48 protein-coding genes and 1 pseudogene (1 of these 49 running past the window's edge) are annotated in these 57671 nt (G+C 72.3%); 26 read left to right on the forward strand and 23 right to left on the reverse strand.

What is annotated here, in order from left to right; all coding sequences use genetic code 11:
* Positions 1–9: 9 nt before the first annotated feature.
* From AB0B02_RS29790 to AB0B02_RS29800, 3 genes are all read left to right on the forward strand, one after another.
* Positions 10–5517, forward strand: coding sequence for an SDR family NAD(P)-dependent oxidoreductase (locus tag AB0B02_RS29790; protein ID WP_357306103.1), 5508 nt, complete (start codon positions 10–12; stop codon positions 5515–5517).
* 439 nt (positions 5518–5956) lie between these two features.
* A complete protein-coding gene (locus tag AB0B02_RS29795; protein ID WP_357305997.1) occupies positions 5957–6325 on the forward strand; it encodes a LysR family transcriptional regulator in 369 nt (122 codons plus the stop codon).
* Between the two features lie 431 nt (positions 6326–6756).
* Positions 6757–7494, forward strand: coding sequence for a DUF899 domain-containing protein (locus AB0B02_RS29800; RefSeq protein WP_281940199.1), 738 nt, complete (start codon positions 6757–6759; stop codon positions 7492–7494).
* A 569-nt stretch (positions 7495–8063) separates the two neighbouring features.
* Here AB0B02_RS29800 and AB0B02_RS29805 read toward each other — a convergent pair.
* The gene (locus AB0B02_RS29805; RefSeq protein ID WP_357306000.1) at positions 8064–8453 is read right to left on the reverse strand and encodes a peptidase inhibitor family I36 protein; all 390 of its coding nucleotides are present in this window, start codon (positions 8451–8453) and stop codon (positions 8064–8066) included.
* A 406-nt stretch (positions 8454–8859) separates the two neighbouring features.
* Between AB0B02_RS29805 and AB0B02_RS29810 the strand changes: the two genes are divergently transcribed.
* Complete coding sequence (locus tag AB0B02_RS29810) at positions 8860–9888, forward strand: hypothetical protein (RefSeq protein ID WP_357306003.1); 1029 nt, start codon at positions 8860–8862, stop codon at positions 9886–9888.
* Positions 9889–10037: 149 nt separating this feature from the next.
* On the opposite strand, the gene AB0B02_RS29815 is transcribed toward AB0B02_RS29810, so the two are convergent.
* From AB0B02_RS29815 to AB0B02_RS29825, 3 genes are all read right to left on the reverse strand, one after another.
* On the reverse strand, positions 10038–10499 hold the full coding sequence (locus AB0B02_RS29815) for a hypothetical protein (RefSeq protein WP_357306006.1): 462 nt from the start codon (positions 10497–10499) through the stop codon (positions 10038–10040).
* Positions 10474–11109 carry a sigma-70 family RNA polymerase sigma factor gene (locus tag AB0B02_RS29820; RefSeq protein ID WP_281940206.1) on the reverse strand — a complete coding sequence of 212 codons (636 nt, stop codon included), beginning with the start codon at positions 11107–11109 and terminating at the stop codon, positions 10474–10476. The genes AB0B02_RS29815 and AB0B02_RS29820 overlap by 26 nt, the downstream gene beginning before the upstream one ends.
* Positions 11110–11242: 133 nt before the next feature.
* Complete coding sequence (locus AB0B02_RS29825; RefSeq protein WP_357306009.1) at positions 11243–12553, reverse strand: S8 family serine peptidase; 1311 nt, start codon at positions 12551–12553, stop codon at positions 11243–11245.
* A gap of 180 nt (positions 12554–12733) precedes the next feature.
* Between AB0B02_RS29825 and AB0B02_RS29830 the strand changes: the two genes are divergently transcribed.
* Positions 12734–15349, forward strand: coding sequence for a CHAT domain-containing protein (locus tag AB0B02_RS29830; protein WP_357306013.1), 2616 nt, complete (start codon positions 12734–12736; stop codon positions 15347–15349).
* A gap of 81 nt (positions 15350–15430) precedes the next feature.
* Here AB0B02_RS29830 and AB0B02_RS29835 read toward each other — a convergent pair whose 3' ends face one another.
* The 3 genes from AB0B02_RS29835 to AB0B02_RS29845 all read right to left on the reverse strand — a co-directional run bounded on the left by AB0B02_RS29835 (position 15431) and on the right by AB0B02_RS29845 (position 18596).
* The gene (locus tag AB0B02_RS29835) at positions 15431–17869 is read right to left on the reverse strand and encodes a DUF4132 domain-containing protein (protein ID WP_281940211.1); all 2439 of its coding nucleotides are present in this window, start codon (positions 17867–17869) and stop codon (positions 15431–15433) included.
* Positions 17862–18254 (reverse strand): hypothetical protein, encoded by a 393-nt coding sequence (locus AB0B02_RS29840; RefSeq protein WP_281940212.1) that lies wholly within the window; start codon positions 18252–18254, stop codon positions 17862–17864. The genes AB0B02_RS29835 and AB0B02_RS29840 overlap by 8 nt, the downstream gene beginning before the upstream one ends.
* 87 nt (positions 18255–18341) lie before the next feature.
* Positions 18342–18596 carry a hypothetical protein gene (locus AB0B02_RS29845; protein WP_281940213.1) on the reverse strand — a complete coding sequence of 85 codons (255 nt, stop codon included), beginning with the start codon at positions 18594–18596 and terminating at the stop codon, positions 18342–18344.
* Between the two features lie 97 nt (positions 18597–18693).
* On the opposite strand from AB0B02_RS29845, the gene AB0B02_RS29850 reads away from it, so the two are divergent.
* The 4 genes and pseudogenes from AB0B02_RS29850 to AB0B02_RS29865 all read left to right on the forward strand — a co-directional run bounded on the left by AB0B02_RS29850 (position 18694) and on the right by AB0B02_RS29865 (position 21210).
* The gene (locus AB0B02_RS29850; protein ID WP_281940214.1) at positions 18694–19344 is read left to right on the forward strand and encodes a hypothetical protein; all 651 of its coding nucleotides are present in this window, start codon (positions 18694–18696) and stop codon (positions 19342–19344) included.
* Between the two features lie 271 nt (positions 19345–19615).
* Positions 19616–20053, forward strand: a complete 438-nt coding sequence (locus AB0B02_RS29855) for a hypothetical protein (RefSeq protein WP_281940215.1) — start codon at positions 19616–19618, stop codon at positions 20051–20053.
* Positions 20054–20056: 3 nt separating this feature from the next.
* Positions 20057–20161: pseudogene (locus tag AB0B02_RS29860) on the forward strand (IS5/IS1182 family transposase); the annotation flags it as partial.
* A gap of 206 nt (positions 20162–20367) precedes the next feature.
* A complete protein-coding gene (locus AB0B02_RS29865; protein WP_281940217.1) occupies positions 20368–21210 on the forward strand; it encodes a hypothetical protein in 843 nt (280 codons plus the stop codon).
* Between the two features lie 44 nt (positions 21211–21254).
* Here AB0B02_RS29865 and AB0B02_RS29870 read toward each other — a convergent pair whose 3' ends face one another.
* From AB0B02_RS29870 to AB0B02_RS29895, 6 genes are all read right to left on the reverse strand, one after another.
* On the reverse strand, positions 21255–21728 hold the full coding sequence (locus AB0B02_RS29870) for a RidA family protein (protein WP_281940218.1): 474 nt from the start codon (positions 21726–21728) through the stop codon (positions 21255–21257).
* A gap of 11 nt (positions 21729–21739) precedes the next feature.
* Complete coding sequence (locus AB0B02_RS29875; protein WP_281940219.1) at positions 21740–22564, reverse strand: ABC transporter permease; 825 nt, start codon at positions 22562–22564, stop codon at positions 21740–21742.
* Positions 22565–22567: 3 nt separating this feature from the next.
* Positions 22568–23347 (reverse strand): ABC transporter ATP-binding protein, encoded by a 780-nt coding sequence (locus AB0B02_RS29880; protein ID WP_357306020.1) that lies wholly within the window; start codon positions 23345–23347, stop codon positions 22568–22570.
* On the reverse strand, positions 23332–24426 hold the full coding sequence (locus tag AB0B02_RS29885; protein WP_281940222.1) for an ABC transporter substrate-binding protein: 1095 nt from the start codon (positions 24424–24426) through the stop codon (positions 23332–23334). The genes AB0B02_RS29880 and AB0B02_RS29885 overlap by 16 nt, the downstream gene beginning before the upstream one ends.
* A gap of 106 nt (positions 24427–24532) precedes the next feature.
* A complete protein-coding gene (locus tag AB0B02_RS29890) occupies positions 24533–25501 on the reverse strand; it encodes an LLM class flavin-dependent oxidoreductase (protein WP_281940224.1) in 969 nt (322 codons plus the stop codon).
* Positions 25494–26264 (reverse strand): N-acyl homoserine lactonase family protein, encoded by a 771-nt coding sequence (locus AB0B02_RS29895; protein WP_281940226.1) that lies wholly within the window; start codon positions 26262–26264, stop codon positions 25494–25496. The genes AB0B02_RS29890 and AB0B02_RS29895 overlap by 8 nt, the downstream gene beginning before the upstream one ends.
* 217 nt (positions 26265–26481) lie before the next feature.
* On the opposite strand from AB0B02_RS29895, the gene AB0B02_RS29900 reads away from it, so the two are divergent.
* The 6 genes from AB0B02_RS29900 (at position 26482) to AB0B02_RS29925 (ending at position 33194) form a co-directional block, all read left to right on the forward strand.
* On the forward strand, positions 26482–27699 hold the full coding sequence (locus tag AB0B02_RS29900) for a CoA transferase (protein ID WP_281940228.1): 1218 nt from the start codon (positions 26482–26484) through the stop codon (positions 27697–27699).
* The gene (locus AB0B02_RS29905; protein ID WP_281940230.1) at positions 27696–28541 is read left to right on the forward strand and encodes a cyclase family protein; all 846 of its coding nucleotides are present in this window, start codon (positions 27696–27698) and stop codon (positions 28539–28541) included. The genes AB0B02_RS29900 and AB0B02_RS29905 overlap by 4 nt, the downstream gene beginning before the upstream one ends.
* A complete protein-coding gene (locus AB0B02_RS29910) occupies positions 28538–29980 on the forward strand; it encodes an MmgE/PrpD family protein (RefSeq protein WP_281940232.1) in 1443 nt (480 codons plus the stop codon). The genes AB0B02_RS29905 and AB0B02_RS29910 overlap by 4 nt, the downstream gene beginning before the upstream one ends.
* An 83-nt stretch (positions 29981–30063) precedes the next feature.
* Positions 30064–30864 (forward strand): IclR family transcriptional regulator, encoded by an 801-nt coding sequence (locus AB0B02_RS29915; protein ID WP_281940234.1) that lies wholly within the window; start codon positions 30064–30066, stop codon positions 30862–30864.
* Positions 30865–30910: 46 nt separating this feature from the next.
* Positions 30911–32296 carry an AMP-binding protein gene (locus AB0B02_RS29920; protein WP_357306027.1) on the forward strand — a complete coding sequence of 462 codons (1386 nt, stop codon included), beginning with the start codon at positions 30911–30913 and terminating at the stop codon, positions 32294–32296.
* Between the two features lie 40 nt (positions 32297–32336).
* The gene (locus AB0B02_RS29925; RefSeq protein WP_281940238.1) at positions 32337–33194 is read left to right on the forward strand and encodes an amidohydrolase family protein; all 858 of its coding nucleotides are present in this window, start codon (positions 32337–32339) and stop codon (positions 33192–33194) included.
* A 24-nt stretch (positions 33195–33218) separates the two neighbouring features.
* On the opposite strand, the gene AB0B02_RS29930 is transcribed toward AB0B02_RS29925, so the two are convergent.
* The gene (locus tag AB0B02_RS29930) at positions 33219–34394 is read right to left on the reverse strand and encodes an MFS transporter (protein ID WP_357306032.1); all 1176 of its coding nucleotides are present in this window, start codon (positions 34392–34394) and stop codon (positions 33219–33221) included.
* Between the two features lie 172 nt (positions 34395–34566).
* On the opposite strand from AB0B02_RS29930, the gene AB0B02_RS29935 reads away from it, so the two are divergent.
* From AB0B02_RS29935 to AB0B02_RS29955, 5 genes are read left to right on the forward strand one after another with little or no spacing between them, the layout of a single operon-like run.
* Positions 34567–36168, forward strand: coding sequence for an ABC transporter substrate-binding protein (locus AB0B02_RS29935; RefSeq protein WP_357306036.1), 1602 nt, complete (start codon positions 34567–34569; stop codon positions 36166–36168).
* A 13-nt stretch (positions 36169–36181) separates the two neighbouring features.
* On the forward strand, positions 36182–37111 hold the full coding sequence (locus AB0B02_RS29940; RefSeq protein WP_357306039.1) for an ABC transporter permease: 930 nt from the start codon (positions 36182–36184) through the stop codon (positions 37109–37111).
* Positions 37108–38022 carry an ABC transporter permease gene (locus tag AB0B02_RS29945; RefSeq protein ID WP_281940246.1) on the forward strand — a complete coding sequence of 305 codons (915 nt, stop codon included), beginning with the start codon at positions 37108–37110 and terminating at the stop codon, positions 38020–38022. Before AB0B02_RS29940 ends, AB0B02_RS29945 begins: the two co-directional genes overlap by 4 nt.
* Positions 38009–39916 (forward strand): ABC transporter ATP-binding protein, encoded by a 1908-nt coding sequence (locus AB0B02_RS29950; protein ID WP_281940248.1) that lies wholly within the window; start codon positions 38009–38011, stop codon positions 39914–39916. Before AB0B02_RS29945 ends, AB0B02_RS29950 begins: the two co-directional genes overlap by 14 nt.
* Positions 39886–40479: an isochorismatase family cysteine hydrolase gene (locus AB0B02_RS29955; RefSeq protein ID WP_281940249.1), complete on the forward strand. Its 594-nt coding sequence runs from the start codon at positions 39886–39888 to the stop codon at positions 40477–40479. The genes AB0B02_RS29950 and AB0B02_RS29955 overlap by 31 nt, the downstream gene beginning before the upstream one ends.
* Before the next feature lie 76 nt (positions 40480–40555).
* Here AB0B02_RS29955 and AB0B02_RS29960 read toward each other — a convergent pair whose 3' ends face one another.
* The 3 genes from AB0B02_RS29960 to AB0B02_RS29970 are packed head-to-tail and all read right to left on the reverse strand — an operon-like array spanning position 40556 to position 44179.
* Entirely contained in the window at positions 40556–41539 is a 984-nt protein-coding gene (locus tag AB0B02_RS29960; protein WP_281940252.1) for a D-2-hydroxyacid dehydrogenase, read from the reverse strand.
* A complete protein-coding gene (locus tag AB0B02_RS29965) occupies positions 41536–42456 on the reverse strand; it encodes an isocitrate lyase/PEP mutase family protein (RefSeq protein WP_281940254.1) in 921 nt (306 codons plus the stop codon). The genes AB0B02_RS29960 and AB0B02_RS29965 overlap by 4 nt, the downstream gene beginning before the upstream one ends.
* A 4-nt stretch (positions 42457–42460) precedes the next feature.
* Positions 42461–44179: a thiamine pyrophosphate-binding protein gene (locus AB0B02_RS29970; protein WP_281940255.1), complete on the reverse strand. Its 1719-nt coding sequence runs from the start codon at positions 44177–44179 to the stop codon at positions 42461–42463.
* 97 nt (positions 44180–44276) lie between these two features.
* On the opposite strand from AB0B02_RS29970, the gene AB0B02_RS29975 reads away from it, so the two are divergent.
* The 5 genes from AB0B02_RS29975 (at position 44277) to AB0B02_RS29995 (ending at position 49659) form a co-directional block, all read left to right on the forward strand.
* Entirely contained in the window at positions 44277–45317 is a 1041-nt protein-coding gene (locus tag AB0B02_RS29975) for an amidohydrolase family protein (protein WP_357306047.1), read from the forward strand.
* Between the two features lie 118 nt (positions 45318–45435).
* Positions 45436–46239 (forward strand): acetoacetate decarboxylase family protein, encoded by an 804-nt coding sequence (locus AB0B02_RS29980; RefSeq protein ID WP_281940257.1) that lies wholly within the window; start codon positions 45436–45438, stop codon positions 46237–46239.
* The gene (locus AB0B02_RS29985) at positions 46239–47213 is read left to right on the forward strand and encodes an aminopeptidase (protein ID WP_088643360.1); all 975 of its coding nucleotides are present in this window, start codon (positions 46239–46241) and stop codon (positions 47211–47213) included. The genes AB0B02_RS29980 and AB0B02_RS29985 overlap by 1 nt, the downstream gene beginning before the upstream one ends.
* Positions 47210–48307 (forward strand): amidohydrolase family protein, encoded by a 1098-nt coding sequence (locus AB0B02_RS29990; protein WP_357306052.1) that lies wholly within the window; start codon positions 47210–47212, stop codon positions 48305–48307. The genes AB0B02_RS29985 and AB0B02_RS29990 overlap by 4 nt, the downstream gene beginning before the upstream one ends.
* A complete protein-coding gene (locus AB0B02_RS29995) occupies positions 48304–49659 on the forward strand; it encodes an FAD-binding protein (RefSeq protein ID WP_357306055.1) in 1356 nt (451 codons plus the stop codon). The genes AB0B02_RS29990 and AB0B02_RS29995 overlap by 4 nt, the downstream gene beginning before the upstream one ends.
* A 63-nt stretch (positions 49660–49722) precedes the next feature.
* Here the strand turns inward: AB0B02_RS29995 and AB0B02_RS30000 are convergent, their stop codons facing one another.
* The 6 genes from AB0B02_RS30000 to AB0B02_RS30025 all read right to left on the reverse strand — a co-directional run bounded on the left by AB0B02_RS30000 (position 49723) and on the right by AB0B02_RS30025 (position 57351).
* Complete coding sequence (locus AB0B02_RS30000) at positions 49723–51189, reverse strand: dihydroorotase family protein (RefSeq protein WP_357306058.1); 1467 nt, start codon at positions 51187–51189, stop codon at positions 49723–49725.
* Positions 51190–51276: 87 nt separating this feature from the next.
* Positions 51277–52125 carry a CoA ester lyase gene (locus AB0B02_RS30005; protein WP_357306061.1) on the reverse strand — a complete coding sequence of 283 codons (849 nt, stop codon included), beginning with the start codon at positions 52123–52125 and terminating at the stop codon, positions 51277–51279.
* A 328-nt stretch (positions 52126–52453) separates the two neighbouring features.
* Positions 52454–53575: a cellulose binding domain-containing protein gene (locus tag AB0B02_RS30010; protein WP_357306064.1), complete on the reverse strand. Its 1122-nt coding sequence runs from the start codon at positions 53573–53575 to the stop codon at positions 52454–52456.
* Between the two features lie 9 nt (positions 53576–53584).
* Positions 53585–55108, reverse strand: a complete 1524-nt coding sequence (locus AB0B02_RS30015; protein WP_357306067.1) for a cellulase family glycosylhydrolase — start codon at positions 55106–55108, stop codon at positions 53585–53587.
* A gap of 75 nt (positions 55109–55183) precedes the next feature.
* Positions 55184–56044, reverse strand: coding sequence for a substrate-binding domain-containing protein (locus AB0B02_RS30020; protein ID WP_357306070.1), 861 nt, complete (start codon positions 56042–56044; stop codon positions 55184–55186).
* A 20-nt stretch (positions 56045–56064) separates the two neighbouring features.
* Positions 56065–57351: an ROK family transcriptional regulator gene (locus AB0B02_RS30025; RefSeq protein WP_357306074.1), complete on the reverse strand. Its 1287-nt coding sequence runs from the start codon at positions 57349–57351 to the stop codon at positions 56065–56067.
* Positions 57352–57537: 186 nt separating this feature from the next.
* Between AB0B02_RS30025 and AB0B02_RS30030 the strand changes: the two genes are divergently transcribed.
* Positions 57538–57671, forward strand: partial view of a sugar ABC transporter substrate-binding protein gene (locus tag AB0B02_RS30030; RefSeq protein WP_357306077.1) — the 5' portion only. Its footprint extends 1162 nt past the window's final position; 134 of the gene's 1296 nt are visible here — the first part of the coding sequence; its start codon is at positions 57538–57540; its stop codon lies off the right edge, out of view.

The raw sequence follows: 57671 nt of genomic DNA on the forward strand, positions 1-57671 counted from the left end.
TCGTCGTCCCTGGTCGCGGTGCATTTGGCGGCGCAGGCGTTGCGGTCGGGTGAGTGTTCCATGGCCCTGGCCGGCGGCGTGACAGTGATGGCCACGCCGGGAGCGTTCGTGGAGTTCTCCCGGCAGGGTGGGTTGGCCGCTGATGGGCGGTGCAAATCGTTCGCGGACGCGGCCGACGGCACGGGCTGGGGTGAAGGCATCGGAATTGTGGTGTTGGAGCGGTTGTCGGATGCCCGCAGGCGGGGGCATCAGGTGTTGGCGGTGGTGCGGGGCAGCGCGGTCAACCAGGACGGCGCCTCCAACGGGTTGAGTGCGCCGAACGGGCCGTCGCAGCAGCGGGTGATCCGTCAGGCTTTGGCGAACGCGCGGTTGTTGCCGGGCGAGGTGGATGTGGTGGAGGCGCACGGCACGGGCACCACCCTGGGTGACCCGATCGAGGCGCAAGCGCTGATCGCCGCCTACGGCCAGGACCGGCCGGCGGATCAGCCGCTGCGCCTGGGGTCGGTAAAGTCGAACATCGGCCACACCCAGGCAGCCGCCGGCGTCGCCGGAATCATCAAGATGGTCCTCGCCATGCGGCACGGCTTGATGCCCAAGACACTGCACGTGGACGAGCCGTCCACACACGTCGACTGGTCGACCGGATCGGTGCAGCTACTCACCGAGGCCACACCATGGCCGGACGGCGGCCGGCCACGGCGGGCTGGGGTGTCGTCGTTCGGGATCAGTGGTACCAACGCCCACCTCATCCTGGAGGAGGCTGAACCGGCACCGGACCCGGCGTTGGGTCATGAGCCGGCCCCGGTCCCGGGCGGCGGGGTGGTGCCGTGGTTGTTGTCGGCCAAGTCTGAGGTGGCGCTGCGGGCGCAGGCGCAGCGGCTGGCCCGGTTCGTGGCCGACCGGCCCGAGGTAGAGCCGGCCGTGGTGGGGCGCGGGTTGGCGGCTCGATCGGTGTTCGCACATCGGGCGGTGGTCCTCGGTCAGCAGCGGCCAGCGTTGATGGACGGGCTACACACGCTGGCCGGGGGTGGTCAGGCGTCGGGGGTGGTGAGCGGGGTTGCGGGGTCTGGTCGGTTGGCGGTGGTGTTTTCCGGGCAGGGTAGCCAGCGGGTCGGGATGGGTCTGGGTCTGTATGAGGCGTATCCGGTGTTCGCTGAGGCGTTCGATGAGGTCTGCGCATACTTCGACCAGCATCTTGAGCGGTCGTTGCGGGACGTGGTCGCGGGCGAGGCGCGGTTGTTGGATCAGACGGTGTATGCCCAGGCGGGGTTGTTCGCGGTGCAGGTGGCGTTGTTCCGGTTGGTTGGTTCGTGGGGGGTGGTTCCGGAGTGTGTGGCGGGGCATTCGATTGGTGAGTTGAGTGCGGCTCATGTGGCGGGGGTGTGGGGTCTGGCTGATGCGGCGGCGGTGGTGGCTGCGCGGGGCCGTCTGATGCAGGCGCTTCCTGCTGGTGGGGCCATGGTGGCGTTGACCGCCAGCGACGCCGAAGCGCAGGAGTTGATCGCCGGGCACACCGATCTGGTGGGGGTGGCGGCGGTCAACGGCCCCCGCTCGACGGTGATCTCCGGTGACCGGGATGTGGTGTTGGACTTGGCGCAGCGGTGGCGAGACGCCGGTGGTAAGGCGCGGCAGCTGCGGGTCAGTCACGCGTTTCATTCGCCGTTGATGGAGCCGATGCTGGCCGAGTTCGCCGACGTGTTGGGCGGGGTGGTGTGGCGGGAGCCGACCATCCCGGTGGTGTCGGGCACGCCGGGTGCGGACGTGACCGAACCCGGATACTGGCTGGCGCATGTCCGCCAGACGGTGCGCTACGACGACGCGGTGAACGCGCTGCGTGAGCAGGGCGTGGGTGTCTTCCTCGAGTTGGGACCGGACGGCACGCTGACCTCGATGGCCGACCCCGACACGGACGTGTGGCTGCCAGCGCTGCGCGCCGAGCGCGACGAGCCGGAGACACTACTGACCGCGGTCGCCGGTGTCCACGTACACGGCGGGACCGTGAACTGGCCGACACTGCTCGACACGACCGCCGGTCGGCGGGCTGTGGAACTGCCTACCTACCCGTTCCAGCATCAGCGGTTCTGGCCACAGTCGACGGTGGCCGGTGTAGGGGACGCTCGGGTCTTGGGGCAGGGTTCGGCTGATCATCCGTTGTTACGTGCGGCGGTGTCGTTGGCTGATGGGGATGGGGTGGTGTTGACCGGCCGGTTGTCGTTGTCGGCGCAGCCGTGGTTGGCCGATCATGCGGTGTTGGGTTCGGTGTTGTTGGCGGGCACGGCGTATGTGGAGTTGGTAATGTACGCCGGCGACCAGGTGGGCTGTGCCCTGGTCGAGGAGTTGACGCTCCAGAGCCCGTTGGTGCTGCCCGAGCAGGGCGCAGTGCAGGTGCAGGTGTGGGTCGGTGATCCCGGCCAGGATGGTCGACGGCCGGTCAACGTGTACTCCCGACCAGAAGGCGCGGAGGGTGCGTGGACTCGGCATGCCACGGGTGTGTTGAGCCCGCAAGCTGGCCGGGTGCCGTCCGGGTTGGGGCAGTGGCCGCCGGCCGACGCGCGGCCGGTGGCTGTTGATGGTCTGTATGAACGGTTGGCCGACGGTGGGTACGTGTACGGGCCGGTGTTTCAGGGTTTGCGGGCGGTGTGGCGTTCCGAGCGGGATGTGTATGCCGAGGTGACCCTGCCCGAGCAGGCCGCAGCGGATGGGTTCGGGTTGCATCCGGCGGTGTTGGACGCGGCGTTGCACGCGATCGGGTTGACCGGACTTCTCGGTGATGAGGCGGTGTTGCCGTTCGCGTGGAGCGGGGTGCGGCTGCACGCGACTGGGGCGACCACGCTGCGGGTCCGGCTGGCACCGGCCGACGATGGGGCTATTGCGGTGGCGGTGTTCGACACCGCCGACCAGCCGGTGCTGACCGTGGAATCGTTGGTGTTGCGGCCGGTGACCGCCGACCAGTTGGGCGCCGGGGTACCGGATGCGGCGCAGTCACTGTTCGCCGTGGAGTGGGTGCCGCTGCCGGACGCGGAACCGGTGGCTGCCGAGCCGGTCTGGGGATGGCATGGGCAGGTTGATGGTGAGCTGCCCCCGGTGGTGGTGGCCGAGCTACCGGCTGCGGGCGATGCTGTGGATGTTGTCGAGGCCACGCACGCGGCGAGCGCGTTGGTGTTGGGTTGGGTCCAGCACTGGTTGGCCGATCCGGGCACGGAGGGTTCCCGGTTGGTGGTGCTCACTCGTGGCGCTACCGATGGCAGTGACCTTGCTGCGGCTGCGGTGTGGGGCCTGGTCCGCTCCGCGCAGTCTGAACATCCCAATCGGTTCGTCCTGCTGGACCTCGACGATGACACCGACCACGGCAGCGAACTGGGCAGGATCCTGACGGCGGTGCTCGACAGCGGCGAGCCGGAGATCGCGGTACGCGCTGGTGGCCTGTATGCCCGGCGGTTGACCCGAGCCGTTGGTACTGGCCGTCTGTCGCTGTCCGGTTCTGACGGGTTGTCGGCGGGGTTGGATGCGGGTGGCACGGTGGTGGTCACTGGTGGGACGGGGGTGTTGGGTGGTTTGGTGGCCCGGCATCTGGTCACCGCGCACGGGGTCGGGCACCTGTTGTTGTTGTCCCGGCGCGGCCTGGCCGCGGCGGGGGCGGCGGAGTTGGTCGGTGAGCTGACCGGGTTGGGTGCGCGGGCGCGGGTGGTGGCGTGTGATGTCGCTGACCGGGATGCGCTGGCTGGGGTGTTGGCTGGGGTGCCGGTCGAGCATCCGGTGGTCGGGGTGGTGCACACCGCCGGAGTCCTCGACGACGGGGTGGTCGAGGCGTTGACGCCGCAGCGGCTGGAGACGGTGTTGCGGGCGAAGGCGGATGCGGCGTGGTGGTTGCATGAGCTGACCCGGGACATGGATCTCGGGTTGTTCGTGGTGTATTCCTCGGCGGCGGCCACACTCGGGTCACCGGGGCAGGGAAACTACGCCGCGGCCAACGCTGTCCTGGACGCCTTGGCACTACGGCGGCAGGCCGAGGGCCTGGTCGGGCAATCACTGGCGTGGGGACTGTGGGCCCAACAGTCGGCGATGACCGGGCATCTCGACGAGGCGGACCTGGACCGGATGCGACGCAGCGGCATCCTTCCCCTCTCCTCCGAGCAGGGCCTGGCACTGTTCGACGCGGCAGTACGTACCGACCGGCCGCAACTGGTGCCGATCCGGGTGGACCTTGCCGTGCTGCGTCGCGCCGGTGCCGGTGGTCTGCCGCCGTTGTGGCAGGCGTTGGCCGGCGGTTCGACCCGCCGGGCCGCGTCCACCGCCGACACGCCGGTGGACCTGACCACCAGGCTGACGGCTATGGGCGTCGAGGAACGCCAGCGGACAGTCCTGGAACTGGTACGGACACAGACCGCCGCCGTGCTCGGCCATCCCGACCCATCGACGATCGACCCGGACAGCGCGTTCCGAGACCTCGGCTTCGACTCGTTGACCGCGGTGGAACTACGTAACCAGCTGGCCACCGCGACCGGACTGTCGCTGCCGGCCACGCTGGTCTTCGACCATTCCAGCACCGGCGCCTTGACCGATCATCTGCTGAGCAAGCTGGCCTCCGCCGTGAGTGCCGGCAGCCAGCCCAGGGCCGGAGCCGATTCGGCCGGCCCGGGACCTGTGCGGGTGTCGAACCTCGCGGAGATGTACATGCGGGCCGAGGTCGACGGCAGACACGACGAGTTCTCCGACGTGGTCGGGCGATTGGCGAAGCTCCGCCAGACGTTCGGTGTGGACACGGCCGACGAGGCGGTCCGGCCCCCCACCCGGGTCGCCACGGGCGACGGCAGGCCCAAGTTGTACCTCTTCAACCCATACGTAGCCCCGGTCAATTTCCCGTATGCGCGGCTGGCATCGGCCTTCCAGGGCACCCGCGACGTGTCGGTGTTGCACTCGCCAGGCTTCCATGCCGGTGAGAAGCTGCCGGAGAACATCGAGGCGATGACGCTTGCGTTCGTCGAGACAATCATCCGAGACAACGCGAACGGCGAAGAATTCGTACTGGGCGGCACCTCCAGCGGTGGGCTGATCGCCCACCGGGTTGCTGCCGGGCTGGCCCGGATGGGCATGGCGCCGGCCGGCGTCATTCTGCTCGACGCACCCTCGCAGGAGGCCCATCAAACCGTGTCGGAGGACGGGCCGCTGTGGCAGAAGCAGATCTTTGAAAGAATCAGGCGGACTGGCGACGACGGCGACGACAGTTGGGTCTTCGCGATGGTCCATTACCTCTCCTTCCCGTGGTGGCCCGCCGAGCACATCGAGATACCGACGCTCCAGGTCCGGGCATCCGAACGGATCAGCGGACCGGCAGACAATGACGACTGGATGTTCACCTGGAACTACGCCACCACAGTCACGTTGGCAGATGTGCCAGGGAATCATCTAGAAATAACCGACGAGTACGCTTCGGTGAGTGCGCTGGCGGTCAATGACTGGCTCTCCCGCTCGCCCGAGGAGCGCCCAGCGTTCGTGGACTACCGGGGGTCGAAGTAGATGCGACCTTCCCGAACTCGTGGGCTCAGCCTTGCTGAGCCACCGAATCGCGACTCGGGTGGGGGACCACCAACCTGCTCCACCGGTGGGTGGAGTCGTGCCTGTTACCGCCGGTCAGCGTGACCGCGAGCCGGACCCCCTCCGGCGGCAGGTGCTCCCACGAAACCGCGGTGTACGGCACGAACACCACCCCACCCAGCACCTTCCGGTCGTCCAGCGGCTTACGCCCTGGATACCGACTCCGCCTCGGAGGCGGGCTGGCAACAGCGGCGCGAGCCCGGCCCGCAACTCGTCCGAGGCCATCCACGGCGGCTGCTCACCTCTCCTCACGTACGGCTGGTGAAGGCGTTCCTTCCGCCACGGACCTGGGCCGCGCGCACGCGGACGACGGCGCCGGTCCGTCCGGGCGTCGCGTACATCGACGTGTTGACTCTTTTTCATGGGCTGGCAGGATCTGCGCGCGCTGCGGGCGGCGGTGCGGCACGGGTCGATCACCGCGGCGGCAGCCGTGCTCGACCGGACCCGGCCCGCCCTGTCCCGACGGATCGCCCGCCTGGAGCGACAGCTCGGCACACCGCTGCTGGTGCGGACCCCGCGGAGCTGCGTGCCGACCGACGCCGGCCGGCTCCTGGTGGACTCCGCCGCCCACCCCGGACTCGGTCACCTGGTCGGACCTGGCGTGCTGATGCCCGGCGACGACTACGCGGTGGTGCGTCCGTCGGACGCGCCCCTCGGGCGGTGCAGACCCAGCCACACGTCCACAGCGGGTGAAAGCACAGATCGCCAGCACCGGCCACTCCGACATTGACGAACAGTCGGCGGTTGTCGTCCAGTAGCTGACGGCATTCCTGGCTGATCTGCGAGAACGGGAGCCCACGTCCGCGCGGTTCCCGTTCGGCGGAGGTCGGATTGAGCAATGCAGAAGAAGATGAGGGTACCGGCCCGTACTATCTTTCCCCGGTGAGCATTGATCGGCACGAAACGACGCCTTGTCGCGGGCCGCGTTCCGTGGTGAGCCCGAGGGGTCGGCGTACCGGGCCAGAAGGGCGAGCCTGAACGCCCTCGGCCGGTCGCTGGTGATCGTGCCTGCGTCGTACCGGATAGCGCTCCCGGCCGTGGCGCCCAGGTTCACGGCGGCGCCGATGGCCCGGGAGCGATTCGACGCGCCGAGCGGCGATGCGATCCGGGCACAGAGCCCGTTCGGCCGGGTCACCGACCCGCATGGGAGGAGAAGACCGGATGAGTGGTCCGCAGATCGTGTCCCGTGAGGACTGGCTGCGCGCGCGAATCGAGTTGCTCGCCAAGGAGAAGGCGCTCACCGACGCACGGGATGAAGTCTCGGCAGCTCGGCGGGCCCTGCCGATGACGCCGGTCGAGAAGGACTACCGGTTTCGGTCCGCGTCGGGTGAGAAGAGCCTGCTCGACCTGTTCGAAGGACGCCGGCAGCTCATCACGTACCACTTCATGTTCGATCCGAGCTGGGACGAGGGCTGCGTGAGCTGTTCGTTCCTCGTCGACAACGTGGCGCACCTCGGGCATCTGCACTCCCGCGACACGTCGTTCGCGGCCGTTTCCCGGGCGCCGGTGGAGAAGATCGAGAAGTTCAAGGCGCGAATGGGCTGGACGATCCCGTGGGTGTCCTCCTTCGGAACCGACTTCAACTACGACTTCAAGGTCACCGTGGACGAGTCCGTCGCCCCGGTCGAGTACAACTACAAAGACAAGGCGACGCTGGAGCGCGAGGGCCTGACCCACCACATGAGCGGTGAGCAGCACGGGCTGAGCGTCTTCTTCCGGGACGACTCGAACGTCTTCCACACCTATTCCACGTACGGGCGAGGGCCGGACATCGTGCTCGGCACGTACAACTACCTCGACTTCACGCCGCTGGGCCGGCAGGAGGTCGGCACCGGAATCATGTTGTTCAAGCACCATGACAGGTACGAGTCAGCGGCGGACGGGCCCAGCTGCCACTGACCGGCTGGCTGCCGAACGGTTCGGGCGGGCTGATCCCGCCCGAACCCTCGATGCTCAGCACGTCCGCTGGTACGCGTGCGGCCGTGTCCAGCCGCGTGTGCGCCATCTCGACCGCGGCGTCGGCGACCAACAGCCCTGGGCGGGCCTCCGTCCGGGTCCGGCAGTTCGGCAGTGTCGGCCGGCCCGCATCGGCCAATCCGTACCCGTCACGCCGTCGACCTTCCACGTTCAGCGCGCGATCCTCGTCCGAGCCCGGTGGCGGCCGGTACACGAAACCGGACCAGGTGAGCCCGGCAGCGCGTACGCAGCGCTGCGTCGCCCGCTCGTCGGCCAGTTCGACGACGTAGTTCCGGTCGGGGTAGGCGCCGGAGTTGGTTGGCCAGGTCGATCGCGGCGGTCCCCAGTTCGGGTCCCGCGTCCGGAGGTTCGGTCACGGCCGTGGCGGTGGGGATGGTCTCCGGCTGCCCCTCGCAGCCGGAGAGCACCCCCACCAGCAGGGCCGACAATGCCAGGAGCCGCATTCGGCGTGCCTCGCGCATCACCAGCCAGCCTTCCTCTTCAGCGTGCGGTCAGCGCGGCGAGCACCAGTGGACCGAGGAGACGATGTCCTCCCAGGAGCCGACCGGGCTCGGGCCGGGATCGGTGTTCATGTAGGCCCGGTAGGCCCCGAGCGCCATGGGCAGGTAGGTGCCCGCGTAGCCGGGGTCCGTCCAGAGGTAGACCCAGCAGGTCCTGCCGTTGTTGAACGCCGAGGACGCCTTGTCGTTCGCGGTGCCGATACTGCTGTTGTCGTACTTCCCCTGCCAGCGCAGGCCGGTGAAGTTCCGATCCCACCACAGGCAGACATGCTCGTCCGGGCAGTCTCCGCGGCCGTCCGCCTGGGCCGGCGCGGCGAACGTGGTTGCCGCCGCCGCGACGAGGCCCAACATGACCGCCACACGTCGCACGCTCTTCCTCATGGCTCTCCTCCGATCGATGCGGTTCGTCCGTCCGGCGGCTGCGGCTGCGGTCCCGCACCGTCGGCGGACACCAGCGTCGACGACCGGAGTCAACCGATTCCTTCAGAGCGCTCAAATGCCCGGGTCACCGGCTGTCCCAGGCCGCTGCCCGGCGGCCTTCGGCCGCCCTCGGCCGCCCGTCCACACCGGCCCTTATCCCCACCCGCGAAAGCCCGCCCACGACGCTGTGCGGGCCGGCAAGCGTTCGACATTCGTCTGATCCGTCGGTCTTCGCTCCATCTGACGGTGACCGGCCCCGCTGGACGTATCAATCGCGCCACCCCGCGCTCCTGAACAACGTCACCGCGTCGGCCGGGTAGGCGACAACGCCGGGTCGGCGGTCCCTCGACGATGGGAGAAGCCTGTCATGGGCAACGTAGGAAGACGTGTCCGCCGCTCGGCGCTGGCCGTGCTCACCGGCACCGCGCTGGCCGCCCTGCTGGCGGTCACCACGGCCGCCGCCGCGCCGGTCGAGGCGCGGCAGGACAAGGCGGCAGCGGCCCGCACCGACGTCTACATCCGGGACGTCGCCGCTGACGTCGGCGTCCAGCCCCACTCGTACAACCCGCTGTGGGCCAGCCCCGACATCAAGGTCTGCCCGACCGCCGTCGAGTGTGCCGTCAGCCAGAACCCGATCGTCGGCGTCACCAACTACATCTTCATCAAGCTGCGTAACCCCGGCCCGTATGGCACCGGCACCGGCAGCGGCGTGCTGCGGGTCTACCGGACGACGCCGGGTGGCGGTGCCGTCTGGCCGACGCACTGGACCCAGATCGGCGCGATGAGCGTGACCGCCTTCGCCGGCACCACGACCGTGACGATCCCGTGGACCGGAGTGCCCGGTCCGGGCCACTTCTGCCTGCTGGCCAGGTGGGTGTCCGCCACCGATCCGATGACCTTCGAGGGGCCGGACATCAGCACCAACACCCGGAACAACAACAACATCGCCTGGCGCAACGTCGACTCGGTGCGGCTCGTCGCGGGCGGGACGCCGGTGGTGCGGCCGTTCGCCATCGGCAACTCGCTCCGGGTGGCGACCAAGAACGACCTGGTCTTCACGCAGCCGGGAGAGCCGATCCAGAACGTGGGCGGCCGGGTCGTCGTCGACCTCGGGCCGACTCTGTTCGAGCGGTGGCAGGCCGGCGGCAAGGTCGGCACCGGCGTACGCGAGGTCGGTAAGAACCAACTGGAGGTCGTCGAACCGGCGAAGGCCAGCCTCGGCAACCTGCTGCTGGAGCCGGGTGAGCGGGTCGAGTTCTCCCTCACCTTCGCCGCCGCGGTCGCCTCGGACAAGGAGTTCGCGCTCGACGTGACCCAGTTCGGCCCGGACACGAGCGGGGCGGAACGGACCGACCTCGGTGGTGTGGAGTACCTGATCGGCGTCGGGCGGCAGTAGCCCGGCCACCAGCGGGGGTCGTGGGCCTGGGCACCCGCGGCCCCCGCGCGCTCGCCGGGACGGTCCGGCGTCCCGGCGAGCGCCGCCGCCCCCGGGGGACGGGCCGGTCGCGGAGCCGTCGCGGGTGTTGGCGCGGTGCTGGCGGTGGGTCAGCGCAGCGAGACCCAGGTGGTGGCCACCACGTGGCCGTCGGTGTGGGCGCGCAGCCGGACCGGGCCGGGCGGGGGAGCGCCCAGCGAGAAGAAGCCGACCGCGTCGACCGGCGCCTCCGCGTACGTGCCGGAGGCGGTCTGCGCGGACACCCGCCCACCCCGGGGCGGGGAGAGTTGACCGACGATGCCGGCGTCGGACACCTCGATCTCCAGCGCCACCACGGCACTGCGGAACGACAGCGTGCGCGTCGACCCGGCCGACCGGGTCAGCGCCGGGGCCGTGTCGCACGCCGAGTCGAACATCAGCTCGGCGAGTGCCACCTCCTGGTCGACGTTTCGCCAGGCGAACGCCGCCCGCGCGGCGGTCAGGAACTCCTCCGGGACCGATTCGGACTCCCGCAGCGCCGCACCCAGCTCGGCGGTCAGGGCCGCGTCATCGGCCGGCGGCAACGGCTCCATCGCGTTCACCTCCGTTCGTCCGGGTCGCGGTCGTGCCGAGGAACGGGGCGAGCGCCGGGCAGTCCCGTAGCCGCCGCAGGCATCGGGCCTGGGTCGGCCCGATGCTGCCGACCGGCACGCTCAGTCGCTCGGCGACCTCCCGGTAGCTGGCCGGCGGGTCGGCGGTCAACAGGGCCAGCAGCTGCTGGCAGCGCGGCGACAGCTGCGCGAAGCCCTCCCGCAGTGCCTGCCGCCGCTCCGCGCGGAGCAGTTCCTCGTCGGGGGCCGCCACGTCCGTCGTGCGGGAGAAGCCATGGTACGCGTCCAGCGCGTCGTCGTACGGGTCGAAGAGTTGGGTGCGCCGGCCGAGGCGGGACAGCCGGTAGCACTCGCGCCGGGTCGTGGTCGCCAACCAGGAGGCGAGGGCCTGTGGATCGCGGACCCGGCTCAGCTGCTCGACGAGACGCAGCCAGACGGTCTGGTTGACGTCGGCGGCGTCGGCGCGGCTCAGGTCGTAGGACCGGATCACCGAGTAGACGAGCGGGGTGTACCGGCGGACCAGCTCCACCCACGCCGACTCGTCGCCGCCCGCCGCGGCGGTCACCAGGGCGGTCGTGCTCGGGTCGGTCACGGCGACGCCGTCCGTCGGCTGGTGCGGCACTGCTCCGCCGCCCGCGACCGCTCGTTCCCGCCGCCGCCCCGCTGCGCCCGACGCCGGCCGGGACCACCGCACGGTGCTGCTGGTTCGTTCGCACCCCGCTCGCTCATCCGACGAGCACGCCGTAGTCGGGGTGCCAGCGCGGCGCGGCGAGCAGCGTCAGCCGGGCCGCGTCGGCGCTCAGGCCGCCGGCGGTCATCAGCGCGGCGAGCCGACCGGAGACGTGCGCCGTGGCGAACGAGGTGCCCGCCCAGGCGGCGAAGCCGTGGAACACCCGGGTCGGCCGGCCCGGCAGCGGCAACTGCCCCTCGACGTACGTGCTGTGGCGCTCGCCGACCGCGCAGACGTCGACCCATGGCCCGTACCCGCTGTAGGTGGCCGGCACCACGCCACCGGCGCCCTGGCTGACGGCCGCCACCGCGACGACCCGGCCCAGCGCGGCGGGCCAGAGCGGCCGGCTGGTGCCGGCGTTGCCCGCCGCCGCGACCACGGCGCTCGTCGCGGGTAGCGCGGCCACCGCGTTGGCCAGGGGCAGCGACGGCTGGTCGTCCTGGGTGAACCCGCCCAGGGACAGGTTGACCACGGACACCGCCGGCGCGAGTCGGGCCGTCGCGGCCACCACCGACGCCTCGTCGCCGACGCCGGTGGCGGTCAGCGCCTGCTCCGGGTCGACCCGGACCCCCGGCGCGGCCTGCCGCACCACCCCGGCGACGAAGGTGCCGTGCCCGCCCTGCGGGGCGAGCACGTCGGTGTGCACGTAGAGCGGGTCCTCGTCGTCGACCTCCGGCAGGTACGCCCCGCCGAGCCACTGCGGGTGGTAGCCGCCGGCCTGCCGCCAGATGCCGGTGTCGCAGATTCCGACGGTCACCCCGGCGCCCTCACCCAGCCGGGCCGGGTCCGGCGGCGACAGCGCGGCGACCGTCGTGGGCGGGCCACCCGGGTTGCCCATGATGTTGCCGAGGCCCAGCAGCACGTGGTGCGGCTGCACCTTCGGTGCCGGCTGCCCCGGCCACTGCTGGGGGTCGCGCAGCTTGGTCACGAGCGTGGGAACGTCGGTCTCCCGGTCGAAGAGCAACCGGGTGACCCCGGCGAAGCCGTCGCCCACGACCACCACGTGGCCGAGGGCACGCAGCCGGGCGGTGACCCGCTGGGCGTCGGCGTCGGCGGCGAGCAGCTGCCGTGGCCGGTAGAGGAACTCCCGGCCCGGCGTGGTGTGCCGGCGGACGTTCTTGTCGGCGGCCAGCGCCTCGTCGAAGGCGCGCTGGTAGGCGGCGTCGTCCGCGCCGTCCGCGCGGGCCGGGGCGGCACGGGACCCGGCGGTGACCGACGCCGCGGCGGCCAGCGCGGACGCGGCCAGTAGCCGCCGGCGGGACAGGTGGCCGGCCGGGCGCGGCGCGGCGGGATGGTCAGGCGACACGGGTCCTCCATGCGGTCGGCAGAAGCGTCCGCCAGTGGCCGGCGTGAGCCACGTTTCCCGGGTGCCGTCGATTCTTCCAAAGCATAGTCGGATGTCAATGACGTAAAGGTTTGGTGCGGATTTCCGACAGGCCCGCACAGACATTGACGGCCGGGCATTGGTTCGGGGACTCTTTGGGGCATGCCCGACAGCACCGGTTCCGGTGCCGGCACGGCCCAGGCGGCGCTCGACGCCGTCCAGCGCTACCCGCGCGAGGCGATCGCGATCGCCCAGCGGGTGCTGGCGGCCGGGCCCGCGGCCGGGGCCGACGAGCGCTCCACCGCCGAGCGGGCCGTCGGTCTGGCCCTGCGGGAGCTCAACGACCTGCCCGGCGCGTTGCACCACCTGCGCCGCGCGGTCCAGGCCGCCGGCACGCCCCGGACCCGGGCGCTGGCCCGGATGAGCCTGGGTTACGTGTTGGCCAACGCCGGTCACACCGCCGCGGCGCTGCGCGCGGTGACCGCCGCGCTGCCGCAGCTCGTCGGCGCCGACGCGGGACGGGCTCGGATGCAGCGGGGTGTGGTGCTCCACTATCGCGGTCGCTACGACGAGGCGGTACGCGACTACGGCCTGGCCGTCGACATCGCCCTGCGCGAGGGTGACCTGTTGCTGGAGGCGCGGGCGCGCAACAACCGGGGGCTGCTCAACGCCCACCGGGGCGCCGCCGGCGGCACCGACGACGACCTGTCCCGCGCGGCAGCCGCCTTCCAACGGCTGGGCCTGGACCTCGCCGCGGCCGACGCCCGGTGGAACCGCGGCATCGCGGCCGGCCAGCGTGGCGACATTGCCGGCGCGCTGCGCTGCTTCGCCACCGTCGACGAGGAGTACCGGCGGCTCGCCGTACCCCGGCCGGCGCTGCTGCTGGACCGCGTCGAGCTGCTGCTGTCGGTGCCGCTGGTCGACGAGGCGGTGGTGGTCGCGACAGCGGCCGTCCGGGAACTGGGGCGCCGGGGCATGGCCTCCGACCTGGCCGAGGCACTGCTGGCCCGGGCCCGCGCGGCGCTGCTCGCCGCGGACCTGGACACCGCGACCGAGGCCGCCGCCGCGGCCCGGGCCCGGTTCCGTCGCCAGGGCCGGCCCACCTGGGCCGCCTTCGCCCGGCACGTCGAGCTACGCGCCGAGTACCGTCGCGGCACCCGCTCGGCGCGCCTGCTCACCGCCATGGCGCGTACCGCCGAGCAGCTCGACGGCACCGGGTGGCCGGGCCCGGCGCTGACCACCCGGATCGAGGCCGGCCTGGTGGCCGCCGCGCTGGGGCGGCCGGGCCGGGCCCGGAACCTGCTGGCGGTGGCCGCCCGGGCCCGCCGTCGCGGCACCGCCGACCGGCGGGCACAGGGCTGGTACGCCCTGGCCCTGTCGCGCCGGCTCGGCGGGGACGAGCCCGGGGCCGCCCGGGCGCTGCGCCGCGGGCTGGCCGTGCTCGACCGGCACCGGGTGTCGCTCGGCGCCACGGAGCTGCGTGCTCACAGCGGAGCGTACGGTCAGGAACTGGCGGCCGAGGGCCTCGACATCGCGGTCCGGGCGGGCGCACCGGCGCGGGTCCTGGCGTGGGCGGAGCGGTGGCGGGCCAATGCGCTGCGGGCCCGGCCGGCCCGGCCCCCGGCCGACCCCGACCTGGTGGCGGCGCTCGCCGAGCTCCGACTGGTCAGCGGCCTGCTCGAGGACGAGGTGCTGGCCGGCCGCCCGGCAACCGCCCTACGCGGCCGGCAGGCCCGGCTGGAGCAGCGCATCCGGGACCTGGCCCGGCGGGTGCCCGGTGGGGGCGTCGTGCTGGCCCCGCCCGGGGTGGGCGCGCTGGCCGCGCGGCTCGGCTCCCGGGTGCTGGTCGAGCTGGTGGCCCACGGCGACCGGATCCGGGCGGTGCTGGTCCGCGACGGTCGGGCCAGCCTGCACGACCTCGGTCCGCTCGCCGCCGCGGTGGACCTGGCCCGCCGGCACCGGTTCGCCCTGCGCCGGCTGGTCACCACCGGCGACGAGCCCGCCGCGCGGGCAGGGGCCGGCCACGCCGCGACCGCCCTGGACCGGCTGCTGTTCGCCCCGCTGCGGTCGCGGCTGGCCGACCGGGCCCTGGTGATCGTCCCGGTCGGGGCGCTGCACGCGGTGCCCTGGTCGGCGCTGCCCACCTGCGCGGGGCGTCCGGTGACCGTCGCCCCCTCGGCCACCGCCTGGCTCGGGGCGGACCGGCGGGAGCTGCCGACCGGGCCGCCGGTCCTGGCCGCCGGCCCGCGCCTGCCGGCCGGACACCTCGAGGTACGCCGGCTCGCCCAGGTCCTGCCCGGGGCGCGGCGGCTCACCGGGTCCGACGCCACCACCGCGGCGTTGACCACCGCGCTGGACGGGGCGGGGCTGGTGCACATCGCCGCCCACGGCGCGTTCCGCGCGGACAACCCGCAGTTCTCCACCCTGGAGCTGGCCGACGGGCCGCTGTTCGCCCACGAGTGGGAGGCGGTCGCCCGGCCGCCCGGCTGCGTGGTGCTCTCCGCCTGCGACTCCGGCCTGACCGGGCTGCGCCCCGGCGACGAGGTCATGGGGTTCACCGCGGTCCTCCTGGCGCTCGGCACCCGGTGCCTGATCGCGACCGTGCTGCCGGTGCCGGCCGAGCCCACCACGGCACTGATGCTGGACCTGCACGCGCGGATGCGGGCGGGTGCCGGCCCGGCGCGAGCCCTCGCCGACGCGCAGTGGGCGTTCGGTGCGGCGGGCGACGGTCCGGCCCGGGCCACCGCGGCGGCGTTCGTCTGCTTCGGGGCCGGCTGACCGGAGCGGGAACGGTCGCTCTACCGGCCGTCGGGCCGTGGTCAGCCGTCGGCGATCCAGCGAAGCGGCTCCAGTCGGTCATCAGACGAGCTGCCGCAGCACGGTGGGGTCGGTGATGGTGTCGTCGGCGGCGAGCATGATCGCTTTCGACAGGATCGTCGAGAGCATCGGGTCGTCCTCGAACGGCAGGTGCAGCCGCCCGGCGCCGCCGCGTGCCGGGACGATGCACAGGTAGGCGTCGTTCGGCTCCATCATGATGTTGCCCGAGCCGAGGTGGATCCGGTAGCCGCGCACGTTCCCGCGTACGTGCAGGTACCGATCCGTGAGGGTGACCCGGTCGGCGATGGCCATGCGGGGGAGCAGCCGGGCCAGGGCGTCGCGGCGTACCTGCCCCGACGGGGCCAGCGGCCCGACGGCGGTGCGGTGCCAGTAGTCCCGGAACCGGTCCTCGCCGCGGTCGGCCCACTGCGGGTCGGTGGCGATCGAGGTGACGCCGACGAACAGGTCCACGTCCCGCATCGCCTCGGTGAACACCAGCGGCGGTACGTCCGCGACCGGTGCGGGTTGCCAGGTCGCGCCGTCGGATCGGGCGAAGCGCACCTGGTCGGTGGCGCAGTGGTGGACGTCGTAGTCGCCCGGGTCGTCGGTGTCGACGAGTTGGTGGTGGAAGGACGCCCGCCAGGCGCCACCGCCGAAGAGCTTCGTGGCTTCGCTGTCGTCACCGCCGTCCCACGTGCCCAGGTAGCCGGCCTGCCAGCCGCGGGCGCGCATGAGCGCGTTCGCCTGGCGGTAGCGCAGGATGTGCGCGGCGAACCGGTTGGAGTAGGAACCGGTCCGCTCCTCGGCCGGCGTGAGCAGGTAGATCTCACGGAACGCCTGCTTGAACGGTTGCGTCAGGCCGGCGGCGAGCACCCGTTCCCGCCAGGCGAGGGTCTCGTCCACCCGAGCGCGGACGGGATGCCACAGCCGGACCCGATCGCCGGGTGCCGGTCGCCCGTCGAGACCGACGATCGTCCACCCGTCGCCGTCCCCGCGGGGCAGGCCCGCCGACCAGTGCAGCCCGTCGGTGCTGGTCTCCCAGAGCAGCCGCCGCCCGTAGGTCCCGGTGATCGGATGGTCCAGGAAGCGCGACACCCAGTCCGCATACGTCCAGGTGCGTTCCTCGGACAGCAGCGCCTCCACCCGCTGGCGTTCGGAGGTCAGCGTCGCGTTGACGCTCTTCACCAGGCCACGGAGCTGCCTCAGCTCGTCGGCGTGCGCCTCCTTGACCGCCGCCGGGACACCCTTGAGCGCGGTGCCGCCGCGCGCGAAGGTCAGGCGCGCCTTCTCGCCCTCGACCCGCACCGTCGCCTCGTACGGGCCGACCGGGGTCCGCCGGCTGCCGGTGGAGTCGAGCCCGTGGTCGTCGACGGCGAGTTCCATCACCTCGCTGAGCGACCACCCGCGCAGGGCGCCGAGGTGCGCCAACGCGGTCTGCACCCGACTGCGTACCGCCTTGTTCTTCACCGTCACCGCGAGCCGCGCCAGGGTCCGCACCGGCGCCTCACCGGCGCGCTCCGCGAGCAGTCGCACGGCCGCGATCGCGGTGCGCTGGGCGTGCGGGAAACCGGACGCCTGGCGGGGCGCGGCCGAGGCGACGGCGGCGACCTCGGCCAGCAGCTCGGTCGCCGTCTCGTCCGACTCCCGCGACAGCGCCCATGCCAGGCCACGCAGGAGACGGTCGGTGTCGTCGTGCACGGACCGCCGGTGGGCGACGAACGCCGCCAGGACCGCGCGGACCGCCGCCCTCCCGTCGGCGGCGCTCGTGAGGTGCCCGTCGAGGACGCGCAGCCACCGCGCCGGCGCCGCCGGCTTGTCGAGCGAGGCGCAGTGCGTCAGCAACTCGGCCACCCCCGGGGCGGCCAGGACGTCACCCAGGCCGGCGCGGACGAGCGGCCCGAACTCGTCCCCGTGGTGCAGCAACCAGGACGGCACGCGGCGACCCGTGGCGCGGTCGAGCGCCTCCCCGATCAGCGTGACGACCCGGCGCCGGGGGCCGGCCGCCGGGACGTGCCGCGTGGTGAGTTCGGCGAACAGGGCGGACAGCGCCGGCGCCAGATCGGCCAGGTCGGCGGGGGGCAGGTGCCCGGCGATCGTCGCCGGCAACTCCAGATGGGCGCCGTCGTCGTAGCCGTGCCCGCGCCCGGCCACCTCCAGGCACCACAGCAGATCCGCCCGGGTCCAGTCGTGCCCGCCGTCCGCGAGATTCCGCAGGACGTCGTTCAGGGCGGTCGGACTCGAACTGGTCGCCGCCTCCAGGTGCATGGCCAGTGCGGCGCGGCGGCGATGCTCGGCCGACCACGACTCGGTGACGGTCCACTCCGGCGTGCGGGTCACCGACGCGCCCCGGTAGTAGGTGATCGTTCTCCCGATCACCGCCCGAATCCGGGCGTCCGCGTCGACCAGACCGGTCTCCACCCTCCGGCGGTCCGCCGCGCCCAGCGTGGGAAGCAGCCGCGCCCAGCCCCGCACGTCAGCCACCCACCAGGGGAACGAGCCGCACGAAGGCCACCTCGGGATCCGCGAGCAGGTCGATCTCCTCGTCCAGATCCTCGACTTGGTGGTCACCCACCAGCAACACGAAGCCGTTGCGGGCGAAGGCGGCACACGCCGCGTCCGCCTGACGCTCCCAGTCCAGCCGCCGGCCCCGGCCCACCCGGTAGCCGTTCAACGTCGCCTCCGCGTCGGTCGGCCGCACCAGGCCCCGGAAGAGGTCCGCCTGGTCGGCGTTGAACCGCGCCACCTCCTCGCGTACCCGCAACCGGACCAGCTCCCGCGCGCGGATGCGCTCGGGCAAGCCGGTCAACGGCCACTGATCGATCGCCCTGCCCGTCGCTGTCTCGTCCCGAACCGTCACCGTGGCCATCGCGTCGTGCTCCTTGCCTTGAGGTGAGCGGCATCATGGCACGACGGTCCGACGGAACGATTCGTTCAGTCGCCCGGACAGCGGGTGTCACCGCCACTGTGTTGAACGCAGTGCTCGGGTCCGGACCAGCCGCAGCCGGTACGCGACGAGCGCGATGACGGTCGGCCCGGCGACCGCCACCACCGCGGCGACCAGCAGGGCCAAGCTCACCCGATGTTCAAGGTCCGCGAACTCGCCGGGCTGGTAGCCGTAGCTGACGCTCCACTGCTCCAAGCCGATACCCACCCACCACACCGCCGCCGCGACCAGCCCGCAGAACCAGACCAGGACCAGGAATCCCACGATCGGGCCACCCCACCGACCCGTGCTGACTGCCTCAGACGTCATGCAGCCCGTGGACGGCTCAACCCGACCAAGCTCGATCAGCTATGTTGCCGGCGTGGAGATCCAGGTGTTGGAGGGTGCGCTGGTTGAGGTGTCCACGGCCGATGTCAGTGGCATGGACCGGCGTGCGTTCGGCGAGTTCGTGGGACCGCGTGGCGAGCTGGCCTCGTACGCGTTCGGTTGGACCACCGGCTCAGACCCGCATATCGCCCGTCTGTCCATCGGGATTGGCGCCGGCAATCCTGGCGGGGGCACGTTCCACGCCGTCATTTTCGCGCACGAGGACGGTCACGCGTTCTCTCTCGTCGATGAGCCGTTCGAGCAGGTCCCGCAGGGCGGCCCGGATCTGAGCGCGGATCAGTCGCGCGCCCACGAGGACCTGCCGTTCGTCTGGTGGGTGGCCGACCACGTCATGCGGCACGATCGGCGAGCCGGTTGGATGCGGCACTGGTTGCTCGGCACCACCTGTATCCAGACCCCTGAGGTCTTCGAACGCCACGAGCCTGTCCTGTTCGTCAGTCACGACGCGGACGACGGCGTCTGGCAGTTGATCGGAGCCTCTGACGCGAGCGGCGGCACCGGCAAGGTCGGACACCTGCACCATGCCGTCGACGAGGACCCCACCCTGATCGACGTTCTTGACCTACCGCCCGGGAGCACCGCGGTACGCGCGGGCGTCGGAGAACCCTGGACCCCTGACGCCTGACCGCAATCGAGGCGTCTCCTACCGACTTTCAGCCAGCTGCTGGCGAACGGCGAACGGGGTGTCCGGATCTGCCGCCGAGAGGAAGCGGTGCCTCCAGGGATCCTGCGATGACCAGCGTCGTCTCCACCAGTGCCTCGCACCGGTTGCCCTCCCAAGCATGGAGCCCTTTCCACAGTGGTGGCGCTGTGGGGGCAAGGTCACCAGGCCCGCGATGCGCCACGGCGTTCCTCCCGAACAAGCAAGGATCTTGCCACTCTGTAGCATGCCGCGCATGTATGCGCTCTACGCCTGGGGAAACTTCATCAGCGAGGTCGGACTCGACCGGCGGCCGGCCTGGCTCGACCCGGCGGTACTCCGCGGTGAACAACAGGTCATCGACGAAAGCCTGATGATCGGCGACACGGATACGCTGCTGGTCGACGGTCCCGGCACTCTCTTCGAGATCGATGGCGACGACGAGAATCTCGTGCCCGGGAGTGAGCTCATCGGCCGCGACCTCAGCGGCGTCGAGTGGCGGGTCTCCCGCATCCGGGCAGCCACCGACGGCACCCGCGAGGACGCCCTGCGCATCGTCGCGGTGATCGAGGAGGATGGCGACTACTACGAGGAAGATGAGCGGCACGAGTACAACTCGGTCCCGGTCGGCGAGGTCGTCACCCTCTGGGAAGACGGTCACGGCCAGTGGACGTTGGCCCTGGTCGAGCTCTGAAACTGGAAGATCCTCGCCGAGCTGCGCTGCTGCCCCCGCCGCGCCACCGCGATCGGGCAAGCCATCCTCGTTCTTCAAGCCGCCGAGGACGCCCGCTACCCACGATGAAAGTGGCTCATTGTCGACAACCGACCGTTCTTCTGGTTTGCATGGCGTAGACCATCCGAATCCGGTAGTGGACTGCCGATCCCGAGCCCACCGGGCCAGCGGATTTTGGGCCGGCAGTCGGTAACCGGACTGTGCCGGCCGCCGGCCGGGGCGCATCGTGGGAGTGGGACACCCCTGCTGGAGGTTGCTCGGAGAGGGAGGCCGTCATGGAGCTGAACCGGCGGTTGGCGCAGGACCCACCGGAACGCAGCGCGAGCCAGGTGATCGGCCCCCATCTGCTGGGCAGGGTGTACCGGCCGGACCCGCGGGACTGGTCGCTGCCGCGGCTCATGGAGATCGCCGAGCCGCCGGAGGAGATCCGGCAGCGGACCATCGAGCAGGTGCTGAGCGAGACCACCTACTTCACCGACTGGCGGGCGTACCTGGTCTTCTGGCGCTGGCTCAAGAAGCAGGCCGGCGGGACCCCACCCGCGCCGGGCCCGACGCCGGCCGGTGACGCGGCCCCGGCCTGGCAGCTGCCGATCCAACTGGACCAGGGCGACACCGGGCACTGCGTGGGCTTCGGCTGGACGGGCTGGGTGGACGCCACGCCGGTCCCGGGGGAGTTCCAGAACGCCGACGCGCACGCGCTGTACTACGAGTGCAAGGTGATCGACGGCGAGCCGCGTGCGGAGAACGGCTCGACCGTCCGGTCCGGGGCGCTGGCGCTGCGCGACCGGGGTCGGCTCGCGGCGTTCGCGTTCGCCGGCTCGCTGGCCGAGATCGACCAGTGGATCAACACCCAGGGCTCGGTGGTGGTCGGCACCAACTGGACGGACGACATGTTCCACCCGGACGCCGACGGCTACGTGAAGCCGACCGGCAGGGTGGCCGGCGGGCACTGCTACGTGATGCTGGACCGGCTGGACTCCGAGCAGGCGTACCTGTTCCAGAACTCGTGGGGGAGCGGCTGGGGCCAGCACGGCCGCTTCAAGATCAAGTGGGCGGACTTCGCGGGCCTGCTCGCTGCCGACGGTGAGGCGTGCTGCGCCGCCGAGCTGCCGCACTGACCCCGATGTCCGCCACGGACCGGGCTCCTTCCCCTCGACCATGGTCAGGACCGCGGCGGGCGCACCTCGACGATCATCTCCGTCTCGCAGCAGATGTCCAGCGTCAGCGCGGCGACGGTGACCGCCGACCGGGCGTGCCGTCCGCGCTCGCCGTACAGGTCCATGAGCAGGTCCGAGCAGCCCTCGGCGACCACCGACGGTTTGTTGAAGCCGGGCTCGCCGTAGACGTACGCGTTGATCTTGACGATCCGGACCACGTCGTCCAGGTCACCGATCTCCTGACGCAGCGAGGAGAGCAGCGCGAGCGCGTTGTAGCGGGTCGCCGCCCGCGCCTCGGCGACGCCGATGGCCACGCCGACCGGGCCCTTGAAGGGGTAGCCCCCCTCGTGGAACGGACCGTGGCCGGCGAGGTACACGAGGTTGCCGGTGCGGACCGCGCGGACCCGGCGGGTGCCCGGCTTCTCCGGCAGCACCGGCAGCGCCAGGCCGAGCTCCGCGATCTTTTTCTCGATCTCCATGTGGCTGCTCCTCAGTTCCCGTCCCAGAAGACGATGCGTTTGCGGGCCAGTTCGATCAGCTTCGTCATGCCGATGCCCATCAGCCCGAGCAGGATGAGGATCGCGAAGACGGTGGCGATGTCGAGCCGGAAGTTGGCCTGGAGGATCAGCACGCCCAGCCCCATCTGGCCGCTGACGAACTCGCTGACGATCGCGGCGATGACCGCGTAGACCGCGGCGATCTCCAGGCCGGCGAAGATGAACGGCAGGGCGCTGGGCACGATCACCAGGCGGATGGTGAGCGCCCGGCCCGCGCGCAGCGAGCGCATGAGTTCGAGCCGCTCGGCCGGCACCGAACGCATCCCCGACACGGTGTTCACGAAGATCGGGAAGAACGTGACGAGGACCGCCAGCGCGACCTTCGACTCGATGCCGAAGCCCAGCCAGACCACCATCAGCGGGGCGATCGCGATCTTCGGTACCGCCTCGATCATGACGATGTACGGGCGGATGATCGCCTGCGCGGTGGGGGAGATGGCGACCAGGCCGCCCAGCAGGAGGCCGATGACCACGCCGCCGCCGAACCCGAGCAGGACCTCCTGGAGCGTGCGCCAGAAGTGCGGGTAGAAGCTGGCCGGGCCGGTCTGCGCGAGCCCGCGCCAGAGCGACTGCACGACGCTGACCGGGGTGGGGACGAGCACCGAGTTGACCTGGGTGACCCGGACCGCGACCTCCCAGCCGACGATGATCAGCACCAGGGAGACCGGGAACCAGAGTCGCGCGGTGAGGCGTCGCTCGGCGGGCTCCGCGCCGCCGGGGAGTTTGCGGGCGGACAGGACTTTCTCCGACACTGCCATGCGTCACTCCGGTCGGTCGAGAAGCTGACGGATCTGGTTGGTGTACGCGCCGAAGTCCGCCGAGCCGGTGACCTCGAGTTCGCGCGGCCGGGGCAGGGTGACGTCGACGATCTCGCGGATCGTGCCGGGGCGTCCGGTCATCACGATGATCCGGTCGGAGAGGAACACCGCCTCGGCGATGCTGTGCGTGACCAGCAGGATGGTCTTGCCGGTCTGCTGCCGGACGCGCTCCACCTCGAGGTTCATCTGGTCCCGGGTCATCGCGTCCAGGGCCCCGAACGGCTCGTCGAGCAGCAGCAGCCGGGGATCCTGCAACAGTGAGCGGGCCAGCGCGGCACGTTGCTGCATGCCGCCGGAGAGTTCGCCGGGGTACTTCTCGGCGAACCCGTCCAGCCCGACCATCTCGATCAGGGCCCGGGCCCGGGGCCGTACGTCCCGGAACCGGCGGCCGGCCACGATCCCGGGCAGGGCGACGTTCTGCTCGACGGTCCGCCACGGCAGCAGCACCGCCTGCTGGAACATCAGGCCCACGTCGGTGCCCGGTCCGGTGCCGGCGGCGTTGATGTCCACCGTGCCCCCGGTCTCGCCGGTCAGGCCGGCGACGATGCGCAGCAGGGTCGATTTGCCGCACCCGGACGGGCCGAGGATGGAGACGAACTCCCCCTCGGCCACGTCGAACGACACGTCCGTCAGGGCGACGACCGGCGTGCCGGTCCGGGTGCCGTACACCTTGGACAGGCCCCGGGCCGACACCACCGGCGTCCGGGTCACGAGGTCGGCCACGAGGTCGCCTTCGCCTGGACCGCCGCCGCGTCGATCGTGCCGATCTTGGCGGCCACGTCGTTGGTGTAGAACGCCGAGACGTCCTTGACCTTGTCCTGGACGCCGAGGAACTGGACGTACGCCTGCCACGACTCCGCGGTGAACTGGCCGTACGGCTTCTCCGCCGAACCGTCGTCCTCGATCACGTCGATCCGGCGTTTGAGCACCGGCAGCGCGGCCTGCATGGCCTTGGCCCGGTCGCCGGTGGGGGCGAACTGCGGGTACTGCTCCCAGTGGATGCGGATGGCCGCCTCCGGGTTGGCCTTGGCGAACAGCACGGATTTGGTGTAGGCGCGGGCGTATCCCGCCGCCGCCTCGGGGTTCTCGGTCAGCCAGGCGTTGCGGGCCAGCAGCCCGGCGCCGAAGAGGTTCGCGGTCACGCCGGGCTTGTCGAGGTAGCGGAACTGGTATCCGGCGGCCTCCAGCGCGGCGTACCGGACGTCGTTGATGATCAGCGCGTCGATGTCGCCCTTCTTGAGCGACTCGGCCGCCGCCGCCTCGGTGCCGACGGCGACGAAGTCGACCGAGGCCGGGTCGACGCCGGCGGCGCGCAGGCCGGCCTTGGCGAAGAGTTCGAAACTGCCGCCCAGCGAGGCCAGGCCGATGGTGGCGTCCTTCAGGTCGGCGAACGACCGGACCGGGCTGTCCGGCAGGACCGTCGCGTCGAAGAGGAACTTCGGCGCGACCTCGTAGAAGTACCGCAGGTCCAGGTTGCGTCCGTCCGCGGCGGCCTGCACCAGCACGTCCGGGCTGGGCGCGGAGATGTCGGCCTGGCCGGCGGCGAGCAGTTGCAGGCAGGCGCCGGTGCCGCCGGCGACGGGCAGCATCTCGAGGGAGATCTTCTCCTCGGCGAAGTAGCCGAGCTTCTCGCCGATCCAGAACGGCGCGCCGCTGGCGGCGAGCGTCTCGGCGCAGTAGACGTAGCGGACCTTGCTGACTCCGTTCGCGTCGGCGCCGCCGCCCGCGCCGTCGTCGCCGCACCCGGTGGCGGAGAGCGCCACGGCGAGCACTCCGGCGAGGAACAACCGCTTTCTGATCATCCGACTACCTCCACGACCGTTCCGGATGGGCCCCCGAGTGTCATGTTCCGTTTGGCGGAACATCGTTTCTATAGACGATGAAGCTAGGGAGTGGTCGGGATCGCTGTCAAGACATCGCCCGGACGGCGGTGGCAAAGTCGGCCATCTGTGCCAGCGCGTCGTCGCCGCTGATCCGACCGGCGAACTTGACCACCAGATCGGTCACCCCGACCTCGGTCTCCAGTCGTCGCACCCAGTCGACGCAGGTGGCGAGGTCACCCACCACGTACCGGTCGGCCAGCCGGCTCGCGAAGTCGCCGACGCTGGCCTGGGTCACCATGGGATTGCCGCGCAGCAGGTGCAGTTCGTGCGAGACGCGCAGGTACTCCTCGGCGTCCCGCCGGGCCCGCGCGTCCGTCTCGCCCAGCACCACGTGCCGGACCAGGGGCCGGAACGCGGCCGGTGGCCGGCCCGAGGCGGCCCGGTGCTGGTCCACGGTCGCGAAGCCCCGGACGACCTCGTCCACGGTGAGCGCCGCGTCCGGGAACCAGGCCTCGCCGTGGCGGGCCGCCCTGCGCATCGCGGCGACCGACCGGCCGCCGACCCAGACCGGGACCGGCCAGGCGGGGCGGGGGGAGAGCGTGAAGTCGGCCAGGGTGCGGTCGTCGTCCCGGTAGGAGACCGACTCCTGGTGCCAGAGCCGGTCCATCAGGGCCAGGTGACGGTCGGTGACGGCGCCCCGCCGGCGGGCGTTGGCGCCCAGCGCGGCGAACTCCGGCTCGTCCCAGCCGATCCCCGCGCCGAGCACCGCCCGGCCCTCGCTGAGGTTGCTCAGCAACGCGAACTCCCCGGCCAGTCGGACCGGGTCGGCCAGCGGCAGGATCAGGATGTTCGTGCCCAGGCGGACCCGGTCGGTCCGGGCCGCGACCGCTGCGAGCACCAGCTGCGGCGAGGGCCAGTAGGTGGGGTAGCCGTGGTGCTCGCCGAGCCAGACCGAGTCGTACCCCATCGCCTCGGCGGCGACCGCCTGGGCGACGGTACGGCGCACGTCCGACCCGCCCTCGGGCAGCCGGACTCCCAGCCGGAGCCTAGCCACGGTCCACCGCCGGGTAGCTGGCCTGGTCGAACACCCGCATGTCGTGGCCGGGGAGCACCACGTCGGCGTGTTCGGCCAACCGGTCGAAGGACCGGTAGTAGTCCGCCAGGTTCACGTGGGTCCGGGACGGGACCACCCGGTAGGGCCCGGCGCCCCGCCAGTTCTCGAACTGGGCGCAGTGGTCCCCGGCGAGGGCGTACCGGCCGGCGGCGGTGTCCACCACCAGGGCGGTCATGCCGGGCGTGTGCCCCGGGATGTGCAGCAACCGCAGACCGGGACGGAGCGTGACGTCGCCCTCGATCAGCCGGGTCCGGTCCATGGTGGCCAGCCAGCGGGGGGTGAAGCCGAGCGCCGGCGCCTCGTAGGCGGCCTGGTGCACCGGGTACGGCGCGACGGCGTACGCGACCTCGCTGCGCTGCACCACGAACTCCGCGTTCGGGAACAGGTGGTTGTTGCCACAGTGGTCGTAGTGCAGGTGGCTGAGCACGACCGTCCGGACCGCGGCCGGGTCCACGCCGGCGGCGGCGAGCGCGGCGGCCGGTTCCTCCTCGGCGGTGCGCTCGAACGGCCGGTGGTGCCGGGTCACCCACTCCGCGTCCGGCGAGCCGGTGTCCAGGATCGTCACGTCGCCACGGTCGTCCCGGACCACCCAGATGACGTGCGGGCTCTCCACCGTCTCCCCGGGATGCTGCCCCCAGAGCAGGTCGGCCCGCCGGATGCCGGGGGCGCGGCCCACCCGTACCGGCACGATCTGCGATGTCATCGTCCTCCCGCCCCGACGGACCACCCGTCGATTGCTCAACGCTGGACCGGCTGGTGGAACACCATTCCGTAGAGCGGTACCGTAACAGCGCGTGAGAGCGAAGCCCAGGGCTGACGGATCGCCGTTTCCTTTCCTTGACCAGCGGGTCCGGCACTCGGTACGGTTTGAGGAACGACGTTCCCGCTAACGGAACGCCTCAACGACGGGAGTGGGCCGGGTGGGTGGTCAGGAGTCGCGGAGCCGGCGGGCGCTGGACGGTGTCCGGGTGCTCGACGTGTCGACGATCCTGGCGGGTCCGTTGACCTGTCAGATCCTCGGCGACTTCGGCGCCGACGTGATCAAGATCGAACACCCGCGGCACGGGGACGGCATGCGGGGCCACGGCCTCAGCAAGGACGGCGTCGGCCTCTGGTGGAAGATGATCGGCCGCAACAAGCGGACCGTCGGGCTCTACCTGGGCGACCCGGAGGGTCAGGAGATCTTCCGGGAGCTGGTCCGCACCGCCGACGTGGTGGTCGAGAACTTCCGCCCCGGCACGCTGGAACGCTGGGGCCTGGGCTGGGCGGACCTGCGGGCGCTCAACCCCGCGCTGGTGCTGCTGCGGGTCACCGGCTTCGGGCAGACCGGCCCGTACGCCGCCCGCCCCGGCTTCGGCACCCTCGCCGAGTCGATGAGCGGCTTCGCCCACCTGACCGGGTCGCCGGACGGACCGCCGATGCTGCCCGCCTTCGGGCTGGCCGACTCCATCGCCGGGATCACCGGCGCGGCGGCGGTGCTGACCGCCCTCTACGCGCGGGCCACCGGCGACGGCACCGGCCAGGAGATCGACCTCGACATCCTGGAACCGATCATGACGGCGGTCGGCCCGAGCGTCATCTACGTCGACCAGCTCGGCGTGGTCCAGCAACGGACCGGCAACCGGTCGCTGAACAACGCCCCGCGCAACACGTACCGGACCGCCGACGGGCACTGGGTGGCCATCTCCACCTCGGCGAACTCCATCGCCGAGCGGGTGCTGACCCTGGTCGGGCACGCCGAGGTGATCAGCGAGGAGTGGTTCGCCACCGGCGCCGGCCGGGCGCGGCACGCCGACCTGCTCGACGGGTACGTGGCCGACTGGATCGGCGCGCGGAGCCGGGCCGAGGTGATCGATTCGTTCACCGCCGCCGGGGCCGCCGTCGCGCCGGTGTACGCGCCTGACGAACTCCTGGCCGACCCGCAGGTCAGGGCGCTGGACATGATCACCCAGGTGCCCGATCCGGACCTGGGCCAGATCCGGATGCAGAACGTGCTGTTCCGGATGAGCGCCACCCCCGGTGAGATCCGCTTCACCGGGCGGGGCGTGGGGGCCGACACCGACGAGGTGCTCGGCGACGAACTGGGCATCGGCGCGGAACGACTCGCCGAGCTGCGAGACCGGGGAGTGCTGCGATGACCGTGGAGACCATCCCGAGCGAGCGGCGCGGCGACGTCCTGCTCGCCGCCGTCGAGGCGGGCGTCCGGGTCTTCGACCTGGGCCGGCCGTTGCGTATCGGCATGCCCCAGTCGCCGAACCACCCGCCGTTCTGGCACACCCTGCCCCGTCGCCACGGCGACAGCTACCGGGCCGACGGGATGTCCGCCGCCAACGACCTGATCTCGCTGGGCACCCACGTCGGCACGCACATCGACGCCCTCGCGCACGTCTCCGTCGACGGCCGGCTGCACGACGGCGCCGACGCGATGCGGGCGCAGACCGGCGGCGGCTTCACCACCGGGGCGATCGACGAACTGCCCCCGCTGGTCGGCCGCGGGGTGCTGCTCGACGTGCCGGCCGCGCTCGGGGTGCCCGTCCTCGACCCGGCGTACGAGATCACGCCCGCCGACCTGGACGCCACCGTCGCCCGGCAGGGCACCCCGGTCGGACCGGGCGACGTGGTCCTGGTGCGCAGCGGCTGGGGGCGCCGCTACGACGACCGCGAGGCATACATCGGACACGCGACCGGGGTGCCCGGCGTCGGCGAGGCCGGGGCCCGGTGGATCGCCGCCCGCAACGTGCGGCTGGCCGGTGCGGACACCATCGCCTTCGAACGCCTCGCCGCCGGGTCCGGGCACGCCCTGCTGCCCGCGCACCGGGTGCTGCTCGCCGAACACGGCATCAACCTCATCGAGGCGATGGCCCTGGAGGAACTGGCCGAGTCCGGGGTGCGGGAGTTCACAGTCGTCCTGGCGCACCTGAACATCGTCGGCGCGACCGGCAGCCCGGTCCGCCCGCTCGCCCTGGTCGTGTCCGGATGACCGCCACGTCGCCGGCGGCCACCCTGGGCGGGCAGCTCGCCGCGTTCGCCGCGGCCCACGGCCCGGCCGGCGTTCCCCTGCCCCCGCCGGTGGTGCGCAGTGTCGCCCAACGGGTGCTGGACGTGCTGGGTATCGCAGTCGCCGCCACCACGCTGCCCACCAGCGTGGCCGTGCTCGACCTGGTCGCCGAGCGGGGCGGCCGGCCGGACGCCCGGGTGGTCGGGCTGCGCCAGCGGGTGCCGGCCAGCGAGGCGGCGTTCGCCCACGGTGTGCTCGCCCACTCGCTCGACTACGACGACACCCACCTGCCGTCGGTGCTGCACCCCAGCGCCAGCGTGGTCCCGGCGGCGCTGGCCGTCGCCGAGCCGACCCGGGCCACCGGCGCGGAGGTGGTCGCCGCCATCGCGGTCGGCCTGGAGATCTGCGTACGGGTGGGGATGGCCGGTTACGACGCCGCCACCGGGGCGAACCGGTACTTCGACCGGGGACAGCACGCCACTTCGATGTGCGGGGCGGTGGGCTCGGCCGCCGCCGCCGCGAAACTGCTCGGTCTCTCCGCCGACGGCGTGCTGCACGCCATGGGCATCGCGGCCAGCATGGCGTCCGGGATCATCGAGAGCAACCGCACCGGCGGCACCGTCAAACGGATGCACTGCGGCTGGGCCGCACACGCCGGCGTGTACGCCGCGCAGCTCGCCCAACGCGGGATCACCGGCCCGGCGACCCTGCTGGAGGGGCGCTTCGGCTTCTTCCAGGCGTTCCTCGGCGGCGAGTTCGACGCCGGGGCGGTCACCGACGGGCTCGGCCAGCGGTGGGAGGTGCCGGGGATCTTCTTCAAGCCGTACCCGGCGAACCACTTCACGCACGCCGGCATCGACGCCGCGCTGGCGCTGCGGGACGCCGGCCTGCGCCCGGCCGACGTGGCCAGCGTCGAACTGGCCGTGCCGACCGCCACCGTCCGCACCATCGGCGAGCCCCTCGACGTCAAGCAGGCCCCGGAGACCGGTTACCAGGCGCAGTTCTCCGGCCCGTACACCGTCGCGGCCGCGCTGCTCGGCGGCGGCGGTCTGGGTCTGGGGCTGGACGACTTCACCGACGACCTGGCCCGTGACCCGGCCCGGCGGCGCCTGATGAGCCGGGTCACCGTGGTCGCCGACCCGCGCTGCGACGAGATCTTCCCGCACCAGTTCCCGGCCGTGCTGCGGGTGCGCACCACCGACGGCCGGCTGCTCGAGGAGGCCGTGCTCGCCAACCGGGGCGGCTCGCACCGCCCGCTCACCGACGACGAGGTCGCCGGCAAGTTCCGCGACAACGCCGGTCGGGTGTTGCCGCCGGAGCGGGTGACCGCGATCGCCCGGGCCGCCCTGGCGCTGCCGGACGCGGCCTCGGTGGATGACCTGCTCAGCCCGCTGATGTTCGAGAACGGTATTCCGCTGTGAGGAACTACGTCGCCCCCGGCGTACAATCTCGTTCGCCGCGTCACGGACCGAAGTGGTCCGACGCCGCAGCGGAGGGACTCTCAGTGACCGAGACCAGCAAGACGATTCTCACCGTGGGCCGCGCGATGGAGGTGCTCACCCTCTTCACCGAACGGAGGGAGTCCACCCTCGGGGTCACCGAGATCTCCAAGGCGCTCGGGCTGTCGAAGGCCGTCGTGCACCGGATCCTGTCGACCCTGCTGGAGAAGGACTACATCCAGATCGAGCCGCAGACCCGCCGGTACGCGCTCGGCCACGCGGCCCTCAAGCTCGGCCTGACCTACTTCGAAGGCATCGACGTGCGTCGAATGGCTCAGCCGATCCTGCACGAGCTGGTCACGGCCACCCAGGAAACCTCCACCCTCTCCATCCGCAGCGGCTGGACCCGGATCTACATCGACCAGGAGACCCCGCCCACCGACATCCGCATGTCGGTGCGGCTCGGCCACCCGTACCCGCTGCACGCCGGTTCGTCGTCGAAGGCGCTGCTGGCCTTCCTCGACCCCGAGGAGCAGGACGCCTACCTCGCCACCGGCCCGTTCGAGCGGCTGACCGACACCACCATCACCACGCCCGAGCAGCTCCGCGCCGACCTGGACCGCATCCGCAGGCGCGGGTACGCCCGGTCGCTGGGGGAGCGTCAGGCCGACGCCGCCTCGGTGGCCGCCCCGGTCTTCGACCACCGGGGCAAGCCGACCGCGGCGATCAGCGTGTGCGGCCCACTGCGCCGCTTCGAACCGAAGATCGACGAGGCGGCCGACGCGCTGCTGGACGCCGTACGGCGACTCTCGGCCCTGATGGGCCACCGGGAGTCGGAGATCATCGGGCAACGCTCCACGGAGTGATGCCCGCCAGTGGTGGGGCCGGGCTGCCCCGCGGGAGGGAACAGCGGTGTCGGTGCCATCCGCGCTCGACCCATCGGGCGACTCGGTGCTCTACGCGGACCCCGGCGAGGTGGAGCGGCTACGCGACCCGCTGATCGCGGCGCAGGTCCAGCTGCTGGCTCGGCACCACCCCCACTACCGTCGACTCTTCGCGCGCACCGGCGTCGACCCGGACCGGGTACGCGGGGTCGCGGACCTGCGCCGGCTTCCGGTCACCGGCAAGCAGGACTTCCTCGGTGACCCCGAGTCCTTCCGGTTGACCGCCCCGGCCGACCTGCCGGTCGCCGAACGCACCCTCGCGTACGTCATCTACACCACCGGCACCACCAGCGGCGCGCCCGCCCCGCTCTACGTCACCACCAGCGACGACTGGGCCTACCTGCTGCACGCCCGGCGCTGCGCCCGGCTGCTCGGTCTCGGCGCCGACGAGGTGATCGCGAACCTCTTCCCGCTCACCCCGTTCCCGATGGGCGCCCGGATCCGCGCCGACCGGACGGCGGCGGCGATCGGGGCGACCATCTTCCAGGGGCACACCGGCCGCCCCTCGCCGGACTGGCCGGTGCACCGCCGGCTCGACGAGGCGATCGACCTGGTGGCGGCACACGGCGCGACGGTGCTGTGGGGGGTCGCCGGGTTCGTCCGCCGGGTGCTGATCCGGGCCGCCGAACGCGGGCTGCGGCTGCCCACGGTCCGCTGGTGCTTCGTCACCGGCGAGGCGACGAGCGCCGCCGGCGTCGAGGACCTGCGCGCCCGGCTGCGCGCGGTGGGCGCGGAGACGGCCCGGGTCGCGAACCGCTACGGCTCGACCGAGGGCTGGTCGATGATCGAGTGCGGGGCGGGAACGGGCTGGCACAATCCCACCCCGGGCCTGATCCACCTGGAGACCGTCGACGCGGCCAGCGGCGAGCCGGTGCCCGACGGGGAACCCGGCCTGCTGCTCATCACCCACCTGCGGGCCCGGGGCACCGCCTTCCTCCGGTACGCCGTCGGCGACATCGTCCGGCTGACCCGGGAACGGTGTGCCTGCGGGCGGACCGCCGAGCGGATCGTCTCCCAGCCGGTCCGCACCAAGGACCTGGTCAAGGTCAACGGCACGCTTGTCAACCTGACCGTGCTCGGCGACGCCCTGGTCGACCTGGCCGGCGTCGCCGAGTACCGGGTGGTCCTCGACCACCTGCACCCCGGCGACGCGCTCTCCGGCGACGGCGTGGTGGTCGAGGTCGCCCCGGTCGCGGGCCGCGACGCCGACGCGCTGGTCTCGGCCGTGCGGTCGCGGATCCGCGACCTGACCCACCTCACGCCCGAGGTGCGGGTGGTCGGCGTGGACGACATCTACGACCCGCTGGCCGACGCCAAACCCCGTCGTCTCGTCGACCGCCGCCACGTCGGCTGACGTCGTCGACACGTAGCTCTCAGAAAGGTCGTGACTGACCGTGTACACCGGTGCCATCGACGTGGTCGTCAATCCGTACACACCCGAGATCGTGGCCGCGCGGCCGGCCTGGTCGAAGGACTTCCTCGGCCGCAAGATCGGCGCTGGGGACCGGCTGCCCGGGACGACGATCGAGGAGTACCTGGCCAAGATGGACCGGGCCGGGATCGCCCGGTCCTTCCTGATCGCCGCGAAGCTCGGCCCGGCCGGTGACGTCAACAGCTTCGCGCTCCAGGTCGAGACCGTCGCCGAGCTGGTCGCCGCGCACCCGGACCGGTTCAGCGGCCTGGTCGGGTTGGACCCGACCGCCGGCATGGCCGAGCTGCGGCACCTGGAACGGGCGGTCACCGAGTACGGCTTCGTCGGCGCGCACTCGTACCCGCACTGGTTCGGGCTGCCCCCGGACCACCGGCGCTACTACCCGATCTATGCCAAGTGCGCCGAGCTGGACGTGCCGATCCAGCTCCAGGTGGGCCACTGCCTGCGCTACGACGACGCCCGGCCGCTGCGCAGCGTCGGCCGGCCGATCACCCTCGACACGGTCGCCTGCGAGTTCCCCGAGCTGAAGCTGGTCGGCATCCACACCGGGTGGCCGTGGACCGAGGAGATGATCGCGGTCGCGTACAAGCACCCCAACGTGTACATCGGGGTGGACGCGTACGCGCCGAAGCACTGGCCGGCCGCGCTGGTGCACTACATGAACACCTTCGGCCGGGAGAAGGTGATCTTCGGCACCGACTACCCGGTGATCGACCCGGAGCGCGCCATGACGGAGTTCGCCGAGCTGGGCCTGCGGCCGGAGTCGGCCACGGCGGTGCTGCGCGACAACGCCCTGCGCCTCTACGGTCTGACCGACTGATCCACCCCGCCGTCGGGGCGTGCGTCACCGACGCCGGCCGGCCGCGGTGAGTGCGACGAGCGCGACCGCGGCGGCGGCGCCACCGACTGAGAACGCGGCCATCGGGCCGACCACGCCGACCAGCAGCGCGCCCAGGGCCGGGCCGGTGGACTGGCCGAGCCGCGACGACGCCGACCACGCGCCGATGAGCATGCCCCGGCCGTCGACCGGCTGCCGGGAGACGGCGTGCACGGAGGCGTTGTACGCGCAGCCCACCCCGACGCCGAGGAGCACCACGGCGACCGCCACCACCCACACCGCCGGGGCGGCGGCGGTGAGCAGCAGGGAGACCGCGCACAACCCGAGCCCGATCCGGGCGACGTGCCGGTCGGCGGTCCGCCCGGCGAGCAGGGCCAGGGCCGCCGACGCGGCGAGACTGCCCACGTTGCCGAGCCCGACGAGCAGACCCCGGGCCGCCAGGGGCACCTCGAAGACCCGGTCCAGGGCCAGCGGCAGCATCGCCGCGGTGGCCGCGGTCATCAGGCCGATGACGACGGTGGTCAGGGTCAGCGCGCCGACCACGGTACGCAGCTCGCCCGCGCGTCGCAGGTCGGCCAGGAGCCGGGCGGAGCGTCGGTCCCGGCTCGGCCGCCGGCCGGGGCCGAGCCCGAGCACCCGGACGGTTCCGGGTACCAGCAGCGCGCCCAGCGCGTAGAGCCAGAACGCGGCGCGTGGGTCGCCGAGGCTCGCCACCGCGCCGCCGGCCATCGGGCCGACGGTGGAGGCGGTGGTCAGCACGAAGGTGTTGACCGCCAGACCGCGTTGCCGGGCCGCGCCGGTCAGCGTCTCGCCGATCACGGTCGGGGGGATGGTGAGCAGGCCGGCGAAGCCGATCCCCTGGACCGCCCGGAGCACGACGGCCGTGCCGAACGAGTCGACGAGCGCGCAGGCGGTGCCGGCGACGGAGAACAGCAGCAGGCAGCCGAGCGCCACCCGGCCGCGGCCGAGCCGGTCGGAGAGACCGCCCAGCGCCACGGTCAGCACGATGCCGGGCACCGCGATCACGCCCTGGAGGAGCCCGACGGCGGCCTCCGAGACCTGGTACGCGGCGGCGAGTTCCGCCATCGCCGGGGCGAGCGTTCCGTAGCCGGTGGCGCCGACCGCGGACAGGGCGGTGACGGTCAGGATCCCGCCGGTACCGAGCGGTAGGGAAGGCGCCACAAGCGGTCCATTCAGCGGAACGATGTTTCGCTGAACGTACCGTAAACCTGAGCACGGGTCCATAACGGCACGTCAGGCCGTTGACACTGCGGAGAAGCCGGACCTAGTGTGTAGAAACGCTGTTCCGCTAAGCGGATCGAATGTGCGAATCGCATGGGAGAGGGGTGCCGGGATGAGTCCGAAGACGGGAGTTCTCGGCCGGTTCAGAGCCCTGAAGGTTTCTGCTCTGGTCGGGGTGGTGGCCCTCCTGGCCACGGCCTGTAGTTCGTCCAACGGGGACAGTGCGGCGGAGGCGGACTCCTCCCCGGGAGCAGCCGGGGCGGACATCGTGGTCGGGGTCGGGGTGATCAACCCCGACCTGGACGCATTCTCCGCCACGTCCCCGCCGCGTTCTTTCTACGCCTACCCGGTCTGGTCCCTGCTGACCCGGGTCGACACCCTCGGCGAGGGCGCCAAGGTGGTCCCCGGCGTCGCCGAGTCGTGGACCCGCGTCAACGACCTGACCTGGCAGTTCGTCCTCCGCAAGGACCTGAAGTTCGCCAACGGCGAGCCGGTCGACGCCGACGCCGTCGTCTACTCCACCAAGTTCATGCTCGACCCGAAGAACGAGGCGAGCATCCGCGGCAAGCTCGGCATCATCAAGCAGGTCGAAGCGGTCGACGCCACCACCATCCGGTTCACCATGAGCGCCCCGGAGGCGATCCTGCCCCGGCTGCTCGGCGCGATGCCGATCGTCCCGCCCAAGGAGCACGCGCGGGTGGGCGCGAAGGCGTTCAACGCCAAGCCCATCGGCACCGGCGCGTTCATGGTCGAGAAGTTCGTCCCCGGCAAGGAACTCGTGCTGGTGCCGAACCCCAACTCCGGACAGGGCAAGGCGCTGCCGGCCTCGATCACCTTCAAGGCGATCCCGGAGGACGCGGCCCGGGTGGCCGCCCTGCGCGCCGGTGACGTCGACATCATCACCAAGGTCCCGATCGACGGGATCAAGCCGCTGGAGTCCGGCGCCTTCACGGTCTACGACGCGGTCGAGCCCCGCACCTACGTGGTGGACCTGTTCACCGACTCCGGGCCGCTGACCGACGTGCGGGTCCGGCGGGCCATCGCCCAGTCCCTCGACCTGGACGCGCTGGTCCAGGGCGTGATGGGCGGCAAGGGTCAGGTCGGCCAGGGCCAGTTGGCGCCGAGCTTCATGTCCGGCTACTGCAAGGACGTCACCCGGTACCCGTACGACCTGGCCGCGGCCAACAAGCTGATGGCCGAGGCCGGCGTCTCCGGGCTCAAGCTGAAGTTCCAGACCTCGCAGGGGTTCATCCTCAACGACACGCTGCTGGCCCAGGCGATCGGCGAGATGGTCAACAAGCTGGACGCGGTCGAGTCGGTGGAGATCGCCCCGATGGAGTTCTCCAACTACCTCGACGTGTACTACAACCGCACCGAACGGGCCGACTTCTTCGCCTGGGGCATGAGCAGCTCACCCTTCGTGGACGCCTCCGTGCAGCTCGAACGCCTGGTCACCGGCTACCCCCAGCACAACATCGGCTACTCCAACCCGAAGTACGACGAGTGGTTCGGCAAGCTGCGCTCGGCCGAGGAGGGCACCCCGGAGCGGCAGCAGGCGTTCTGCGAGCTGTCGAAGATCTACAAGGAGGACGTCCCGTCGGTGGCGGTGATGACCATGCCGGACGTCTGGGCCAGCTCCGACAAGATCCGGGGATTCAAGGTGGACCAGGCGGGCAACCCGGCCTGGGAGCTGATCACCAAGGTGACGGGCTAGACGGGGTCCGACCGTGGCGAAGCTTCTGCGACAGCGGCTCCTGCAGCTGGTCCTGGTCATCCTCGGACTGTCCAGCCTGGTGTTCTTCCTGGTCCGGATCTCCGGCGACCCGGCTTCGGCCATCGCCGGGGCGGACGCGGACCCGGAGACCCTGGCGGCCATCCGCAGCAACCTCGGGCTGAACGAACCGGTGCTCGTCCAGTACGTGAGGTTCCTCGGTGACCTGCTGGTGCTCGACTTCGGCGACTCGTACCAGTACCGCAGCGACGCGATGGCGTTGGTGCTGGACCGGTTCCCGGCGTCGGCGCTGCTGACCATCCTCGCGATGCTCATCGCGGTCGGAATCGGCGTACCGGCCGGGGTGCTCGGTGCCGTGCACCGGGACGGGCTCCTCGGCCGGGCCGTCAACGGCCTCGCCATCCTCGGGCAGAGCGTGCCGAACTTCGTGCTCGGTCTGGTGCTCATCATGATCTTCGCGGTCAGCCTGGGCTGGCTGCCGAGCTTCGGCGGGGAGGGGGTGATGAGCCTGATCCTGCCGGCCGTCACCCTCGCCGCCTTCATCTGCGCCCGGCAGATGCGGCTGGTGCAGGCGTACACCCTGGAGGAACTCAGCAAGGGGTACGTGCGGACGGCGAACTCGCTCGGCTACAGCACCCGGCGGATCCGCTACCGGCACATCCTGCGCAACGTCAGCGTGCCCATGCTCTCGCTCGTCGGGCTGGAACTCGGCCAGTTCATCGCCGGGTCGGTGGTGGTCGAGTCGGTGTTCTCCTGGCCCGGCCTGGGCCGGTTGATGGTCGAGTCGGTCACCGCCCGCGACTACCCGGTGCTCCAGGCGGGCGTGTTCGTCATCGGCGTGCTCGTCGTGCTGATCAACTTCATCGTCGACCTGCTCTACCAGGTGGTCGACCCCCGACTCAAGGCGCAGTTGGTGACCCGATGAGCACAGTGCTGACCGTTCCCGAGCCCGGCGGGGCCGAACCCGTGGCCGAGGTCGTCCCCGCGCCCCGCCGGCCCCGCCGACGCCTCCTGCCGAGACACTTCGGCGCCCGGCTCGCGCTCGGCTTCCTGGTCGTCGGCGTCCTGGCCGCGATCTTCGCCCCGGCCGTCTCGCCGTACGACCCCAACGAGCAGTCCCTGCTCAACCGGCTCGCCGCGCCGTCGCTGTTCGGCGGCGAGGGCGCGCACCTGCTCGGCACCGACGAACTCGGCCGGGACCTGCTCAGCCGCGCCATCTACGGCGGCCGGGTCAGCTTCACCGTCGGGTTCGTCGCGGCCACCTTCGCCGGCCTGCTCGGCACCGTCCTCGGCGTCGTCGCCGGCTACTACCGGGGCATCGTGGAGTCGGTGATCATGCGGACGGTCGACATCCTCACCGCGTTCCCGTTCCTCATCGTCGCCCTCGCCGTGGTGGCCGTCTTCGGCGCCAAACTGTCGGTGCTGATCATCGTGCTGGTGCTCTGGGAATGGGTGCCGTTCACCCGGCTCGCCCACGCCAAGACGCTGAACGTGGTCTCCACCGACTACTTCCGGGCCGCCGTCGCCATCGGCCGTCGGGGCGCCGGCATCCTCGCCCGGCACGTGCTGCCCAACATCGCCGGTCCGCTCATCGTCGTCTGGACGTTCGTGGTGGCCCGGTCCATCGTCATCGAGAGTTCGCTCAGCTTCCTCGGGCTCGGCGTGCCGCCGCCCACCGCCACCTGGGGCGGGATGCTGAGCGCCAGCCGCGGCTACCTCGACACCGCCTGGTGGATCCCGCTGGTTCCCGGCGTGGCCATCACCCTGGTCGTGTTGAGCGTCAACGTCGTCGGTGACTGGCTGAGTGAGAGGTGGGATCCGCATGGCCGGCGCTGACGCCGTACCGCTGCTCGAGGTCGACGGGCTGGACGTCACCTTCGACACCCTCCGGGGGCCGGTGCACGCCGTCCGGGGCGCCACCTGGTCGGTGCGGCAGGGCGAGACCCTGGTGGTGCTCGGCGAGTCCGGCTCCGGCAAGAGCGTCTCGTTGCACGCCGTCGCCGGGCTGCTGCCGGCCAACGGCCACACCGCCGGCCGGGTCCGCTTCCAGGGCCGGGACGTGCTCGGGCTGCGCGGCGCGAAGCTGCGCCGGTTCTGCGCCGAGAACTACGGCATGGTGTTCCAGGACCCGATGAGTTCGCTGGACCCCAGCTTCACCGTCGGCGACCAGATCGCCGAGATCCTGCGGGTGCACCGGGGGGCGTCGGCGAAGGACGCCTGGGAACGGGCGGTCGAGCTGCTGGGCGTGGTCCGGATCGACGACCCGGGCCGGCGGGCGAAGCAGTACCCGCACGAACTCTCCGGCGGTATGCGCCAACGGGTCATGATCGCCATGGCGATCGCCCTGGACCCGCCGCTCTTCCTCGCCGACGAGCCGACCACCGCGCTGGACACCAGCGTCCGGGGCGCGGTGCTGGAGACCATGATCGAGCTGCGGGACCGCCTGTCGATGGGCGTCGTCCTGATCACCCACGACATCGGCGTGGCGGCGGCCGTCGCCGACCGGGTCGCCGTCATGTACGCCGGCCGCGTCGTCGAGTACGGCACCGCGGAGCAGGTGCTGCACGAACCCGGCCACCCGTACACCGCCGCGCTGCTCGGGTCGCTGCCCCGGTTGCGGCGGCTCCGGTCCACGCTGACCGCCATTCCCGGCGCGCCACCGAACGCGGCCCGGCTGCCGGCCGGGTGCTCCTTCCACCCCCGGTGCCGGTTCGCCACCGACCGCTGCGCCGAGGAACTGCCGGTCCTGCAACCGAGCGGCGCCGGCCAGGTCGCGGCCTGCCACTGGACCGGCCGGCTGACCGCCGACGGCGACCTCGGCTACTGGCGCGAGGGCGGCGAACCGCTCGTCGACGCCCGGCCCGGCGACGCGGAACAACCGTTCGTGGTGGTCGAGAACCTGGTCAAGGAGTATCCCCTCGGCTCCGGCCGGAAGGCCCGGGTGCTGCGGGCGGTGGACGACGTCTCCTTCACCATCCCGAAGGGCACCACGCTCGGCCTGGTGGGGGAGTCCGGGTCCGGCAAGTCCACCACCGCCATGATCATGTCCGGGCTGCTCGCCCCCACCTCCGGACGGGTGGTCATCGGCGGCGTCGACATCGCCCGGCTCTCCGGCAAGGCCATGCGGGACGTCCGCCGTGACCTCCAGGTGGTCTTCCAGGACCCGTACTCCTCGATGGACCCCCGGATGACCATCGGGCAGATCGTCGACGAGCCGCTGCTGGTGCACAGACGCGGGTCGAAGGCCCAGCGGCGGGACCGGGTCACCGAACTGCTCGACCTGGTCGGGCTGGACGGCGACTACGCCGCACGCTTCCCGCACCAGCTCTCGGGCGGGCAGGCCCAGCGGGTCGCCATCGCCCGCGCGCTCGCGCTGGAACCCGCGCTGATGGTGCTGGACGAGCCGGTCGCCGCGTTGGACCTCTCCATCCAGGCGCAGATCCTCAACCTGCTGCGCGACCTCCAGGCCCGGCTCGGCCTGACGTACCTGTTCATCGGGCACGACCTGGCGGCGGTGGCCTACATCTCCGACCGGGTGGCGGTCATGTCCACCGGGAAGATCGTCGAACTGGACCGGGTCGACGCGATCTACCAGCGGCCGGCGGCGGCGTACACCCGGCAACTCCTCGACGCGGTGCTCGACCCCGAGGCCGACCTCGGCCGGTACCGGGACCGCCCGACGATCCGGAGGGAGGAGCCGTGCGTCCCCTCGGCCCCGGCGACGCCCTGATCGTCATCGACGTCCAACGCAAGTACGTCACCGGCCCGCTGGCCGTCCCGGACGCCGCCGGGCTGGTGGACCGGATCGCCCGGTTCGCCGACGCGGCCCGCGCCCGGGACGTGCCGCTGGTCTGGGTGACCCGCGAGCTGCGCCCCGGCGTGTCGATGGGCGCCGCCACCACCGCCGGGTACGGCGCGGCGGTCGACGAGCTGTTCCGGAGCCCGGCCGCCGACCTGCATCCCGGCCTCGGCGCCCGCGACGACGAGATCCGGGTGGTCAAGCCCCGCCAGTCGGCGTTCTACGGCACCGACCTGGAGGTGGTGCTGCGCACGCTCGGCGCGGACCGGGTGGTGCTCACCGGCGTCACCACCAACATCTGTGTCCAGGCCACGGCCCAGGACGCCCGCGCCCGCGACCTCGACGTGCTGGTGGTCGCCGACCTGACCGCCGCGCTGCCGGTCACCGCCGCCGGCTTCGACCTGCCGGCGGAGCAGGTGCAGCGGGCCACGCTGGCCACCCTCGCGCACGCCGTCGGCGCCGTCCGCTCCGCCGCCGCCGTGCTGTCCGCCTGAACCCGCCCGGGCGGCACGCCGTACCGGCCCCGGGACCGCCCGCGCGACGACGGGGTCGGCGGGCGGCCCGGGGATCTCAGTAGCCTCGGTCGCGGTCGAACTCGCCGAGCAGGGGTTCACCGGCGTGCCAGCGACGCAGGTTCGCGCAGAACTGGTCGACCACCCGTTCGGCCCGGCGCGGCGACCCGCCGGCGATGTGCGGGGTGACCACCACGTTGGGCAGTCGCCACAGCGGGTCGTCGGCGGCGAGCGGCTCCCGGGCCACCACGTCCAGCCCGGCCCCGCCGAGCCGTCCGCCGGTGAGCGCGGCGCGCAGCGCCGACTCGTCGACCAGGTCGCCCCGGCTGACGTTGACCAGGATCGCGCCGGGTTTCATCGCGGCGATCCGGGTGGCGTCCAGCAGGTGGCGGGTGGCCGGGGTGAGCGGCACGGTGAGCACCACCACGTCGGCGGCGGGCAGCACCTCGTCCAGCCGGTCCGGGGTGACCAGCAGGTCCACGTCGGGGCCGGGCGCGACGGGTTCCGGCTCGACCGCGACGATCCGCGCGAACTCGAAGCCCCGGGCCCGCCGGGCCACCGCCCGGCCGGCCCCGCCGAGGCCGACCACCAGCATGGTCCGGTCGGTGAACTCCCACTGGGTGGCCCGCACCGCGATCCGGTACGCGTCGGTCCAGTCGGGCGCGCGCAGCACCGTCGCCACGCCCCGGGTGAGCGCGAGCAGCAGCGCGAACGCGTGCTCGGCCAGGTGCGCGCCGACGATCCCGCCCTTGGCCGAGACCAGACGGACGTCCCGGCCGGCGAGGTGGGCGGCGATCCGGTCCACGCCGGCGCCGACCGACTGCACCCAGCGCAGGTTCGGCGCGGCGTCGAGGGCCGCCGGCTGGATGTCACCGAAGAGGACGGCCGCGCCGGGGGCGTGCCGCAGCACGGTGGCGGGGTCCCGGGCGACCACCACCGGGTCGGGTGCGGCGGCGGCGCGGATCGCGTCCACCTGTGCCTCGGTCAGCGGGGCGATCAGCGCGTGCGCGGCGGCCAGGACGGTGCCGCTCGACCCGGTCATGTGTCGCCCCGCCCGGCGTCGGCGCTGCCCGGCCGGGGCGGGACACCACCGGCGCCCAGGTAGCGGTCGCGGAGCCGGGTGACCTCGTCGTAGCCGATGAGCCGGGTGAACTCGCGCAGCGGTACGCCCCGGGCGGCGACCACGCCGGGCTCCGGGCCGAGCAGGTCGGTGTACGCCGCGGTGAGCGCGCGGGCGGTGGCGAGCAGGCCCTGGAGACCGTAGATGACCACGGCGATGCCGAGTTCCCGGGCGATGGCGGGGGTGAGTTCGCGTTCCAGCCAACTGCCGGGGGCGACCGCGGCGGCCAGTGGTCGGCCGCAGGCGTCCCGGGTGGCCTGCCACGCCTCGAACGGGAACGTCTCGTCGTGGCGCATCGGGAAGACCACGTCCGCCCCGGCCGCCGCGTACGCCTCGGCCCGCCGCAGCACCTCGTCGACCGTGTCGGCGTTGGTCCGGGCGACCACGGCGGCCCGGTCCCGGGCGTCGACGCAGGCGCGGACCTTCGCCGCCGCCTCGGCCCGGGGCACCAGACTCACCCCGGCCTGCTCGCTCAGCGGCCCCGGCTTGGGGGAGATCTGGTCCTCCAGCATCAGCGCCGCCGCGCCGGCCTGCTCGAAGTCCCGGGCGGCGTGGTACGCGTTGACCGCGTTGCCCCAGCCGGTGTCCAGGTCGGCGATGACCGGCAGGCCGCCGGCCCGGGCGGCGACGCCGACCGCGCGGGTCATGTCGGTGCGGGTGTAAAGGTCGGCGTCGGGCAGGCCGAGCGAGGCGGACACGGCGAAACCGGAGACGAAGAGGCAGCGGAAACCGGCCGCGGCGGCCAGGGTGGCGCTGAGCCCGTCCCAGACGCCGGCGGCGTACACGGGCGGTTCGGCGGCGAGGACGTCGGCGAAGCCGACCGGGGCGTGCACCGGCATCGGATCACACCTCCGGCAGGTCGACGACCACGTCGACCAGGACGGGACGACCCTCGCGGACGCCCTTGACCGCCTCGGTGAGGGTGGACGTCAGGGCGTCGCGGTCGGTCACGGTGAAGGCCTCGACGCCCTGGGCGCGGGCCATCCCGGCGTGGTCGACGTCCGGCCCGGTCAGGTCCATGCCGTGCCGGGCCCGGTCCAGGTCGCCGCCGCGCGTCTGCACCACCCGACGTTGGTGCAGCCAGTCCGCGCCGTAGCTGCGGTTGTTGACCACCACGGCCAGCAGCGGGAGCCGGTGGTGGGCGGCGGTCCAGAGCGCCTGCGGGGTGTAGAGCAGGTCGCCGTCGGGTTGCAGGTCGACCACCACGGTGTCGTCGTCGCGGTGGTGCAGCGCCGCGCCGATCGAACCGCCGATGCCGAAGCCGAGGCCACCGGCGCCGGAGCCGCCCAGGTGGCAGTTGTAGTCGACCAGGTCCCAGGTGCGCCGGGGCCAGCCCCGGAACATGGTGAAGCCGATCTGCCAGGGGCCGTCGCGTACCGCGTCGTAGGTGGCGGCGGCGAGGACGCCCTCGGTGATCCCGCCGTGCGGCGACTCGGGCGGCGGACCCTCGGCGGCGCGCAGCGTGGCGGTGTGGCCGGTCAGCCACTCGCGTCGGGCGGCGACGGCGTCGGCGCGGCGGGCGACCCGCTCGGCGACCAGGTCGGCGAGGACGGGCAGGGCGACGGCGGTGTCGGCGACCAGGTACTCGTCGGCCCGGATCGGCGGTTCCAGGTCGAGGAAGCCGTTGTGTTTCAGGTCGTTGAGGGTGATCACGGCGAGTTTCGTGCCGGGCCGGGTGAGCATCCGGTAACCGCGCCGGTCGTTGTCCACCTGGGACGTGGCCCAGCGGACGTCCCGGCAGTCCAGCGCCAGGACGAGGTCGGCGTCGGCGAGCCGGCCGGCCCGGTCGGCGGTGCAGTCGGCCCAGTGCCCGGTGGGGAAGTTGTGCCGGCTGCCGAGGTCCACCACGGGTACGGCGAGGGTCTCGGCGAGCCGGCGCAGCGCGTCGAAGCCGGCCCGGCTCCGGCCGACGAAGTCGGCGAGGAGGACCGGGGACTCGGCGGCGACGAGCAGGTCGGCGACGGCTTCGAGGCGGTCCAGCGGGGCGGTCGGCGGGGCGAGCGGGGCCGGCCCCCAGTCGCCGAGGTCCACCGCGGGCGCGGGGGACTCCTGCATCAGCGCGTCGAGGGCCACGTAGGTGGGGCCGGGCGGTTGGGCCACGGCGAGCTGGTGGGCGCGGAGCATCAGGTCGGGCAGGGCGGCGACGGACGTGGGTTCGGTGTCCCACTTGACCACGTCCCGGACGGCCTGACCCTGCTGGTTCGCGGTGTGCACCCAGTCGATCCACGGGCGGCGGCGGGCCTGGTCGGCCGGGCCGGAGCCGCCGAGCAGGAGCACCGGCGCGTGGTCGGCGTACGCGTTGAAGGTCGCCATCACGGCCTGCTGGAGGCCGACCAGGTTGTGCACGGCGGCGGCCATCACCTCGCCGGACGCCTTGGCGTAGCCGTGGGCGACGGCCACGGCGACGCCCTCGTGCAGCGCCGAGATCACCTCGGGGCTGCCGCTTGTGGTGAGGGAGTCGTGCAGGCCCCGGAACGAGGCGCCGGGGTTGGCTGCCACGTACCGGATGCCGAGGCGCTGGAGGAGCGCCACCATCACGTCGCTTCCGTATGTCAGATCCATGTGTCACGTCCTGAGTCGGTCGGCCTGTCCCGCCCCCGTCGGCTGCGCTACTTTATGAAACACCGTTTCATCAACCGGAACAAGAGGGGTGCGCATCATGCATCGACCTGGTCAGGCCGTGGATCTGCACAGTCACTGGTGGCCCCGGGAGTTCGCGTCGGCCGTCCGGGCCGGCCGGCGCTGGCACGCCTGGGACGCCGACCTCACCGCCGACACCCCCCGGATCGTGGCCGGCGACCGGGACGCCCCCGCCCCGGTCGACCTCTACTCCACCGACCTGACCGCCCGCCGGGAACGCCGGGCCGCCGAGGGCATCGTCCGCGAGGCGGCGATGGTCCCGGTCTTCCTCTGGGGGTACGAACTCCCGGCCGCCGAGGCCGAGGCGTACTGCCGGGACGTCAACGCGGACCTGGCCGACGCGCAGTCAGCCTCCGACGGGACCTTCACCGGTCTCGGACTGCTGCCGCTCCAGGACCACGACGCGTCCCTGCGGGTGCTCGACCACGCCGTCAAGGACCTCGGCCTGTACGCGTTCAGCATCGGCACCAACGTCGAGGACGCCAACCTGGACGACCCGAAGGTGGTCGCCGTCCTCGACCAGGTGCTGGCCGCCGGGGCGGCGATCGTCATCCACGCCAACTGGTACACCCGGGCCGGGCGCGAGCGCACCTGCCGGCACATGTTCGACAACTCGGTGGGCGTGCCCCTGGAAGCCGGGCTGGCGTTGGCCTCGCTGATCTACTCGGGCCTGCTGGACCGGCACCCGGGCGCCCGGATCTGCTGCTCGCACGGGGGCGGCTGGCTGCCGTACGGCATCGGCCGGCTCAACCTGCGCTACCTCCAGGGGCGGGACAGCGGCCTGCTGGCCGAGGCGCCGGACCGGTACCTGCGCCGGTTCCACTACGACTGCCTGGTGCACGACGAGCGGGCCCTGCAACTGCTTGTCGAGCGGGTCGGCGCGGACCGGGTGGTGATCGGCACCGACCACCCGTACGGCGGGGACATCCCCGAGGTCGGCGCGGTGCGCTGGATCGCCGACCAGCCGTTCCTGACCAGCCGGGAGAAGGACATGGTGGTCCGGGAGAACGCGACCCTCTTCCTCGACGGCGCGCGGCGGGCGGCGGGCGGCGCCGGCTGACGTCCCGTCGCGCCCGACGGCGGATTCGCTGGTCACGGCGTCCGTCCGGCCCTTGACACGGTTCGACGGACCCCCCTACGTTTTGTGGAACGCCGTTTCGCTGAGTGGAAGGAATCTGATGGCCACGCTCCGAGGGTTCGGCAATCCCCTCTCCCCGTCCGGCCGGGCCGCGCTCGTCGACGACCCCCCGCACCACATCAGCGCCGACGCCATCCAGGTGATCTACCGGGTCGACCCGGACAAGGCCCGCGCCTACCTGCCCGACGGCCTCGACCTGCACCCGGAGGCCCTGGCCTACGCCTACGTCGCCGACATGGTCAAGGTCAGCGACAGCCACCCCGACCAGGCATGGACCGAACCGCAGTGGTCGCAGTACCAGGAGGGCATCCTCGGCCTCTACTGCACCTACCAGGGCCAGCCCGGCCGGTTCAGCGCCTACATCTACGTCAGCGAGGACTGGTCGGTGGTCTTCGGCCACTTCATGGGCTTCGCCAAGAAGCAGGGCGTCATCCACAAGACCAAGATCCAGCCGGCCAACCCGGCGTTCGGGCCGATCGGCCCCGGCAGCCGGATGCGGGGGACCGTGGACCGGTTCGGCCGGCGGATCTTCAACGTGGACATCCAGCTCACCGAGAAGATCGACGACGACGCGGTGCCCTCGCACGGGCACCGCGTCTACACCTACCGGCACATTCCCTCGCCCAGCCCGCAGGTGCCCGACCAGCGGCAGCTCTTCGCCCTCGACCTGGACCGGGCCACCACCATCGACGCCTGGAAGGGCGCCGGCGGCGTGGAGATCTTCACCGACGTGATCAACGAGGACCTCGACGGCTTCCAGCCCCTGGAGATCGTCGAGGCGTACAGCTTCCAGCGCGGCTGGACCACCAAGGCCGGCGCCACCCTGCTGCGAGAGGACCATTGATGACCGACTGGGCCGCGATCCAGGTTGCCAAGGCCGCCGACAACATCGTCAACACCTCCCTGGCCGTCCGGCCCGGGGAACTGGTCGCCGTCGCCGCCGACCACAACTCCGACCACGCGGTCGTCGACGCGCTCCTCGCGGCGGTCGCCGCCGCCGGCGCCGAGGGCACCCTGCTGGTCCAGCCCGCCCGCGCCCGGGCCGGCGAACCGGCGAACCGGATCGTCGCCGCCGCACTGGCCGGCGCGGACGTGATCATTTCACCGACCTCGACCGCGTTGAGCTTCACCCCCGAACTCAAGCAGGCGCTCAACCGGGGCGCCCGGGCGATCGTGATGACCGGGGTGACCCGGGCCGAGCTGACCGGCGGCGCGGGCATCGCCGACTACGAGGAGGTCCACCGGATCACCAAACCGCTTGCCGACGCCATCACCGCCGGCTCCCGGATCCGGGTCACCTCGCAGCAGGGCTCCGACCTCACCGCCAGCCTGGAGGGGGTCACCTGCGGAGTGGGCGCGTCCTTCGCCCGCGAGCCCGGCCAGATCTCCAGCTACCCCAGCGGCGAGGCGTGGAGCGCCCCGGCCACCGGCACCGGGCAGGGGGTCCTGGTCGCCGACGGTTCCGCGCACCAGCTCGGCAAGCTGCGCGAACCGATCCGGGTCCACTTCGACCAGGGGCGGGCGGTCCGGATCGAGGGCGGTGACCAGGCCGGCGAGCTGCGCCGCATGATCGACGGGGTGGAGAACGGCGACAACCTCGGCGAGATCTCCATCGGCACCAACCCGGCGGCCCGCTTCCTCGGCAACATCACCGAGGACAAGAAGCAGGTCGGCACCGTCCACTTCGCCCTCGGCAACAGCGTGGTCGGCGGGACGGTCAAGGCCCCGATCCACGTCGACCTGCTGCTGCTCACCCCGACCGTGGAGGTGGACGGGGAGATCCTGGTCCAGGACGGGAAGATCGTGAAGGTGGCATGACCGCCGCATCCGCGCCGGCCTCCGGAGACGCCGTCTCCGGGGCGCCGGCCATCGACACGCACACCCACTTCTGGCCCCGCGGGCTGCTCGCCGCCGGGCGGGAAGGACGGGACTGGTACGGCTGGCGGCCGGTCACCGAGGCCGACGGCCGGCGGGCGTTCGCGCTGGGGCGCACCGTGCTGGCCTTCGCCCCGCCCGAGGTGGACCTGGCCGACCCGACGGCCCGGCTCGCCGCCCGCGCCGCGCAGCAGGGGATCGGCTTCGAGGCCGTCCAGGTGGCCGGGTTCCTGTTCAACTACCACCTGGACGCGGCCCGGGGCGCGGCCTTCTGCCGGGAACTCAACACCGAGCTGGCCGAACTGGAGGCCGCCGCTCCGGGCACCTACCGGGGGCTGGCGCAACTGCCGCTCCAGGACCGGGACGCCGCGCTGGCCGTGCTCGACCACGCCGTGACGGAGCTGGGGTTGCGACACTTCGTGCTCACCCCGGCGGTCAACGGGCGCAACCTCGACGACCCGCAGATCCTGCCGGTGCTGGAGGCGATGGCCGAGGCCGGGGTGACCGCCAACGTGCACCCGGCGTTCTTCGACAAGCTCGGCGCCGGCGACCGGCTCGGCCGGTACTACTTCGAGAGCTCGTTCGCCGCGCCGGTCGAGGCGAGCATCGGGCTGATGTCGGTGATCCACTCCGGGCTGCTGGACCGGCACCCGGACTTCCGGATGTGCTTCACCCACGGCGGCGGCATCGCGATCCACTCGCTGGGCCGGTTCGACCACCGCTGGCACATGATCTCCCCGGCGCAGCGCACCATGGCCCGCCCGCCCAGCGAGTACCTCGCCGCCGGCAACCTCTTCTACGACGTGCTGGTGCACGACGAGCGCGCACTCGAACTGGTGATCGAGCGCGTCGGGGTGGACCAGCTCACCATCGGCACCGACCATCCGTTCGCCTGGGACCACCCCGGCGGCGCCGCGAACTGGATCCGTACCGCAGGCTTCCTGGACACCGCGGCCCGGGAGAAGATCCTCTGGCGCAACGCGGCCCGCTTCTACGGCCTCGAGCCCGACAACCCGCCCGGGACGGCCGGCTCATGACCGACTGCGACGTCCTGGTCGCCGGCGCCGGCGCGGCCGGCCTGGCCGCCGCGCTGGCCGCCGCCCGGCCCGGCCGCACCGTCGTGCTCGCCGAGGCGCGGGAGACGTTCCGGCAGGGCAGCAACACCGCGATGAGCACCTCGATGATCCCGGCCGCCGGCAGTCGCTGGCAGCGGGCGGCCGGCGTCGAGGACTCACCGGGTCGGTTCCTCGCCGACATCCGGGCCAAGACCCACGACCGGGCCGACCCGGTGGTGGCCGCCGCGCTCACCGCGGTCGCCCCCGAGCTGGTCGAGTGGCTGGCCGACGACTGCGGGGTGCCGCTCGAACTGGTCACCGACTTCCGCTACCCGGGCCACTCGGCGCTGCGCTGCCACAGCGTGCCGGACCGCTCCGGGGCGGCCCTGCACCGCGCCCTGCTCGACGCCGCCCCGGACCGGGACGACCTGCACCTGGTCGTGCCGGCCCGGCTGGTCGACGTGCGCACCGACGACACCGGCGCGGTCCGGGGCGCGGTGCTGGCCCGCCCCGACGGCACCCGGGAGGAGTTGAGCTGCCCGGTGGTGGTGCTCGCCACCAACGGGTTCGCCGCCGACCCCGAGCTGGTCCGGCGCCACCTGCCCGAGATCGCCCACGGCGTCTACCACGGCGGCGAGGCATCCCGGGGGGACGCGTTGCGGCTGGCCGAACGGCTCGGCCTGGACACCGGCCACCTCGACGCCTACCAGGGGCACGGCTCGCTTGCCGTACCGGACGCCATCCTGCTCACCTGGGCGACGGTCATGCACGGCGGCTTCCTCGTGGACTCCACCGGGCGACGCTTCGGCGACGAGACGGTCGGCTACTCCGAGTACGCCGTACCGGTGCTGTCCCGTCCGGGTGGCCGGGCCTGGGTGGTCTACGACGAACGCGTCCACGACGCCTGTCTGGCGTTCAAGGACTACCGGGACGTGGTGGCCGCCGGGGCGGTCCGCCGGGCCGACGACGTCGACGCGCTAGCCTCCGTGGTGGGCGCCCCGGTCGACGCGCTGGCGGCCACCCTGGCCGACGCCGAGGCGGCGGCCGCCGGGACCGCGTCCGACGCGTTCGGCCGGCGCGCCTGGGGCGCGCCGCTGCGTCCGCCGTACGCGGCCGTCCGGGTCACCGGGGCGCTCTTCCACACCCAGGGCGGCCTGCGGGTGGACCGGCACGCCCGGGCGTTGCGCGCCGGGCAGCCGGTGCCGGGACTGTACGCGGCCGGCGGCGCGGCGGTTGGCATCTCCGGCCACGGGGCGGACGGGTACCTGGCCGGAAACGGCCTGCTCGCGGCCCTCGGCCTCGGATACCTCGCCGGTCGGCACGCCTCCGCCTGAGCCGTACCGCTCCGCGACCGCGCCCCTCACCCACCGGGTGAGGGGCGCGGTCGCCGGTGCGACCTAGCGGCCGACCGGGCGGCGCAGGTACTCGCCGCGCGGGGTGCCGACCACCGCGCCGTCGCGGAGGATGCGGTGCCCGCGCAGCCACACGTCGTCCACCCGGGCGGTCAGTTCGAACCCCTCGAACGGGGTGTACTCCTGGGTGGACTCGCTGGCCTCGGCGGTCACCGTCCAGGTGCGGTCCGGGTCGACCAGGACGATGTCCGCGTCGAAGCCCACCGCCAGGTCCCCCTTTCGCGGCCACAGTCCGTAGCGCTTCGCCGGATTCGCGCAGACCAGCTCGGCGACCCGGCCCAACGGCAGCCCCTGCCGTCGGCCCTCGGTGATCAGGGCCGGGAGCAGGTACTCGGCCCCGCCGAACCCGGACTTCGCCACGAAGACGTCGTCCCGGTCGGTGCCGAACTTCGTCTCGTCCCGGCAGCAGGCGTGGTCGGAGACCACCCAGTCGACCTGCCCGGCGAGCACCGCCCGCCACAGCGCCTGCCGGTCGTCCTCGGCACGCAGCGGAGGGTTCACCTTGCCGCCGAGGCCGGCGGCGGTGTCGTAGGTGGCGATCAGGTGCCCGATGGTGACCTCGCGGCGGAAGTCCACGTGCGGGAAGGCGGCGGCCATCCGCAGCGCGGACTCCATCGCCTTCTCGCCGGACAGGTGCAGCAGGTTGATCGCCGGCAGGCCGGTCTCGTGGGCCAGGTAGGAGGCGATGGTGATGGCGAGCCCCTCCGAGTGCGCCGGCCGGGACGCGCTGTAGGCGGCCAGCCCCTTCAGCTCCCCGGCCTCCTCCACCAGCTTCGAGTAGGCCGCCATGATCTCGGCGGTCTCGCAGTGCAGCGACAGGCTGATGCCGTCGGCCAGCTCGGGCCGCTCCTCCCGGATCCGCTGGACGCCGCGCATGACGAACTCGAAGTGCGCCAGGTCGTACCGCTCACCGGGCGGGGTCATCAGGAACGACGACTGGTCGGTGGAGCGCCCGTGCAGGCCGTGCGATCCGTAGAACATGAAGATCTTGAACGAGCTGACCCCGAACTCGTCGACCAGCATGCCGAGTTCGTCGATGTGGCCGGCCTGCATGGGGGCGAGGTGGAAGGCGTAGTCGACGAAGGCCCGGCCCTCGGCCAGGCGCAGCACCTCGGGGAAGAACTCGGCGTAGCTGCCGCCCCGGTTCAGGTAGTACTGCCCGGTCCGCATGTAGGTCAGCCCGGTGGTGACGCCGCCCTGCGCCGACGCCCGCGACTCGCTGGCGGTGTCGACGTCGAGCGGGTTGTAGATGCCCCAGTGCTGGTGTCCGTCGACCGCGCCGGGAAAGGCCAGTCGGCCGCCGGCGTCGACCACCTCGTGCGCGTCGGCGGGGGAGAGGTCCGGCCCGATGGCCGCGATCCGGCCCGACCGGACCGCGATGGATGCTGGTACGGGCTCGTCCTCGCCCGGGCGTACCGCCCGCGCATTGACGATGAGCAGGTCATAAGCCATGGGGCTACCTCCTTGCCGGTGGCCACAGGCTAAGCCCGGCGGACCGCTCAGCGCAACAGTGATCCGTCCAGCGGAACGAAATGGTGGTTACTGTCGGCGCGCGCGGACCAGCACCGCCCGGGCCGAACGGGCGACCGCCTCGTCCACCATCGTTCCGGTGCCGTCCACCGCCGCCGCCCCACCGCCCCCCTCGGCGTACGCGGCGATGACCCGCTCAGCCTCGGCCACCTCCTCGGCGGTCGGCGTGAAGACCTCGTTGATCACCGGCACCTGGTGGGGATGGATCGCCGTCCGCCCGGAGAAGCCGAGCCGGCGCAGGGCCTCGGTGCCGGCTCGCAGCTTCTCGGTGTCCCGGTAGTTCACGGTGGCCGGGCCGACCGGTGCGGCCAGCCCGGCGGCGGCCGAGGCGACGACCGCCTCGAACCGGGCCGGGAGCAGTTCCCACCCGTCCGGGCCGGGACGTAGACCCAGGTCGGCGCTGAGATCCGCCTCGCCGAGACCGAGCAGCAGCACCCGGGGCGCGGCGGCGACGGCGTCGATCTGTCGTAGCCCGCGCGCGGACTCCAGCCGGGGTGAGACGGCGATCCGTCCGGCCGGCAGACCGCGCTCGCTCTCCAGGGCGGTGAGCAGGGCGTCGAGGCGGGTCAGCAGCGACGGCCCGTCCACCTTCGCCACCACCACGCCGGTGAGGCCGGGGCGGACCGCCGCCCGCAGATCCTCCTCGAGGGCGTCCGGCGAGACCCGCACCCAGGCGTCGGCGTCGCCGGTGGCGCCGGAGTCGAGCCAGTCGGCGACCACCGAACGGGCGGTCGGCCGCTGCGCCGCCGGCACCGCGTCCTCCAGGTCCGCGATGATCGCGTCGGCCCCGACGCCGGCGGCCTTGTCGAGCATTCGGCGGGAGTGGCCGGGGACGTAGAGCCAGGACCGGGACACCATGATGCCTCCTCAATTGGAACGATGTTCCAATCTAGCCCGGTCCGGACGAGGCGCAGCGCGCGGCCTGCTCCTTGCTGGCCTGCTCCAAGAGCTGACCCCGCACCGGTGGTGGGTAACGGAGCTCAGGGCAGAGCGGCATGGGCCCCGGCGAGGTCGCCTGCCCGACTGGTTCGGAGGGTTTCCGTCGGGCGCGACTGTCGACGTCGATCGTGTCGACGAGGATCGTCACCGGGCCCTCGTCGGCGCGCCCAGCACGGCGACCGCGCCAACCGGTGTCGGGCCGGGTGTGGGCGCGGCCGTCGTCGCCGCGCCCACACCCGGTGGCAGATCAGCCGACCGTGCAGCCGACCACCGGCGCCGGATTGTCACCGGTCGAGGACGCCAGGAAGCCGAAGCTGGTCGAGCCGCCCGGTGCCAGGCCGCCGTTCCAGCCCAGATTCCGCGCGGTGGCGGTCGCGCCCGACTGCGTGACCGTGGCGTTCCAGGACTGCGTGACCTGCCGGCCGCTGCCGAGGCTCACCGTCGCGGTCCACGCCGTCGTGGCCGCCGCCGTGTCGTTGCGGACGCTCACCTCGCCCTGGAAGCCGCCGGCCCACTGGGAGACCGTCCGGTACGTCGCCGTGCACCGCCCGATGCCGGGCGGCGGGGTCGACGGTGACGGTGCCGGGGTGACCGAGAGGGTCGGGCCCGGCGTCGGGGTGGGCGGGACGGTGCCGCCGAGCACCCGCGCGAGCGCGGGCTGGAAGCGGTCGGCCATCTTCCGGAAACCCGAGTCGTTCGGGTGTACCCCGTCGCCGGTGTCCGTGGCCGCGTCGAAGCCGGTCCACTGGTCCACCACGACGATGGGTGACTGGGCGGTGGTGAGACCGGCGGCCCAACCGGGGATCCGGTTGTTGAGCGTGACGGTGTCGGCGGGGCAGGTGTCGCAGCCGTGGTGCGGGATGATCTGCGACACGACGATCCTCATGCTCGAGTTGTTCGCCCGCATCTGGCCGACCAGCTTGGTGAACGCGGCGAGGATCGTGTCCATCGACTGCCAGCCGCCCCAGAGGTCGTTCGTGCCGAGGTGCATCACGACGACGTCCGGCCGGGCCGCGTTCAGCCAGGGCGGGAGCTGGTTGTTGTCGGCGATGCCGACCGCGGAGAAACCGCCGTGACCCTCGTGGTCGGCGTCGTAGGAGAAGCCGTAGTTGCAGCTTCCGCCGTCCGAGGTGCTGCCGACGAAATCGATGTTGGAGTAGCCGGCGGTCCGCAGCTGGTTCCAGAGCAGGGCGCGCCAGCAGCCGGGGCCCGCGGTGATCGAGTCACCGAGCGGCATGATCCTGATCGGCGCCGCCGCCGACGACCGGTGCGGTGCGGACCGTACCGGGGAGCCGGGGAACGCCACCGTGAACGCCAGGACCGTGGTGATCGCGGCGAGCACGGCGTACCGAAGGGATTGTCGCGACATCGGGGTTCCCTACGGCGTCACGGTGAGCAGGTGGGCGCGGTAGCCCTCGCCGTAGCTGCGGGTCGGCGTGCCGTTGTAGTCCTCGATGAGCACGTTTCCGCCGCTGCATCCCCACGGGTTCCAGGTCCATGCGGTGTAGCCCAGTCGGTTGCGGTCCAGCCAGGTCATCAGCCGGTCGATGTAGTCGTGGGCGCAGGTGTCCTGACCGATCTCGCCGGCGTGCACCGGCACCTGCGCGGCCACCGGGGCGATCTGGGTGTCCCAGCAGGTCTCGGTGACACAGGCGTTGAAGTTGTACGAGTGCCACGAGGCGACGATGTTGCCGCGCGGGTCCGTCGGCTTGTGGGTCAGCCACTGGGTCAGGTCGTTGGTCCAGGTCAGGCCCGGCACCAGCAGCACGTTGGTGGCGCCGGTGGCGCGTACCGCGTCGACCAGGTCCTGCATGCCGGCCACCGGGTAGTCGATGCCGGTGCAGGCGCCGCCGTCGCGCAGGCACCGCCACGCGGCCGCCATGTCCGACCAGTTGTTGGCGGCGTCCGGGTAGGGCTCGTTGAACAGGTCGAACAGCACCGCGTCGTTGCCCTTGAACGCGTTGGCCACCCCGGTCCAGAACTGCGGCGTGTACTGCCGGCTGGGCATGGGCTTCTGACAGGTGGCGTTCACGTCGGCGCAGGCCGAGATGTTGCCGGTGTACTGCCCGTGGGTCCAGTGCAGGTCGAGGATCGGGTTGATCCCGTTGGCGACCAGCAGGTTCGCGTAGTCCTTGACGGCCTGCTGGTAGGCGGGTCCGCTGGGTGAGCCGGAGAGGCCCAGCCAGCAGTCCTCGTTGAGCGGGATCCGGACCGCCCGGATGTGCCAGGCCTTCATCGCGTCGACCGAGGCCTGGTCGACCGGGCCGCTGTCCCACATGCCCTTGCCCTGCACGCAGGCGAACTCCCCGCTGGCCCGGTTGACGCCGAGCAGGCGGTAGGTGGCGCCGCCCGCCGTCACCAGTTTGTTGCCGGAGACCCGGAGGCTGGGCGCGGCGCCGCCCGGCGGCGGCGTGGTCGGCGGCGGCGTGCTGGTCGGTGGCGTGGTGGTCGGTGGGCCGGTGGGCGTCGTCGGGGACGGCGTCGTGACCGCGCCGGTGCAGGTCGTGCCGTTGAGCGCGAACGAGGTGGGTACGGGGTTCGCGCCGCTCCACGACCCGTTGAAGCCGATCGTGGTCGACCCGCCGGTGCCCAGCGAGCCGTTCCAGCTCAGACTGGCCGCCGACACCCGCGCGCCGGACTGCGACCAGGTGGCGCTCCAGCCCTGGGTGACCCGCTGATTGGCGTTGGGGAAGTCGAACGTCAGATTCCAGCTCGTGAGCGCGGAACCGAGATTGGTGATGGCGACGTTGCCGCTGAACCCGCCGGTCCACTGGCTCTGCACGGTGTAGGTGACCGCGCAGCCGGTCGTGGCGGCCGAGGCGGGCAGCGTGACCGCCAGCAGGCTGGTGGCCATCAGGGTGCCGGCTGCCGCCGACGCCAGCAGGGCATGAGGACGTGTCATGGATGCTCTCCTAGGCAATAGAGGGGAGCGTCGATGGGAGCGCGTCTCGGAGCTTTGTTTATTAGCCTCACTAAGTCAAGCTGATCGATGTAATCCACTCGGCGCGGCCGTCGTCTCCCGGGCGACCACGGTCTCGGTCGCGCACCACCGTTCCGGCACCGGTTCGCCGTTGACCAGCCGCAGCACGGACTCGCCGACCAGTTCGCCGAACGTGTGCACATCGAGGCTCATCGTGGTGAGTGCGGGGGAGGCCAGACGGCAGAGGCTGGAGTCGTCCCAGGCGATCAGGCTGACGTCGCCGGGAACCCGGCGGCCCGACTCTTTGATCGCGTGCAGGCCGGCGACCGCCATCAGGTCGTTGTCGTAGATGATCGCGGTGGGCGGCTCGACCCCGGCCAGCAGCTCGGCGGTGAGCTTGGCCCCGGCCTCCTCCGAGTAGTCGCCCTCCACGACGACGGCCTCGACGGCGGCGTCGGCCGCGGCCGCCAGCATGGCGGCCGTGCGGGCCCGGGTGTGCAGGAGCGCATCCGGGCCGCTGATCCGGGCGATCCGGCGATGCCCGAGATCGACCAGGTGCGCCAATGCCGCCCGCATCGATCCGACGTCGTCCCGGCGCACCGCCAGGGCCCCCCGGGTCGGCTCGCCAGTCACCACGACGGGCAGGCGAAGCTCCCGCAGCACCGCTGGCCGGCCGTCGTCGACCGACGGGTTCACCAGCACGACCGCGTCGACCAGCCGCTGCCGCGCCCACCGACGGTACGCGGCGATCTCGGCCGCCTGGTCGGCGACGACGTGCAGCAGCACCGACCGACCGTGTGCGGCGAGCCGCTCCTCGATGCCCGCGATGAACTCCATGAAGAACGGCTCGGTGCCGAGCAGGCGGGGCGGCCGGGCGAGCACCAGGCCCACCGCGCTCGTCCCCCACGCATCGTCCATCTCGCACGCCCCCGGTTTCGTCAACTGGCCGATTCGGTGAGCCGTGCCCGCTCGTCGGCCACCTGCTCGAGTGGGCGTGGACCGTGACTCAACGGGACCAACTCGGATTCGAGGACCAGTGCGGCGGCTCCGACGGCCGATGCCGTGGCGGCGGACCGGGAGAGCCGTACGTCGACGGTGTGTGTGCCACGGGAGAAGGACGCGCGCAGTTCGTGCCGGACGATCGGGAGGTAGACCGAGCCGGCGGCGGCCAGACTCGGCCCGGTGAGCACGAGCACCTCGAGGTCCATGAGGTTCGCCAGCGTCCGGGCGGCCACGCCCACCTGCCGGGCCGAACGCTCCAGCAACACCAGTGCGTGCGGTTCGCCCCTGCGGGCGGCGCGACTGATCGCGGCGAAGTCGGCGATCACCGACGGTCGTCCGGCGCTCGCGGTGAGACCCACCGCCCGGGCCGCGGCCGGGTCCGATCGGGCGGCGGCGACCACCGCGGCCGGCCCGGCCAGCGCCTCCACGCACCCGCGGGCGCCGCACCAGCAACGGGGACCGTCGGCGGACACGCACACGTGTCCGAGCTCGCCGACGTTGCCGCTCGGACCCCGGTAGGTGACGCCGCCGATGACCAGGCCGGCGCCGATGCCGGTGCCCATGTAGAGCGCGGCGGCCGACGTCGCGGCGCCGAATCCGCCCGTCCAGTGCTCACCGAGCGCCGCCGCCGTCGAATCGTTGTCCAGCACCACCGGCAGCGCCGTGACCCGCTCCAGCGCGGCGCCCAGCGGGAAGCCGGTCCACTGCCGCATCACGGGGGCGAGCCCCGCGTCCGGTGGACCACCGATGCCCCGGGCCGGGCCGACCGGGCCGGGGAAGACCAGACCGACGCCGAGGACCCGGGCCCGCTCCACCCCGACGCCGTCGATCAGCGCGGCTATCGCGGTGGCGATCCGCGCCACGACGGTCGCCGGCTCGTCCGCGCCGGCGCCCGGCCGGGAGATCCGGGCTACCACCGTTCCGCCGAGGTTGGTCAGGGCGTACGTGATGACGCCGTGGTCCAGGTGCACGCCGACGGCGTACCGGGACGTGTGGTCGAGCTGGAGCAGCACCCGCCGCTTGCCCCCGGTCGACTTGGCGTGCCCGGTCTCGACCACCAGGCCCTCGTTGATGAGCTTGCGGACGAGGGTGGAGATCGTCGGCGCGGTGAAACCGGTGGCCTTGATCAGGCCGACCCGACTGATCGTCCCGGCCGCCCGGATCGCGTCGAGAACGACTGACTTGCTGCTCGTATGCGACTTGTTCGTTGCTGGTTCGCTCACTGCTTCTCTGCCACGGCTGGTCGGTCGGCCGAGCGAATCATACAGCGATCCCGATGCCCGGGGCGGTGCCCGAGGTCGTCAAGGTATTGACACCCGCCTAAATAGGCGTCGAGAATTCTCCCCGAAAAGGTTTTCGGGGAGCGTTCCGGTCCCGGACGCCGGCTCCTTCAGACAACGGAGGCCGACATGACAACCACACCGGGTCTGCACCGCCGACGGATGCTGGCCGCGGTCATGTCGGCGGTGCTGGTGCTCGGCGCGGTGGCTTGCGGTGACGACGGCGGCGACGACCAGGGGCTGGCCCAGGCCGGCGCGAACGG

It is taken from the genome of Micromonospora sp. NPDC049240 (genome assembly GCF_040647835.1).
Classification (GTDB): domain Bacteria; phylum Actinomycetota; class Actinomycetes; order Mycobacteriales; family Micromonosporaceae; genus Micromonospora.

Excerpts from the sequence above, each read along its gene's own strand:
- AB0B02_RS29795 (WP_357305997.1), top strand. The coding sequence starts at position 5,957 with ATGGGCTGGCAGGATCTGCGCGCGCTGCGGGCGGCGGTGCGGCACGGG.
- AB0B02_RS29800 (WP_281940199.1), top strand. The coding sequence starts at position 6,757 with ATGAGTGGTCCGCAGATCGTGTCCCGTGAGGACTGGCTGCGCGCGCGA.
- AB0B02_RS29805 (WP_357306000.1), bottom strand. The coding sequence starts at position 8,453 with ATGAGGAAGAGCGTGCGACGTGTGGCGGTCATGTTGGGCCTCGTCGCG.
- AB0B02_RS29810 (WP_357306003.1), top strand. The coding sequence starts at position 8,860 with ATGGGCAACGTAGGAAGACGTGTCCGCCGCTCGGCGCTGGCCGTGCTC.
- AB0B02_RS29815 (WP_357306006.1), bottom strand. The coding sequence starts at position 10,499 with ATGGAGCCGTTGCCGCCGGCCGATGACGCGGCCCTGACCGCCGAGCTG.
- AB0B02_RS29830 (WP_357306013.1), top strand. The coding sequence starts at position 12,734 with ATGCCCGACAGCACCGGTTCCGGTGCCGGCACGGCCCAGGCGGCGCTC.
- AB0B02_RS29840 (WP_281940212.1), bottom strand. The coding sequence starts at position 18,254 with ATGGCCACGGTGACGGTTCGGGACGAGACAGCGACGGGCAGGGCGATC.
- AB0B02_RS29855 (WP_281940215.1), top strand. The coding sequence starts at position 19,616 with ATGTATGCGCTCTACGCCTGGGGAAACTTCATCAGCGAGGTCGGACTC.
- AB0B02_RS29865 (WP_281940217.1), top strand. The coding sequence starts at position 20,368 with ATGGAGCTGAACCGGCGGTTGGCGCAGGACCCACCGGAACGCAGCGCG.
- AB0B02_RS29870 (WP_281940218.1), bottom strand. The coding sequence starts at position 21,728 with ATGGAGATCGAGAAAAAGATCGCGGAGCTCGGCCTGGCGCTGCCGGTG.
- AB0B02_RS29875 (WP_281940219.1), bottom strand. The coding sequence starts at position 22,564 with ATGGCAGTGTCGGAGAAAGTCCTGTCCGCCCGCAAACTCCCCGGCGGC.
- AB0B02_RS29885 (WP_281940222.1), bottom strand. The coding sequence starts at position 24,426 with ATGATCAGAAAGCGGTTGTTCCTCGCCGGAGTGCTCGCCGTGGCGCTC.
- AB0B02_RS29895 (WP_281940226.1), bottom strand. The coding sequence starts at position 26,264 with ATGACATCGCAGATCGTGCCGGTACGGGTGGGCCGCGCCCCCGGCATC.
- AB0B02_RS29905 (WP_281940230.1), top strand. The coding sequence starts at position 27,696 with ATGACCGTGGAGACCATCCCGAGCGAGCGGCGCGGCGACGTCCTGCTC.
- AB0B02_RS29910 (WP_281940232.1), top strand. The coding sequence starts at position 28,538 with ATGACCGCCACGTCGCCGGCGGCCACCCTGGGCGGGCAGCTCGCCGCG.
- AB0B02_RS29935 (WP_357306036.1), top strand. The coding sequence starts at position 34,567 with ATGAGTCCGAAGACGGGAGTTCTCGGCCGGTTCAGAGCCCTGAAGGTT.
- AB0B02_RS29945 (WP_281940246.1), top strand. The coding sequence starts at position 37,108 with ATGAGCACAGTGCTGACCGTTCCCGAGCCCGGCGGGGCCGAACCCGTG.
- AB0B02_RS29950 (WP_281940248.1), top strand. The coding sequence starts at position 38,009 with ATGGCCGGCGCTGACGCCGTACCGCTGCTCGAGGTCGACGGGCTGGAC.
- AB0B02_RS29960 (WP_281940252.1), bottom strand. The coding sequence starts at position 41,539 with ATGACCGGGTCGAGCGGCACCGTCCTGGCCGCCGCGCACGCGCTGATC.
- AB0B02_RS29965 (WP_281940254.1), bottom strand. The coding sequence starts at position 42,456 with ATGCCGGTGCACGCCCCGGTCGGCTTCGCCGACGTCCTCGCCGCCGAA.
- AB0B02_RS29970 (WP_281940255.1), bottom strand. The coding sequence starts at position 44,179 with ATGGATCTGACATACGGAAGCGACGTGATGGTGGCGCTCCTCCAGCGC.
- AB0B02_RS29975 (WP_357306047.1), top strand. The coding sequence starts at position 44,277 with ATGCATCGACCTGGTCAGGCCGTGGATCTGCACAGTCACTGGTGGCCC.
- AB0B02_RS29980 (WP_281940257.1), top strand. The coding sequence starts at position 45,436 with ATGGCCACGCTCCGAGGGTTCGGCAATCCCCTCTCCCCGTCCGGCCGG.
- AB0B02_RS29985 (WP_088643360.1), top strand. The coding sequence starts at position 46,239 with ATGACCGACTGGGCCGCGATCCAGGTTGCCAAGGCCGCCGACAACATC.
- AB0B02_RS29990 (WP_357306052.1), top strand. The coding sequence starts at position 47,210 with ATGACCGCCGCATCCGCGCCGGCCTCCGGAGACGCCGTCTCCGGGGCG.
- AB0B02_RS29995 (WP_357306055.1), top strand. The coding sequence starts at position 48,304 with ATGACCGACTGCGACGTCCTGGTCGCCGGCGCCGGCGCGGCCGGCCTG.
- AB0B02_RS30000 (WP_357306058.1), bottom strand. The coding sequence starts at position 51,189 with ATGGCTTATGACCTGCTCATCGTCAATGCGCGGGCGGTACGCCCGGGC.
- AB0B02_RS30005 (WP_357306061.1), bottom strand. The coding sequence starts at position 52,125 with ATGGTGTCCCGGTCCTGGCTCTACGTCCCCGGCCACTCCCGCCGAATG.
- AB0B02_RS30010 (WP_357306064.1), bottom strand. The coding sequence starts at position 53,575 with ATGTCGCGACAATCCCTTCGGTACGCCGTGCTCGCCGCGATCACCACG.
- AB0B02_RS30015 (WP_357306067.1), bottom strand. The coding sequence starts at position 55,108 with ATGACACGTCCTCATGCCCTGCTGGCGTCGGCGGCAGCCGGCACCCTG.
- AB0B02_RS30020 (WP_357306070.1), bottom strand. The coding sequence starts at position 56,044 with ATGGACGATGCGTGGGGGACGAGCGCGGTGGGCCTGGTGCTCGCCCGG.